Source organism: Halomonas sp. AOP25-F1-15 (assembly GCF_052378675.1).
Lineage (GTDB): Bacteria > Pseudomonadota > Gammaproteobacteria > Pseudomonadales > Halomonadaceae > Vreelandella > Vreelandella casei.
Map to the genome: position 1 here is coordinate 1 of NZ_JBQSXV010000011.1, position 55,411 is coordinate 55,411.

Here is a 55,411-nt window from a genome sequence, read left to right on the forward strand (position 1 = left end):
AGAGATGCTCCGAGCGATTAATAAATTATCATATTCCGCATTGCGGAATGTTATTCCAATTTATAGAACAAACAATAAAAAATTGGTCAGCAAAGGTCAAGCGCTACACACTGAGTAGTGCTAGTTAACCCGCCTGCTCAAAAAGGAGACCAGGCAAACCACGCTGCCAGCAAAGGAATCGAGGCTACCAAAAACCGCCCATTCCAGCGATAGCCTATCTGCGTCGCGGGCACGCCCGTAAACCTCGACAAGATGAGCATAGAGGCCGTCATTGGCGAGGACATTAGCGCCAGCGCCCAGCCCACCATTAGCGATGCGCCAATTAATGCAGGCGTTAGCCCTTCAATGCCTAAGGTTGGCAGCAGGCCGACCAATAACGTCACTGTTACGATAGGATTAACGCCTACCTGGGCAAGCCCGACCACCATTAGCATACCCAGCACCGCGTTAAATGCTCCCCACTGGTTCAGCACCACCAGCAGCGGCGCCAATTGCTGAGTATCGACTAGACCAACACATAGATGCCCTAAATAGCCCGCAGCCCCCAGCACCACAATCTCATTAGCACTGGGTGACAGCAGCCAGGGCAACTGACGATGTACAGCGCTAAGCGCGGCAGGCAGCCCCGCGTACCCCAGCTTTCGCCGCTGCCAGGCAAGCCAAAGCAATGCGCCGGTGGGCGCACCTAACAGCGCAGCAATCGGCAGGCGCAGTGCTAACAGCCATGCAATCGTAAATACCAGCGCCACGATACCCATCAGCAACACGCTAAACTGGGCCAACGGGCGCAACGATGGCGTAGACACTTGATCTCGATTAGCCGGAGGATGCGGCCCGGTCAAAAAATCAACCGCCCATCCCACTAGGAAAATGAGCACCGCCGCGCCCAATATATACGGCGCCAGCGCCAGCCAGCTAAGCTCGGGCAGACTCGATAGCACCACGGCCACGCCGATACCCATAGGAGAAATCAGCGGGGCCAGTGAAAATCCTCGCAGCAGCGCCAACATCATGCGCCGTTGACGGGCCTCTTGCACCCAAACACGCCCCTGGGCCGCACTCAACGTATTGCTCTTTTCAATCATGGCGGCGAACAGATTGAGCACGCCGATATTAAGAATAATGCCAAATAGCGCTGAGCCAAGCGATAAAATCGGATAGCGCCGACTAGGCGGCTGAAGCAGCATGCTCTTGCCGCACCGGCGCACCAAGCGTGAACGATAGGCAGGCAGCCGCAGCATGCTTAACGCCACTACGAAGGTTGCGAAAAATGCAAAACGACCGCTGGCTTCAAACAGTAATTGACCAGGCGTGGATGAACGCCAAAATGCTAACGCTGTGAGCACGCCCGCGGCTAACAATAGCCCCTTTGCCATGCGCGTCAGCTGGCCAGCAAGTGTCGACAAATACAGCAGCAGCGCGGCAATGCCAACGGCTTGCCAAAAAAGGCTTCCGATCACCAAATGGAGCAGCGTCGCGAGAGTCACCACCAGCAAATAAGACACCCGCAGGCGGGCTTTGCTCACTCTACGGGCACGTTGGTCTGAGCTTGCGGTGTATCGTCAGGCAGGCCCTGCGGCGATTCGCTGCCGCTACGGCGACGAAATGACCCCTCACCCATCGCCACTAGGTTCCCGGCAGCATCAACGATATCACCGCTGCTCATATAGGTTTTCTGCCCGCCTCCGCGCAGCGTTCCCGTTGCCCGCAGCACGCCCTGCTTAGCAGGCCCTACGAAGGTGGTGGTCAGGGAAAGCGTCATGCCACGGCGAATATTGCCCGGCACGTCGCAATGCAAACCTGCCAGGCTTAAGGCGCTGTCTAACATTGAGGCCAACACGCCGCCGTGAACATTGCCACTGCGGTTAAGATGTTTAGGTTCAATGATGAGCTCAACCACGACGCGTCCCAACTGCCACTCCACCACGTGCATACCCAGCAGTTCGTGATAGCCCATTAGCGCCTGTTGAGGCGTGTTATCGCAGTGCGAATCACTCATGAGTCGCTCTCCTGCTGTGCTAAATCGCGTAGTCGACCTTTCAGAATTTTGCCGCTCGCGGTGGAAGGCAAAGCATCCATTAACACGATTTGAGTGGGACGCTTATAGGGCGCCAGCCGTTCGGCGATGAAGGCTTTGAGTTCTGCCATGTCAACCTCAACGCCTGGCTCGCACTGCACGAACGCCACCACTTCTTCATTGCCTGCGATTTGGCGTCCCACGACGGCCGTTAGGGTAACCGCAGGATGTTCGTTAATAACCGCTTCTACGTCCGGGGGGTAAATATTAAACCCCGAACGAATAATCAGCTCTTTGCTACGCCCTACAATATACAGCTGATTGTCATGGTCTAGCCGAGCAATATCACCCGTATTCAGCCAGCCGTCATCGCTGAGCGTGACGCGAGTCGCTTCTGGCTGACGGAAGTAACCTTTCATAACATTGGGGCCACGAACCCATAGCTCGCCGACCTCATCGTCGGGCTGCTCGGCCGTACCGCTGTCGCTAAGCGGCTCAAGACGATACTCAAGTAAAGGCAGTACGCGGCCAACGGTGCTAGTGGCGTGGCTATCATCTATACGCGTTTGGCTAATCGTCGGGCTCGCTTCGGTTAAGCCGTAGCCATTGTGCAGCGTCTGACCAAAGACCGCTTCCACACGCTTTTTGGTATCGCTATCCAGAGGAGAGCCACCGGCGGAGATGTAAATCAACGCGGGAGCGTCTAGCGGGCGCTGTTCACGCTTTAAAAACTCTAGCGCGCGGGAATACATCGCCGGCACGCCTTGAAGAACGGTAATGCGCTCCTGCTTAAGCGCTATTAGCAGCTGAGCGGCATCAAAACGCGGCACGGTGTAGAGGCAGGCTCCGTTGTACAGCGACCCCATACACACCGAGGCAAGACCGAAAACGTGAGAAATCGGCAGCACGCCGTACACGCGCTGCCCGTGGCTTAGATGGCGCATGCCACCGGAAATCGACGCGATATAAAGTATCCCGCGATGCGTCAGCATGACTCCTTTGGGCGTGCCGGTGGTGCCCGAAGTGTAAATCATTGCAGCCACCTGTTCGGCACCGCTCGCGCTGACCGGCTCTGGCTCGCTTTCATATAGCGATGAGATGGCCAGCCCGCCCAGTTGAGGATGCTGATAGCGATCCGCACCATGTCGATCGGCGTGTTGGCAAGCCTCTGGCGAAGCATCACAGGTATAAAAAACTCGCCGCGGCTGGCAGTTGCCCTGAATAAGATCGACCTCCTGGGCCGAAAGGCGCGAATTGACGATGGCGACCCATACATTCAACTCACTGGCAGCCAGCAGCAATACCACGAGGGCCCGGCAGTTTTCACTCACCGTCATAATACGATCGCCAGGGCGAATGCCCATCGCTGTTAGCCAGTCACAGGCGGCGTTGATCTCTTGGCCAAGCTCTGCATAATTCCAGCGGACGTGACCATCCACAATCGCAGGCTGATCGCCAAAACGCTGTGCATTTTCAAGCACACGGGTACTGAGTCGCTCAGGAAGCTCTGCAATTAACTCGCTAGCAAGACGTCCAAAAATGGCCTCATCTGGCGCTTGATAGGAAACCGACAAAGCCATTAGGACGCCTCCCGCACCATATTACGAGCGATCACCAGCTGCTGAATTTGCGTCGTGCCTTCATAAATACGGAATAACCGCACGTCGCGATAGAAACGCTCCACCGCATACTCAGACATATAGCCCGCGCCGCCATGAACCTGCACCGCGCGGTCGGCAACACGACCTACCATTTCAGCACAGAACAACTTGCAGCAAGAGGCCAGCGTAGAGACGTTTTCACCGTCATCCTTGCGCCTTGCCGCGTCCATTACCATGGCCTTGCCTGCGTAGGCTTCCGTTTTGCTGTCTGCCAGCATCGCTTGGATGAGCTGATGCTCGGACAGCGCCGCGCCAAACTGTTTGCGCTCCATGGTGTAACGCAGTGACTCTTCCACTAAGCGATCAGCCACACCGACGCAGACTGCTGAAATATGCAGCCGACCGCGGTCGAGTACCTTCATCGCTGTTTTAAAACCCTGCCCCTCTTTTCCACCAATAATATTTTCAGCAGGCACGCGGCAGTTATCAAAAATAATATCGCAGGTGTGAGCGCCTTTTTGACCCATCTTATTATCCGCAGGCCCGCGCACTAACCCTAGGGTATCGCCTTCAACAATAAAGGCAGAAATCCCGCCAGCGCCTTTATTATTAGGATCGGTGCGCGCCATTACTGTAAACAGATCGGCCTCTGGGCCGTTCGTGATGTAGCGCTTGGTACCATTTAAAATATAGTCATCGCCATCGCGCACGGCGGTGGTACGCAGGCTCGCAGCATCAGAGCCTGAGTCGGGCTCGGTCAGGCAGAAGGAACTTAGAATTTCACCGGTGGCTAAGCGCGGTACGTATTTGGCTTTTTGCTCTTCAGTGCCATCAATCAAAATACCTTGAGCACCAATACCGTTATTGGTACCAAACACCGAACGAAATGCTGGCGACGTTTTACCAATTTCCATTGCCACCAGGGCTTCTTCTTCCATCGTCAGGCCCAGGCCGCCGTACTCTTCAGGAATAGACAGCCCGAAAAGTCCCATTTCTTTCATTTCAGCTAGAATCTCTGCGGGAACCGCGTCCTCTTCAGCTAGCCGCGCTTCATTTGGAATTAGGCGTTCACGGACAAAGCGAGCAATGGTATCAACAAGCTGATTAATCAGTTCGGGATCGCGGATCATGACGGCTCCAGGTGGCAAAAGATGGCTTTTTATCGTTAGACGTTAATGCTGATATTAGATGTACAGTCAAATAGTTTCGCTATGCAAAACTAGTGTCCACATTGCTTGTCAGGCACTTTTGCATAGCCTAGGATAGCAGTCAATAATTGAAACACTATTTTGCAATGCAAAACAAAAGCACGATTGATCGCAAAATAAGCACCTAATGGCAGAGAGGATTTGGCGTATGTCTGGCGAACCAATAGTATCCCCCTTCACCACGCTTGGCATTGTGGGCACCGGCGCCATGGGCCGTGGCATTGCTCAGCTGGCGGCCCAGGCGGGTCTTCAAGTCATGCTATTCGACGTTAAAGAAGGGGCGGTAAAAGAAGCCAACGCATTTATCAACGGCCTATGGCAGCGAAGCACTGAAAAGCAGCGCATCAGCACCGATCAAGCACAGCAATACAGTGAGCGATTGATTGAAGCATATGAACTTGCCGATCTCGCCACCTGCGATATTGTCGTCGAGGCTATTGTCGAAAAGCTGGACGCCAAACAGGGGCTGTTTCGCGATTTAGAAGCAATCGTTAGCCCGCAGACAGTGTTAGCGACTAACACCTCATCGCTATCGGTAACGGCCATTGCCGCGACCTGCCAGCAACCCGAGCGGGTCATCGGCTTTCACTTTTTCAACCCTGTTCCGCTGATGAAAATTGCCGAGGTCATCCCTGGCCTGCGCACGGGCGAAGACGTGACCAAAAGAGTCAATGCCTTAGGTAAAGCCATGGGGCACTTCACGGCCCAAACAACCGATACGCCGGGGTTTCTGGTGAACCATGCCGGCCGCGCCTTCGGCACCGAAGCGCTGCGAATTCTTGGTGAAAGCGTCACAGACCCGGCTACCATTGACCGTATTATGGTCGACCAGGGCGGCTTCCGGATGGGCCCGTTTACGCTACTTGATCTCACTGGACTAGACGTCTCCCATGCAGTGATGGAATCGATATACCATCAGTACTACGAAGAAACGCGCTTTCGCCCTTCGCCATTAACGCGGCAACGCTTGGCCGCAGGCTTACTGGGTCGTAAAACGGGCGAAGGCTTTTATCGCTACGTAGATGGCAAGCAGCAACTGCCTGACGAGCCCACTATTGAGTCTGTGCCACCTTGCCCTGTGTGGATCAGCCAGGACGACCCACAAAGCGCAGCGGCGCTCACCGAATTAGTTACCGCGGCTGGCTGGCCGTTGGAAGCCGGGGCGCAGCCCACAGCGAAAGCACTATGCCTGCTAACGCCGTTTGGTGAAGATACCACCACCTGTGCACTTCGCCAGGGGCTAGAAGCCCAGCAGTGCGTCGCGGTCGATATGCTAGCCGGGCTCAATAATCGCCGCAGCCTGATGGCCACACCGATAACTCAAATTGCCTATCTTCAAGCGGCGTCTAGTTTACTCAGTCACGACGGCACGCCTGTGAGCGTTCTTCAGGACAGTAACGGCTTTGTTCTTCAGCGTGTAATTGCCTGCATCGTCAACGTGGGTGCCGACATTGCCCAGCAGGGTGTGGCGGCCCCGACCACTATCGATCGCGCTGTTGAGCTGGGCTTAGGCTATCCCTTCGGGCCGCTGCGTATGGGTGACCACTACGGCGCTGCTCGCATTATGACCATACTCACAAATCTATGTGATGCCACCGGTGACCCACGCTATCGCCCTAGCCCGTGGCTGCGCCGCCGCGCTGCGCTTAACATGTCGCTCACCGCGGCGTAGTTGGCTCATATCAAAAACAAGGAGCATCACTATGCAAGACGCCTATATTTATGACGGTTTACGCACCCCTTTTGGCCGACACGGCGGCAGTTTAGCCACCGTTCGTCCTGACGAATTACTGGGATTGGCATTGAAATCACTGGTGGAGCGCAACCCTTTCGCACCCGAGAGCTATGAAGAAGTGTTAGCGGGCTGCACCAACCAGGCCGGTGAAGATTCGCGCAACGTAGCACGCCACGCTGGCCTCTTGGCCGGTTTGCCTGTCGAAGTAGCGGGGCAAACCGTCAACCGGCTTTGCGGCAGTGGCTTAGCGGCCATCATGGACGCTGCACGCGCAGCGCGGCTAGGTGAGGGTGAGCTGTTTCTGGCCGGCGGCGTAGAGTCCATGTCTCGAGCGCCCTACGTTTTAGGCAAAGCGGATACCGCCTATGCACGCACTCAGCCTATGTACGACACGGTGATCGGCTCTCGCTTCCCCAATCCATGGATTGGCAAAGAGTATGGCAGTCACAGCATGCCCGAAACCGCTGACAATATTGCCCACGACCTACATATTGATCGTGACGCCAGCGATGCCTTTGCAGCCCGATCCCAGGCACGCTATGCCCAAGCACTGGCAGCAGGTTTTTACGATGACGAAATCGTTGGCGTTGAGGTTTCCCAAGGTCGTAAACAACCGCCTCTGCTGGTAGATAAAGACGAACACCCTCGCCCACAAAGCACCGCAGACAAGCTGGGCAATCTAGCTGCTCTGTTTGAAGGCGGTGTCGTGACGGCTGGCAATGCCTCGGGGCTGAACGATGGCGCCGCGGCAATGATTGTGGGTACCAAGGCGGCTGGCCAAAACGTAGGTTTGCGCCCACGCGCGCGGATTGTATCAAGCGCCGTTGCTGGCGTTGCGCCACGCGTGATGGGGCTAGGGCCGGTACCTGCCTCGCAAAAAGCTCTGGCTCGCGCAGGCCTGACCCTAAAGCAGATGGATGTTATTGAAATTAACGAGGCGTTTGCCGTTCAGGTACTTGGCTGCGTTCAGCAGCTAGGGCTTTCCGCCGACGACCCACGTTTAAATGCTAACGGCGGCGCGATTGCTATCGGCCACCCGCTAGGCGCATCAGGCACGCGCTTGGCGCTCACAGCCCTGCGTCAACTAGAAGCCAACGGCGGGCGCTATGCGCTGGTGACAATGTGCATTGGCGTTGGCCAAGGTATCGCGACGATCATTGAACGCCTTGATGGCTGAGATAGTTTTATAACGGCCAGCTTTTCGCTGACTGGCTGCAAAGATGTGCCTAAATAGATATGCGATACTGGGCACAATAAGCCACCTATTGTTGGGACACTGCATGCAACCCTTTGACACTGATGCCGACGACCTGCAACTGTCTGGAAAAGATCGTAACTTTGTCACCGCGCTTGCGCGCGGCTTAGAGCTGCTGCGCGCCTTTGGCGCTGGAGAAGAGTATTTAGGCAATGCCGAACTCTCAAACCGTACCAATATCCCGCGCCCTACCGTTTCACGTTTAACCTATACGCTTACTCAGCTGGGCTATCTTCAGCACAACACTCATTTGGAGAAATATCGACTCGGCCCCGGCGTATTGGCGCTGGGCTACCGTTTTCTGGCTAATATGGGCATTCGCGAAATTGCCCGCCCACATCTGCAAAAATTTGCCGATGCTACCGACTGCAACGTTAGCCTGGGCGGCGCGGACCGAAGCGATATGGTGTATTTGGAAACCTGCCACGGCCACGGCCCGCTTATTATTCGTCTAGATACAGGCTCCAGACTACCCATCGCCACCTCCGCCATTGGTCGCGCCTGGCTGTGTGGCCTGTCAGAAGAGCGTCGCCAGCAGGTTCTCCAGGAACTGGCCGAAGCGTATGGCAGCGAATGGCCACGCTATCAAGCGGGCATTCACCAGAGCATGCAAGATTTTGAAAGATACGGCTTTTGTCTTTCCGAGCAGGATTGGCAGCGCGATATTAGCGCAGTCGCTATGCCGCTAATATTAGAAGATGGCGCGGAGGTAATGGCCATTAACTGCGGCGGCTCGAGCCTGCGTCTTGATCATGATCGGCTGGTGAATAACTTAGGCCCGCGCTTAAAAGAAGTGGCCGCCTACATTAAGCAAGAGCTAGCGCCCAGATCCCACTCTGCGCGATAGAGGCAACGCGAGAGGCTTTAACTAACGCTCGTTTGAATGCATCATAGCCTTCTAAAGAAGCGCATTAACATAATGAGCGCCAAGGAGTGGGGATGCCAAGCGAGTGGATAGCAGGTGATGATCAAGCACGGGCGCTACAGGGCGAATGGACGCTTGCCAATTACCGCTCTATCAAATCAGCGATTGCTCGAAGTGAGATTGGTAAAAAGTCACAGGAGCACATTTCATTAAAGGCTATTACTCGGCTAGATACAGCCGGTGCGACCCTGGTTGTTGAGCTTATCGGCATTGAGAAATCGCGCACGGTTGCGCAATGGGCAGATGAACTGCCAAAAGAGCAGCAGGCGCTGCTCATTCGTATTGCTGAAGCTATGGACGCGCCGCTTGACGTTGAGCCCCCCTCTTATTCACGCATCAGCCAGGCGCTTGCAAGCGTTGGACAGCACATGGTGGCGCTGTGGTCGCAGCAGCGCCAGCTACTGGCGTTTATTGGCCTTGTGGTGGCCACGCTATGTCATCTACTGTTGCGGCCACGTCGCTGGCGATTAACGGCGACGGTTGCCCATATTCAGCAAAGCGGCCTTAACGCCGTGCCTATTGTTGCGTTATTAACCTTCATGGTCGGTGCCGTGGTGGCGTTTCTTGGCGCGACCGTGTTGGCAGATTTTGGCGCCACGGTCTATACCATCGATCTTGTCGCGTTCTCATTCTTACGTGAATTTGGCGTTTTGCTTGCTGCAATACTCTTAGCGGGACGAACCGCCAGCGCCTTTACCGCCCAAATTGGCGCCATGAAATCCAACGAGGAAATTGATGCCCTTCAAGCACAGGGGCTAGCCCCCATTGAGCTTTTGGTGATTCCCCGAGTGATGGCCATGTTAATCAGCCTACCAATATTGGCGTTTGTGGGTATGCTCAGCGGCTTAGCCGGTGGTGCCATGGTAGCGACACTGTCACTGGATATTTCGCTGACGCAATTTATGAGCACGCTGCAAAAAGATGTGTCCGTGGTGCACTTTTTAGTTGGCCTTAGCAAGGCACCGATATTTGCCTTTGTAATTGCCGTTATCGGCTGCCTAGAGGGCTTTAAGGTTAGCGGCAGTGCCCAGTCGGTGGGCGCACATACGACGTCTAGCGTAGTGCAGTCGATTTTCATGGTGATTCTGATTGATGCACTGGCCGCGCTATTCTTTATGGAGATGGGCTGGTGATGCACTCAGACGTACCGAAACAGGACAAAGACCGCTCGGTGATTAACGTAACTGGGCTCGTCAACCGCTTTGGCTCTCACATTGTTCATGATCACTTGGACTTAACGCTTGAGCGTGGAGAAATTCTCGGCGTGGTGGGCGGTTCTGGTACCGGTAAATCAGTGCTTTTGCGCAGCATTGTAGGATTGAGGCGACCCAATGAGGGCACGATCAAAGTGCTTGGCACGGCACTTCATGAACTTGGTGAAACAGAACGCAGTAGAATAGAGCGGCGCTTTGGCGTGCTTTTTCAACAAGGGGCGCTTTTTAGCTCACTAAACTTGCAAGAGAATATTGCGCTGGCGCTAATTGAACACGCCAAGCTACCACGTGAAGATGCAGAGCATCTCGCCAGAGTGAAGCTCTCACTTGTCGGTTTACCGCCTGAGGCAGCGCTGCAATTTCCCGAATCACTATCAGGAGGCATGATAAAGCGTGCCGCCCTAGCCCGTGCCTTAGCACTTGATCCCGACATTTTATTTCTCGATGAACCGACGGCCGGGCTTGACCCCATCGGCGCTGCCTCGTTCGATCAACTGCTGGTAACACTTCGCAATGCGTTAGGTTTCAGTGTGTTTTTGGTTACCCATGACTTGGATACACTGTACGCCGTCTGTGATCGAGTTGCCGTGCTGTCGCAAAAACGTGTGCTGGTGGTAGATACCATCGATAAAGTAGCGCAAACGGACGATGAATGGGTGCAAGACTATTTTCACGGGCCACGTGGTCGAGCCGCACAACATGCTCATACCGCGTCTTCGCCTACTACAGACAGCCCGGAGTGACAGCACATGGAAACGCGCGCGCACCACGTTTTAATTGGTTTTTTCACACTGGCGACCGTGGCCGCAGCGCTGCTGTTTGCACTATGGATGAGCTATGCATCCGGGCAACGTGACTACCAGCCTTATCGCATTTTATTTGAACGTAGCGTTAGCGGTTTATCCATTGGCAGCACGGTACAGTATAACGGCATCGAAGTAGGCGATGTCACCGAGCTTACGCTAGACCCTGCTGACCCGCGCCAAGTGGTTGCCAATATCCGGGTGTACGAAGACACGCCGATAAAAACCGACACGCGAGCGAAGCTTGCGTTTGCGAGCATTACCGGAAGCATGTCGGTACAGCTTTACGGCGGCACGCCGGAAAGCCAACGGCTGATTGATCAAACTGATGCCGATGCTCCCTTCATTCAGTCAGACCCTTCCCCCATCGCAACACTGTTCGATGAAGGTGAGGATATGATCGAGAACATTAACGCCATTCTAAAAAGCGTTAACGACCTGTTTGATGATAACAACCGTGAACAGGCAGGCACGATTCTCAACAACATCGCCCGAATCACTGAAATGATCGCGAATCAGCAGAGTGCTCTGGACGAAAACATGGCGCTGTTCAGTGATGTGTCTCGGCAAGCGACCACGACCCTTGAAAGCATCGATGCACTTAGCCAAGAAGCCACGCAGCTACTACGCGAAGATGGCCGATTAGTGATGCAAAGCGCCGCCGACGCCAGCCGCGATGTGGCCAGCGCGGCACAGCGCGTCGAACAATTAGTAGAGACCAATGCTGGCGCCATTGAAGGCAGCCTGCAAGGCGCACAAGATATTGCGCCGGCGCTCTCGTCGCTTCGCTCTACGCTGAATACCCTTGACCGTATTACACGTCAGTTAGAAGACAGCCCGACGGACTTCCTTCTGGGCCGAGATCAGATAAAGGAGTTCCGCCCATGAACTATCGGCACACGGCGTTCATCTTAGTTAGCACCGCGCTGCTATTCACCAGCGGCTGTTCAATACTGCCCGAAAGTGAACCTGCAACGCTTTATCGTTTGCCCGCGGCCCCTATAGCTGTCGCCGCTTCTCATGCGCCGCTAGCTAACCAGCGTCTTGGTATTGCGGCACCGGAAGCGGGTTATTTATTGAGCAGCAACCGGATTGTGGTCTATCCCGAGCGCGCTATTGTCAATGTTTATGAAGATGCCCGCTGGCACGAAGATACGCCTGAGCTGCTGCAGGCGCGTTTGATAGATGGGCTACAGCAGAGCCAGCTGTTTGCTGGCGTAGGCAGTGATCGATTACCGCATGACTTGCTGCTACTCAGCGAGCTTCGCCATTTCCAAAGCGACTATGTTACCCAGCCACCGACGGTGAAGGTGCAGCTTGACGTACAACTGCTAGGCACTCAAAACCGAACGCCTCTGGCTGCCATGGACTTTAGCGCCAGCGCGCAAGCTACCAGCGTTGACATTACTGATGTGGTGGATGCCTTTGGCCTTGCCAGCGATGAGCTGACAGAGCAGTTGGCAGCCTGGTTGGCACAGCAGTCAGACGTAATTGCTAATGCGCACAGCCACTAATGCCTGGCCGTTACTGCGTTGCCTGTTTCTTGACATATTCCCGCGGGTCGCGAGGATAAAAGCGCTCAGGCTGCTTCTCAAGGTGAGTAAAATAGCGGGTGTCTTTATAGGGCATTTTCATAAACCCAGATACTCCCAGGCCTTCAATTTCGCTAACCGATGCCAGAATGTTGTCCAGTAGCGTGCCAAACTCACGCTCTTTACCAGGGTCTAGTAACCGGTAGTAACTGTGGATTTTGAGGTGCTGAGGCAGTGCTTCAAAAATAATCATACCGGTGTGGTGAATATCGTTGAGCTGCTGCAGCACTCGCATTATTGAGGCAGGCAGCACCAGTAGCTCTTCAGGGTCAGGACCGTCTTCAAAATAGCTGTGCTGGCGCGTACGGTCTTCAAGCTCTGGCATCGCACTTAGCTCATAGCTGATGGTCATCGTTGATTCGCGGACAAATACGTCATCTGCTGAAGCACGCTCTAAGTGCAGGGTCTGGCGAGCATTAAACAGGCAGCTTTTAAATACCCCCTGGCGATGAATGGCCCGGGCCAAGTGCACCATGTTATTGACTGCTTCTATAAAGGCAGGCTTGAGTGCAGGGTCGTGAAGGTTTAGCGAAGAGTCGATGTATACCCCTTCCCGCTCCCAGCGCACTGCCAAACCGCCCACTACGGGGTATTTTCCTAAGCGGCTTACCGAGGCCAAAAATGCTTTTTCAGTCTCGCCCATGCCTTGCATAAACTGCTTGTAATAGCGATCCAGCTGCACATCATTGACGTCATTAAGGGTTTCTTGGGCATTGGCTTCGCGTAGAAAAGCTTTGCGTGAGCTATACACAACGGTATCAATTTCCTGCTGAGCCGGGCGGCCCCAAACAGGCACCAGCGGCACATCGAGAGATGTGGGCAGATCGATCATCACTATTCTGGCCATTCGCGCCATATGATGTAAAAAATAGTCGCCGGCTTTACGCCGAATGTAAGCATCCGGATCCAACATACCGTCCAAAGTACGCGCAAACTCCATAGGTAAGCCCAGCGAGCAGGCAGGAATAGCCCGGTGGCCAAAGCGGCAGGACTGAGCAGAAGCAAGAGCATACAGAGTGCCCGCAACACCCTGCTCATCAAACCGCGGCGATGAGAGCGCCCCGTTCAACTGCTCCTCTCCGATAAAGTAAACATCTCCTAGGCGGGCATTGGTTTGCTGCAGATTGTCCGACATTAGCTCCATCACGTTGGCGCCAACAAACTGCAGCTCGGCATCTAGCTGAGCAAACACCGATGAGCCCCAGTCGATTAGCGCAATCGATTCGTTCTCAGGGTCATACACCAAATTGGAGGGTTTGATATCACCATGGACCACCGCCCGAGACTTAGGCCCAGATTCCCGCCGCAGAGCCATAACAATATCGGCCAACTGAGCGGCAATGCGCACGATCAAGCGCGCAGAGAGACGCCCCTGCTTAAGCGAGATCTGCTCTAAATTCCAGCCGGGTGCACGCTCCATCACCAGAATAGACTGGCCGCGGGAGCGCTGATAGGTAATCAAGCCGGGGATTCGCGGATGCGAGACCTGATCAAGCATAAACGCCTCTTCTTCAAGGCGCTCTTGCAGATGGGTTGGCAAGGTGATGCGTGAAAACTTAAATACGTAATGAGCGGTAGCACCCTGGCGCGTGGCGCTACCGCCAAATACGAAGCCGTAAGCCCCTTTACCAATTAACTCAATGCCTTGGTAACCTAACTGAGTGAGCTGCGCTTGGCACAGCGCCACCCAGTCTTTAAGCTTACGGGCATCGTGATGACTCAGCAGATATACCGACTGCTCTTCGGGTATATAAAACTGCTGAAGCGGTGCCTGAGACATCAACGTTACGCCAAATGGAGCAGCATGGCGTCCGGCGTTTCCAGAAACCCCTTCCAAGTATTACAAAAGCGCGCGATCGTCCCGCCATCGATAAAGCGATGATCACCTGCCCAGGTAATGGTCATGATGGCACGACGCACAACCGCGCCGCTTTCATCAAAACGCGGCAGCCACTGGGTTTTGCCAATAGCAACAATGGCGGCTTCCGGTGCATTGATAATCGGTGAGGCGTAGGTACCACCTAAAGCGCCGATGTTCGATATGCTAATGGTGCCACCCTTCAGGTCGGCTTGATCGACTCTCCCCTCGCGGGCTGACGTCGTTAACCGGCCTACTTCACGGGCTATTTCCAGCAAGGTTAGCCGCTCAACGCGTTTAACGTTGGGCACCATCAAGCCCGCTTTACTATCCACCGCCATACCGATATTGCACTGTGGGTAGTAATGCAGTTCATTGCCCGCCGTATTTAACTGCGCATTGAGAATAGGCGTTTCAGCAACCGCCAGCGCCATCGCTTTCATAAAGAACGGCATTAACGTTAGCCGCTCGCCCTGAGCCTCTGCCAGCGGTTTTAAGCGCTCCCTTAAGGATAGTAGCGCGGTAACATCAATCTCTTCGCCATAGTGGAAATGCGGAATAGTGCTGGCCGCCTCCACCATACGTTTCGCCATGACGGCCCGTATGCCGCGTAAAGGCTCGACCCTGGGCTCGGTGCCGTTGCCGGGCATTGCTAGCGCCGATTGGCTCGATGCCGCGTTAGCAGAGGCAGTAGTTGGCGACGCTTGGTCTAAATGCGCCAGCACGTCCTCTTTTAGCACTCGGCCATCTTTGCCGCTGCTCGCAATGTCCGCAAGCTTTAGGGAGTGCTCACGCACTAAGCGCCTAACGGCAGGGCTTGCAGGGACTTTATAGCCACCCGCGTACTCGCCGCCGGACTTGTGAGCGGCCGTATCCGTCGACAAGTCTGAACCATGTTCAGGCAGCTCGACCGGCATTTCATCAGTGCCGGATTGATCGGCTACCGATGAGGTTACAGAGCCAGCGGGCTCATGCTTAGCGTCAATTTGGTAGGCATAAAGCGGCGCGTGCACTTTAGCAATTTGGCCTTGAGGAACGTAAAGCTTGGTAACAATACCCGCCTCAGGCGCGGTGATTTCAACCAGTGCCTTATCGGTCATGACTTCAACGATCGGCTGATCTTCAGCGATGACGTCACCTTCAGCAACGTGCCACTCGACGACTTCACACTCGACAATGCCTTCGCCAATATCAGGTAGTAAAAAATCACTCATTGTTATTCTCCCCATGCGTTTTTAGGCGCTTTCAGCCGCTAAAAGTTAACGCTTTCGCGAATCGCTTCAAAGATTTTCAGGTGATCAGGCATGTACTCTTTTTCCAATACCAGCGGAAAAGGCGTATCAAGCCCTGTCACCCGGGCGATGGGCGATTCAAGGTAGAGAAAACAACGTTCTTGAATGGTGGCAGCAATTTCACCGGCGAAGCCGCCAGTTAACGGCGCCTCATGGCTCACGACTAGGCGGCCTGTTTTAAGCACCGACTCCACAACCGTATCGGCATCCCAAGGCAGCAGCGTGCGCAGGTCAATGACGTCACAGGTGATCCCCTGCTCTTCGGCCAATTCAACGGCTTTACTAATAACTTCCATCTGCGCGCCCCAGCCGACCACAGTGATATCCGTACCTTCTTTGATTACTTCAGCTTCACCAATGGGCAGCTGAAAGTCCTCTTCGGGCACTTCGCCTACCGCGGCGCGATAGAGACGTTTGGGTTCCAGAAAAAGCACTGGGTCCGGGTCACGAATAGCAGCCAGCAGCAATCCTTTGGCCTGATAAGGATTACGCGGCACCACCACTTTTAAACCTGGCGTATGGGTAAAATAGGCTTCTGGCGACTGGGAGTGATAGAGCCCCCCCGCAATACCGCCACCGTATGGAGTGCGAATGGTCAGCCCACCGACGTTGAATAGGTCACCTGAACGGTAACGGAATTTGGCAGTTTCATTGACGATTTGATCGAATGCCGGAAAAATGTAGTCGGCAAATTGAATTTCCGCTACGGGCACCGAGCCTTGGGCTGCCAAGCCATTGGCAAACCCGATAATGCCCTGCTCAACCAGCGGCGTATTAAAGCAGCGCGATTTGCCATACTTCTCCTGCAGATGACTAGTGGCACGAAACACCCCGCCAAAAATACCCACATCTTCGCCAAAACAAATGACTTTTTCATCTTCTGCCATGGCGATATCCAGAGCGTTATTGATCGCCTGGAGCATATTCATTGTGGCCATGTTACGCCTCTCCCTGAGAATCAGTGCCTGAGCCGACGCCCAAATCTAGCGACTTGGCGCCACGAGGATAGGCATCCGGATAACGACGAATATGCCGCTTAAGCTGATCAAATTGACGCTGCAGCTCGGGGGTAATGTCGGCATATACATCACTGATTAAACTCTCAAGGGGCGGGGATGAGCGTTTTTCAGCGCGCTTCATGGTTTCCAGTACTTCACGACGCAGTGTTTCTTGCTGAGCGGTCTCTTCTTCTTCGCTCCACCACTGCTTTTTCAAAAGCCATTTGTGAAGCCGTAGCACCGGATCTTTGGCGCGCCACAGCTCTTCTTCGTCTTTAGAACGATAGCCAGAAGGGTCATCAGAGGATGAGTGTGCCGCCAGGCGATAGCTCATCGCTTCAATCAGTACCGGCTGGTTGCGCTCCACGGCGATTTTGCGTGCCTGACGGGTCGCTTCATAGACGGCCAGCACATCGTTACCGTCAACGCGAATAACGTGCATATGGTAGCCAAAGGCACGCGGTGCAATGCCGTCAGCCGCAAACTGCTCAACGGCAGGTGTTGAAATGGCATAGCCGTTATTACGACAGAAGAAAATAACCGGGACCTGGTGCACCGACGCCATATTTAACGCGGCGTGGAAATCACCTTCTGATGCGGCACCTTCGCCAAAGAAGGTTAGCGTGCAGTGACCGTTACCCGCGAGCTTTTGCCCATACGCATAGCCCGTTGCCTGTGGGATTTGTGTCGCTAAAGGCGACGAGATGGTCATGTAGTGAAGCTTACGCGACCCATAGTGAATTGGCATTTGCCGACCCTTGCCGTAATCCAGGTCATTGCCGAAGAGCTGATTCATAAACTCGTCAATTGAGAAGCCGCGATACATCAAGGCGCCCTGCTCACGGTACTGCGCCATGATCATATCGGCGTCCTTAAGCGCCGCAGCGGCACCCACAACGGCCGCTTCCTCGCCGGTGCACTGCATATAGAAACTGAGACGCCCTTGGCGCTGAGCCGCCAGCATCCGCTCGTCTAAAATACGCGTAGCAAGCATCGCTTGATAAATACGCCGAGCGTGGTCACGTTCAAGGGCGGGTTCTACGGCGCCTGGGTAAAGCTCACCTTCGGGATCAAGCAGGCTAAACGTGGGTATCGAAAGCTCATCACCGGTCATAAAATCCGGCTGGTGTACGTACTTTGTCATGAATATTGTCCTTGTTTTACCCCTTATGAGGGCAGTGTTGCTGGTTAAGACCATTCATGCCAGTGGATTTATCTGCCATTGGCCAACACAACTACTGCGACAGTAACGCAGCACAAGGATTTTAGGGATGCTACTTAAGACGCAGAGAGACGAGAACGCAGCTGGCGTTGCAGCACTTCAAACAGACTATCGACCGATAACGCCAATAACGCAATCGTCAGTGCCCCCTGAACGACATAGGCCATATTGCCATTAACGATGCCGGAAATAATGGGGTCGCCCAGGTTGCTGGCCCCGACGGTCGCGCCTAGTGCGGCCGTGGCGATATTAATCGTCACCGACGTGCGGATGCCTGCCAATATAACTGGGGCCGCTAAAGGCAGCTCTACTTGGCGTAATATTTGTAACGGCGTCATGCCCATTGCATGAGCCGCGGTTATAAGCTCAGCATCAACTTCTTGCAGCCCCGTAAGAGTGTTACGCACAATGGGAAGCAGCCCGTAAAGCATTAACGCCACAATGATAGGCAGCGTACCAAAGCCCAGTACCGGCACTGCCAGCGCTAAGACGGCCACCGGCGGAAAGGTTTGGCCCAATGATGCTACCTGGCCTACCAAAGGGAGAAAGTCGCTCCCCCGCTTGCGGGTGACGGCAATCCCCGCTGAGACACCAACGCTAATCGTCACCAGCGCCGCGATGCCGACAACAAAAAGATGGCGTCCGAGTAGCACATAAAAATCGGCGCGACTGTAAATCACCTGCCGAGCATCGGGTTCTACCCAGTGAAAAAGTGGCTCAGCAGCAGACATTCCCACAACGCTGATAAGCAGTAGCGAGATCCACAGCAGCGGCCATCGCCATAGCGAATTACTCACGCGAACTGCCTTTGTCCAGATGGGCTTCTTTTACAATTTTGCGTAACGAAAGCTCGCCGACAGGTACATCATGCTGATCGACAACGGTTAGCCGATCGCTATGGTCGCGTAGCATCATAGATAGCGCCTGGCGCAGTGAAAAGTCCGCGGGAATACGTGACTGGGCAGGCAGCGCTGAACCCAGCGAGTTCATGTGGTCTTTAACCCGCGTTAGTGCCGCTTGTTTCAAGCCCCGCTCAAGGCCGCCTAGCAGCGATTCAACAAAAGGATCGGCGGGATGCTTTAACAGTGCAAGGGGTGAGCCCTGCTGGACAATCCGCCCATCTCGCATGACAACCAAGTGGTCGGCTAGCTTTAGCGCTTCGTCCATATCGTGAGTCACGAACACAATGGTTTTGTGCATTCGCGCCTGCAGTTTTGCTAGTTCATCCTGCAGTTTTTCACGGGTGATAGGATCAAGCGCGCCAAAGGGTTCGTCCATCAGCATAATATCGGGATTGGCAGCGAGTGCGCGCGCAACGCCTACCCGCTGCGCTTGGCCACCCGAAAGCTGGTGGGGATATTTATGCCCGAACTCTTCGACCGGCAAGCCCAGCAACTGCATCAGCTCTTCTACACGCGCCTGAACGTCTATTGATGGCCACTTTAACAACCGCGGAACCAGGCCAATATTGCGCGCCACGCTCCAGTGAGGAAATAACCCCGTATGTTGAATAACATAGCCAATCCGACGGCGTAGTTTTACCGGGTCGTACGTTTCGATCGACGCTCCATCGAGGATGATTTCGCCCTCGCTATGCGCGATCAAGCGATTAACCATACGCAGCGTCGTCGATTTACCGCAGCCGGAGGTGCCGACTAATGCGCAGAACTTGCCTTTGGGTATCCGTAACGAGATATCGTTTACCGCGATTTCACTGCCAAATCGCTTAGAGACGTGCGCAAGCTCAATCATCTTGTCCCCCCGGGGCTCAGCGCTTCAGCCAGCGCCCCCAAACCTGCATCAACTACGAGAGCCAGCATTAAAATAGGCAATGCGCCAAGCAAAACCATATCCATTGCCGCCTGACCTAAACCTTGAAAAATAAAGGTGCCAAGGCCTCCTGCACCAATCAGCGCCGCCACGGCGGTCAATCCAATAGCTTGAACTGTGGTAATGCGAACGCCCTCTAACAGCACCGGTAGCGCCAGCGGCAGCCGTACCTGCCAAAATCGCTGGCTAGCACGCATGCCCATACCTTTGGCAGCCTCTAATGTCACAGGGCTAACCTCTTCAAGCGCGGTATAGGTGTTACGTACCATGGGAAGCAGGCTGTAGGCTATTAATGCGATTAAAGCAGGCGTTGTGCCAATACCGCTAACCCCAAGCTTGGCTAAAAAAGGCACGTTCACGGCAAGCCAGGCAAGCGGTGCCAGCAGTAAGCCAAACAGTGCAATGCTAGGAATCGTTTGAAGGAAATTGAGTACCGTGAAGGCGACTTTCTGTAGCCGTGCGTAGCGGCGCATTAATAGCGCCAGCGCAAGCCCCAATACAATGCTCACGCTAACGGCAATACCCACCAGCGTCATATGCTGGCCAACAGCACGGATAAACAGCTGATCACGCGCTTTAAACTCTTGCACCAAAGCAAGACTATCTAACCAGAGCGTGGCGCACAGCCACCACACTAAGGCAATGCCACTGAGCAACAGAGTGGGCCATAGGCGTGTTAGGTTTAGGCGTAAACGCAGCTCTACCAAGCACAGCAACAGTATGAACAGCGTCACCCAGTACCCGGCTCCCAGGCCTAAACGCGCCTGGGCAAGTTCAGGCTCAATTAATAAAAAGCTGCTGACTATTAATCCGAACGGCATTAAGGCCATTAGCATAACCACCGCCGCTAGCAGCGCTTGGTAGTGGCGCTGACTTGGCTGCCACGCTAAAAAACTAATGGCGCAGAACAGTAGCGTGGCTAACAGTGCACCGGGCCAGCCAAACGCTGCCGGGGCACTATAGCCGGTTCCCAATACAATTCGATTGGGGGCCATGCTCACCATGTCTAATGTCCAGAATGCCGCCAGCATGACAATGCTAAGGCTAATCAGCACAGCATTAGGGTTCAGCCCATCTCGGTGGATGCGGGGGGTCGGCAGTGCATCCCGTAGCGACATTAATGAATCATCCTGAGCATCAAAGACTAGTGATTAACGAGATCAGGCGCTACTGATCCAGCGTGTCAAGATAGTCACTGGCCACTTGGGCCGGCGACAAGCCGTTAACCGCCACATCGGCATTAAGCGTTTGCAGCGTATCTAAGTCGAGAGTGACGAACACTTCGTTAAGTAACGCTTCCATTTCCGGATACTCGGACAGGACACTTTCACGTACTACGGGCGCAGGTTGATAAACGGGCTGTACGCCCTTGGTATCTTCCAGAACCACTAAACCCAAGGCTTTTAATCCGCCGTCCGTGCCATACGTCATAGCGCCGTTAACACCGCTGGTCTGCTGCGCTGCGGCGCGCATAGTAGCGGCGGTGTTACCTCCGGAAAGCACCAGCAGCTGATCATCGCCCAATGTAAAGCCATAGGCTTGCTGGAACGCTGGAAGCGCTAGCGCTGATTCTACAAACTCAGCGCTAGCCGCAAATTTGAACGCGCCACCGTCAGCTAAATAGGCGGCCAGATCATCGAGGCTTACTAGATCATTCTCGGTGGCGACGTCTTCACGGATACTCATTGCCCAGGTGTTGTTAGCGCTAGCAGGCTGTAACCACACTAAGCCTTGCTCTGCATCGCGTTCTCGAACGGTTTCATACGCCTTGTCAGCGTCATTCCACACGCCGCTGTCGGTCATATCAAAGAAGAAGGCGCCGTTCCCCGTGTACTCTGGGTACACATCAATTTCACCAGCTTCTAAGGCTGTACGAACCACGCTGGTAGCGCCTAGCTGCAAGCGGTTTTCGGTAGCAATGTCATTGCGCTCAAGAGTCTGAATAATCAGCTCACCCAGCACGGAACCTTCCGTATCGATTTTTGATGAGACGACCACCGGCTCATTAGCGCTGGCGTAAGAGAATGCCGTCAAAGATACGGCACAGGCGCCGATCAAGGGCTTAACAATGAAGCAATTAGCCATGAAAGAATTAGCAGAAAAGCGCATCTTGGAATTCCTTTTGCAGTGGGCTTTTGTCGACTAAGGCTCTTATCCAGTATAAGAGCCTTCAGCGCCTTGAGTATAAGAGCCTTCAGCGTCTTGAGTATAAAAAGACCCTTAGCGTTTAAGTCAGAGCCTATCTCAGCCAAGCCATTTAATGGATATACGCTAAGGCGCTTCAAAGATCCAAGACGTGCCTTCCCGAGCATCTTTAAGAATAATGCCTAGCGCTGCAAGCTCATCGCGGATTGCATCGGCCTGGGCAAAGTCTTTATTCGCTTTGGCCGCTATGCGCTGCGCTATTTTAGCGTTAATCTCGCTTTCGCTAAGTGGCATAGCCAGCTGCGCGCCCTGCAAGAAGGTTAGTGGCACTTGCTGAAGCAGCCCCAAAATAGCGCCAAGCTGCTTTAACTCAGCGGCCAGGCGAGGCGCTTCTTCAGGCTTTTCCTGCTTGGCGCGATTGAGTTCTCGCGCTAATTCAAACAATACGGCCAGCGCTTCTGGAGAGTTGAAATCATCGTCCATGACCTGAGTAAAACGCTCACGATAGGTCGACGCGGTGCTATTTACGACGCTAACTTCCACATCCTGCAGCGCCGTGTATAAGCGAGTCAGTGATTTTCTTGCTTCCGTCAGTGAATCTACTGAATAGTTAATAGGGCTACGATAATGGCTCGCCACCAGCAGAAAACGCACTACTTCGGGGTCGTGTTCGGCCAACACGTCGCGGATGGTAAAGAAGTTGCCCAGCGACTTGGACATCTTCTCTTGATTCACACGCACTGCCCCAGCATGCATCCAAGTATTAACGTAAGTTTTGCCAGTGGCCGCTTCGCTTTGGGCAATTTCATTTTCATGATGCGGAAAGGTTAAATCCGGCCCGCCGCCATGAATATCAAACGTATCGCCCAAACAGCAGGTCGACATCGCAGAGCACTCAATATGCCAGCCAGGGCGACCGTTGCCCCAGGGCGACGCCCAGTGAGCCTCGCCCGGTTTAGCCGCTTTCCAGAGGACGAAATCGAGCGGGTCCTCTTTGTTGACATCAATATCAACCCGCGCACCTGAGCGCATATCGTCAAGCTGGCGGTTGTTAAGCTTGCCGTAATTTGCAAATTTACGTACCCGATAATAGACATCTCCATTATCAGCCGCGTAGGCATAACCTTTTTCAATCAGCGTTTCAATCATGGCCACGATATCGCCAATATGCCCGGTGGCGCGCGGTTCGTGACTCGGCGGCAAGACGAATAAACGCGCCTCATCTTCGTGCATGGCTGCGATCATACGCTCAGTCAGTGCCGAGATGCTTTCACCATTTTCATCAGCGCGCTTGAGGATTTTGTCGTCGATATCGGTAATATTGCGTACGTAGTTGACCTCGAAACCACGCTCACGCAAATAGCGCGTGATGACATCAAAGGCGACCATCACTCGGGCATGCCCAAGGTGGCAATAGTCATACACCGTCATGCCGCAAACATACATGCTCACTTTTCCCGCCACTAGCGGGGTGAAAGGTTCTTTGCGTCGCGTCAACGTATTGTAAATATGCATATGCCTATCCATGTTTCTCAGCCCTTAACCCTTCTGCTTGATTTTAGCCCAGCTATCTTTCAGACCCACGGTACGGTTAAACACGAGTTTTTCCGGCGTGGTGTCGTGACGATCAGCACAGAAGTAGCCGACACGTTCAAATTGAAAGCGTGACTCAGGAGTAGCTTCAGCAAGGCTAGGCTCTCCAATGGCGTGACACACCACCAAAGACTCAGGATTTAAGTGCTCAAGGAAATCGACATCTTTATCACGATCAGGCTGCTCAATGGTGAACAGGTTGTCATACAGACGCACTTCTACCGGCACGCCGTGAGGTGCGCTAACCCAATGAATCACACCTTTAACCTTACGCCCTTCAGGGTTTTTGCCCAGGGTGTCAAAATCAACCGAACAGTGCAGCTCGGCAATCTCACCGGCGGCGTCTTTAATGACCTCATCGCAGCGAATCACATAGCTATTGCGCAAACGAACTTCTTTACCTGGCGCCAGGCGGAAGAATTTTTTGGGCGCATCTTCCATGAAGTCTTCTTGGTCGATGTAGAGTTCCCGAGTGAACGGCACCTTGCGCATCGGCATATCATCGCGCGCTGGGTGCCCAGGCACTTCGTACATTTCTTCGTGGTCTGCCGGAACGTTGGTCAGCACGACTTTCAGCGGCTTCAATACGCACATGGCTCGCGGTGCATTGTCCTCAAGATCCGAGCGAATCGCGTGGGTAAGCATCGCAATATCAACCAAGCCACCATCAGCGCGAGTAACGCCAATCATCTCGCAGAACTTTCGAATAGACGCCGCCGTGTAGCCACGACGACGCATGCCAGAAATAGTCGGCATGCGCGGATCGTCCCAGCCATTGACAATGTTTTCATCGACCAGCAGCTTCAGCTTGCGCTTGGAGGTAAGCGTATAATCCAGATTTAGCCGGGCAAACTCAATTTGGCGCGGTTTGGCAGGCACCGGCAGGTTGTTCAAAAACCACTCGTAAAGGGGGCGGTGATCTTCAAATTCCAAGGTGCAGATTGAGTGAGTAATGCCTTCGATGGCATCTGACTGGCCGTGGGTGAAATCGTAGGAGGGATAAATTTTCCATTTATCGCCCGTTTGATGATGGCTGGCGTGACGAATACGATAAAGGATGGGGTCGCGAAGATTGATATTAGGAGACGCCATGTCAATTTTTGCACGCACGACTTTTTCACTTTCACCAAACTCACCTTCACGCATGCGCGCTAGCAAATCCAGGTTCTCTTCGGCGCTGCGCTCGCGATAAGGGCTAGGCTTGCCTGGCGACGTCAGCGTGCCGCGGTACTCACGAATTTCATCGGGTGAAAGATCGTCGACATAGGCCTTGCCTTCACGCATCAAGTGCTGCGCCCAGGCGTAAAGCTGATCAAAGTAGTCCGAAGCAAAACGCACGGGGCCTGCCCACTCAAAGCCTAGCCAACTGACGTCTTCTTTAATCGCATCAATGTAGGCTTGCTCTTCTTTCGCCGGGTTGGTGTCGTCAAAACGTAAATGACACTCGCCACCCAGCTGCTCCGCCAACCCAAAGTTTAAACAGATCGACTTCGCATGGCCGATATGCAAAAAGCCGTTTGGCTCCGGTGGGAAACGTGTCACGATTTTAGTGACCTGGCCGCCCTCGATTTCGTCGCGTACTTGGTTGCGAATGAAGTTCGGCGCTGGGGTGGTCTCGTTGGTCATGATTGTGTTGATAACCTCTGGTGGATGGCGTACTAAGCAATGAAGGCATGCCGTGAAAACATCCCGTAAAAACATCCCTTAAAAACATAGGATACTACTATGGGCCTTCGCGGTGCAGGGCAAAACAGCTATTATAACGTGACGCCGATGCACAGCGCCAAGGCGAACGCCTTTATTGAACAGGAATTTATCAATGATCGTATTACAGACGAACCACGGTGACATCACCATCGCTCTTAACCATGAAAAAGCGCCGATTAGCGCGGCGAATTTTGAACAATACGTCCGCGACGGATTTTATGACGAAACGTTGTTTCACCGGGTAATCGACGGATTCATGGTTCAAGGCGGCGGTTTTGATAAGAACTTTGAGCAAAAACCTACCCGTGACGCCATTGACAATGAAGCTGACAATGGCTTGAAAAACACTGTTGGCACGCTGGCCATGGCTCGCACCCAGGACCCAAATTCTGCTACTGCGCAGTTTTTCATTAATGTAGGCGACAATAGCTTCCTAAATCATAGCGGCAAAAACCTGCAAGGCTGGGGCTATGCGGTATTTGGTGAAGTCGTTGATGGTATGGATGTTGTGAACGAGATTAAAAACGTAGCGACTACTCGCCGCGGGATGCACGCCGATGTGCCTGCTGAAGATGTCATTATTGAGCGTGCCTACGTCAAAGACGCTGAATAACGAAGGCCGGGAGCTTTATGCGCACACTGCTTGTTGCAGATCTGCATCTGAGTAGCGATACCCCTGAGCTTAATCAGGGGTTTTATGACTACCTAGAACACACCGCCTCTGGCGCCGATGCCCTATATATTCTGGGTGACTTATTTGATGCTTGGATTGGCGATGACCTTCTTGACGCTACCGCCCATCCGCTCAGCCGGGTTGCACAAGAAGTTATTCAGCGCTTACGTAAGCTGAGTGACGATGGCACCCACATCTATCTGATGCACGGTAACCGCGACTTCCTGCTGGGTGAGCGCTTCGTAGCGGCCTGCCAGGCAACGTTGCTGCCTGATGTTCACGAGGTGGAAATTCAGGGCATCCCCGTTGTATTACTGCACGGCGATAGCCTGTGCACCATGGATCAGGCCTATATGGCTTTTCGAGCACAGTCGCGTAATCCAGAGTGGCAAACACAGATGCTTGCCCTGCCTTTAGAGCAGCGCTTGGAGCTAGCCAAAAGTCTGCGTTTGCAGTCAGGGGAAGCCAACGCAACGAAGGCCGAGGCAATCATGGATGTTACGCAGCAAGAGGTCACGTCGCTGATGGAGCGCTACAGCGTTGCCACCATGATTCACGGCCACACACATCGCCCATTGGTACATGATGTGACGGTGGAAGGCGTTCCAGCCAAGCGCTATGTGCTGGGCGACTGGGATGCCCAGCATGGCTGGGATATCGTTATTGAGACCACTGGCATAGCTACGCCACAGCTACGCCAATTCACACTGGCCCAACTGCCCAGCGCCTGATTATTGAGTCGCTTCACTAAAAAAGCCGATCACGAAGATCGGCTTTTTTTTGCAAACAGGCAATACGATTTTAACGCTCGATGTCTGCATCGCTGTGCAGATCCTCAATCAACCCCTGTAGAACGGATTGAGCGCGTAGCTGCTCAGACATTTGGGTGACAAACGTCTGCATTTGCTCATCGACTTCCCCATCGCTAACGCTATCGAGCGCCACAATGGCGACGCCTTGCGGCAGTTCAACCGATGCATAGACACTCTGATCTTCTTCAGGGTGCTTCATGCGGAAAGCTTCTTGCACAATGGATTGAGGCACCGTGGTATCGGCCTGGCGACTAACGTTATCAGCCTCTAGCCAGTCAATATCGGCTTGGCCGCTACCTTTCAGCTGGGTGATTAACGCCTGTGCTTCTTCTCGTAACGCCTGCTGCTGCTGTTCGGCTGCTACAGAAATCTCAACCTCTTCTCGCACATCATCAAGCGATAGCAGCGTAGCATCGCGCTGTTCGGCAACCCGCAGCACCATGCGCCGATCCGGATCGAGCTCAATCACTTCGCTGTTATAGCCTTCCTCCAGTACGTCGCTACTGAAAGCAGCCGACATCACGCCAGGTTCAGACAGCACTCCCTCGCTTTGATCATCGCGGCCAAGCCAGTCACTTTCATTGAGCGTTAAGCCAATCTGGTCGGCAACGCCTTGCAAGTCATCCGCGGCAAAGCTTTCATCGATTAGCTTCTGAGCCTGCTGATTAAAATCACTATCAACATCACGCAGGGCTACTTCACGCGCTAGCTCATTACGCTGCTCTTCAAACGAAGGGCCTTGGATATCCGTTACTTGGATAATATGGAAAGCACCGTCCAACTCTACAGGCTGAGAAATGCCACCTTCCTCAAGGCCAAAGGCAGCCTCATCAAACGCATCGCCAAAGAAACCGCGGCTAATAACCCCAAGATCACCGCCCTCTTCAGCGCTGGCGGTATCGTCAGAGTAGCGTAACGCGGCTTCCTCAAAAGACTCACCGCCATCCAGTGCATCGCGTGCGGTTTCGGCTAAGGCCTGAGCCTCGTCACGGGAGCGTTCACCACCAAAGGTAACCATGATGTGCGAAACGCGGCGGTCAGCATCACGATTTTGCTCGCGCCATGCATCCAGTAGCGCGCCTTCATCGACCTCACTCTCTTGCGCCATCGCGCTACGGTCAAGTAATACGTACTCAAGGCGTACCTGCTCAGGCCGTTCAAAGCGGGCTTGATTAGCGTCGTAATAAGTCTGCATTGCCTCTTCGCTGACGGCGATATCAGCTTCTAAATCTGAGCCATCTAATACGACATAGCGGAAATTACGCTGCTGACGCTGTAGCTCTGCCAAGCGGCTCTGCTCATTAGGTAGGCTAAAGTCGCTAAAAGCGAGGCCCTGCTGCAAATGCTGGCGCTGGATATCAACGCGTAATTCATCGCGGAACAACATCGGCGTATAGCCGGCACCCGCTAAGCGATTACGAAATACGTCAGCGGAGAAACGTCCATCCTGATCATGAAACTCAGGCAGGCCGACAATCATCTGATCTAACTGCTCATCAGAAACGCTAAAACCACCGTCTTTAGCATACTGAGATAGCAGTTGCTGAGTGATGAGCTGATCGAGCATATCGCTACGCAAGGCGCGCTCTTGCTCTGGTGGCACCTGCCCTGAACGGAGCGCTCGCTGCACCTCTAGCTCAACCTGCTGACGCATAATTGGCTGGCCATTAACGCTCGCCACTTCATTCGGATCACTACCAAAAAGCCCGAACAGTGACTCAATCCCGAAAAATGCCATGGCCGCGACCATAACACCGATAATAATTTTGGCACCCCAGCTCCTGGAGCCATCTCGAATACTTTGCAGCATGCTAGCCTCAGATAGTCACAGCCAAACACATCGACCCGCCAAATCTTAACAAATAGGGGCCAGAAAATAACATGGGCGCATCGCCAGTGCGATGCGCCCATTGGTTACAACAAACGCTGCCAAATTAGTTAACGGCGTCTTTCAGCGCTTTACCTGCTTTGAAGCTGGGTACTTTTGCAGCACTGATCTGGATCGGCTGACCGGTTTGAGGGTTGCGACCAGTTCGAGCGGCACGCTCTTTGATTGCGAAGGTACCAAAACCTACCAGCGATACGCTTTCACCTTTCTTCAGGCTACCGGTGACAGACTCTACCATGGCATCCAATGCACGGGTTGCCGCTGCTTTAGGAATATCGGCAGATGCGGCAATGGCTTCAATCAGCTCGGACTTATTCACTCTTCACCCCTTGACTATTTCAAAAAAAATGGCTCTGAACGGCATGGCACCGATGGGTATCACTATCAAAGCATAGCTGCGTTTTATAGCAATGCCTCTAAAGCTATGTCAAGCAACCCATGTCGAGCAACCATGCCTCGAAATACCCGCCACACAAGACAGCGGGCCAAAATATTAAGTAAAGTTAAAGATCAAAAAGAGCTTTAACCGCTTAATGGGTACTAGCAACGACGTCACTGTTAAACGATGCTTCAGTATTTTTTAACTGCGCACCTTTTTCTACTTTATCAGCTAACGCTACGGCTAAGACATCATCAATCCAACGTACAGGACGAATATCCAGTGCACCTTTGATATTATCTGGTACTTCCTTGAGATCACGGCGGTTTTCTTCAGGAATCAGCACTGTCTTTATACCACCGCGGCGAGCTGCCAGCAATTTCTCCTTCAACCCACCAATGGGCAACACTTCACCGCGCAGATTAACCTCACCGGTCATGGCAACATCACAGCGCACTGCGCGCTGGGTATAAGCGGAAACAATCGCCGTTACCATCGCAATACCGGCACTGGGGCCATCCTTCGGCGTGGCTCCTTCGGGCACGTGGATATGCAGATCCTCTTTCTCAAATCGATCGGGATCAATTCCATAAGCTTCGGCCCTAGCGCGAACCACTGTCTGGGCAGCACTTACCGACTCTTTCATCACATCGCCAAGAGAGCCCGTTTTGTTGATTCGCCCTTTACCGGGCGTAACAACGGACTCAATATTAAGCAGCTCACCACCCACCGATGTCCAAGCCAAGCCTGTAACTCGGCCGATTTGATCTTCTTGCTCAGCCAAGCCGTAGCTATAGCGACGCACGCCAGCATAGTGCTCAATCTGCTCAGCAGTTAAGCTCTGTCCCGCCTGGCTAGCCTGCGGGTCATTTTCGTTTTCAATCCGTTCGCGCAGAACTTTACGCGACACCTTTGCAATTTGTCGTTCGAGTTCGCGCACACCCGCTTCACGGGTGTAATAGCGGATAAGTTCTAACAACGCGCTGTCTTCCAACGTCAGCTCATCGCCTTTCAAACCGTTAGCTTCTAACTGCTTCGGCAACAAATAGCGCTTTGCGATTGCCAGTTTTTCATCTTCGGTGTAACCCGGCAGACGAATAATTTCCATGCGATCGAGCAGCGCACTGGGAATATTCATCGAGTTTGCCGTGCAGATAAACAGTGTCTCAGAAAGATCATAGTCCAGCTCTAGATAATGATCACTAAAGCTGTTGTTCTGCTCAGGATCCAGCACTTCGAGCAGCGCAGAAGCAGGATCACCACGATGATCCATACCTAACTTATCGACTTCGTCTAATAGGAAAAGTGGGTTTTTGACACCAGCACGACTCATACGCTGCATCAATTTACCAGGCAGCGAACCAATATACGTACGCCGATGCCCACGAATTTCTGACTCATCGCGTACGCCGCCCAGTGCCAAACGCACATATTTGCGGTTGGTGGCACGGGCAATCGATTGACCAAGCGAGGTCTTACCCACCCCTGGCGGGCCAACCAAGCATAGTACAGGCCCCTTCATCTTACGCACACGCTTCTGTACAGCGAGATACTCGAGAATCCGCGCTTTGACCTCTTCTAAACCGTAATGATCCTCATCCAACACCTGCTGAGCTTTTACCAGATCATGCTTAACGCGGGTGCGCTTTTTCCACGGCACCGCTACTAACCAGTCTAGATAAGAACGCACAACGGTGGCTTCTGCAGAATTAGAAGCCATCATTTTTAATTTATTAAGCTCTTGAGTGGCTTTGTCAGAGGCGTCTTTGGGCATGCCTGATTCTTTAATCGCCTTCTCGTACTTCTCAGCCTCATTAGGTACATTATCAAGGTCCCCCATCTCTTTCTGGATGGCCTTCATCTGTTCGTTGAGATAGTACTCGCGCTGGGTCTTTTCCATCTGCTCTTTCACTCGAGAGCGGATGCGCTTCTCCACTTGAAGCAGATCAATTTCAGATTCGATCAGAGCCATCAAATGCTCTATACGATCACGCACCCGATCCATCTCCAATAGCTCTTGCTTATCACCAATTTTGAGCGATAAGTGTGCACAGATGGTATCTACCAAGCGGCTTGGATCCTCAATCCCTGACAGCGAATTCAATACTTCATTGGGGACTTTTTTAGATAACTTAACGTACTGTTCGAACTGGTTGAGCAGCACCCTCACCAGCGCTTCTTGCTCACGAGAGGTCAACGGCTCGCTTTCCCGGGGCATCAAATATGCCTGGGTATAGCCAGCCGCGTTTTCTTCAACGTCCAAGACATCCGCGCGAAAACTACCCTCAATAAGTACTTTAACCGTTCCATCTGGCAGCTTAAGCAACTGCATAATGTCAGCCACGGTACCCATGGAATAAAGATCGGCGTTATCTGGATCATCCTGAGAAGCTTCTCGTTGAGCGACCAGCAATACACGCTTATCAGCCTCCATCGCCGCTTCGAGCGCCTGGATAGACTTTTCACGACCTACAAAAAGAGGTATGACCATTTGCGGATAAACAACGACATCACGCAATGGCAAAAGGGGTAGACACTGAGTCTGTTCGGCGTTCTGCTGCATCGCAGACGTTCCTCGGCAAATCGGATGAGTACTTAAGGAGTACTTGGAAAAGTACTGCATAGTCTTAACAACGCTTGCCTAATTAAGCATTCGCATTGAGCAGACTACGTAGTAACACTTCACAACAGCGCTTCATAAAACAAGGGGCCGCCTAGGCGACCCCTTGGATTAGCGCAAGCGGTTAAGCTGGGCCACGATACTTGACTAACGCATTAGCCATCCGTGCCGTCAACAAGGGCTTCTTCTTGCTGAGAGTAGATCAGCAGAGGTTCACTTTCACCCGCAATGACTGAGCCATCAATGACCACCTTACTGACGCCTTCAAGCGATGGGATTTCATACATAGTGTCCAGCAGTACCGACTCTAAAATAGAGCGTAGTCCGCGTGCACCTGTTTTGCGTTCCATGGCTTTTTCAGCAACCGCACGCAATGCTTCGTCTCTGAACTCAAGCGTTACGCCTTCCATGTCGAACAGCTTAGCGTACTGCTTGATCAACGAGTTTTTCGGCTCGGTAAGGATCTGTACCAATGCATCTTCGGTCAGCTCCATCAGCGTTGCAATAATCGGTAAACGACCTACGAACTCAGGAATCAGACCGAATTTCACCAGATCTTCTGGCTCAACGTCAGCGAGAAGCTCGCCCACGCCACGAGAAGACTCTTTGCTCTTAACCGCAGCATTGAAACCAATACCGCCTTTCTCCGCACGGTCACGAATAACCTTATCGAGGCCTGCAAATGCACCGCCGACGATAAACAGAATATTACTCGTGTTGACCTGGACAAACTCTTGCTGAGGATGCTTGCGGCCACCCTGCGGAGGCACTGACGCAGTAGTCCCTTCAATCAATTTGAGCAGCGCCTGCTGAACGCCTTCACCCGACACATCCCGCGTTATAGAAGGATTGTCAGATTTACGTGAAATCTTGTCGATTTCATCGATATAAACGATGCCGCGCTCGGCTTTTTCGACATCGTAATCGCACTTCTGCAGCAGCTTTTGGATAATGTTTTCAACATCTTCACCGACGTAGCCGGCTTCCGTTAGCGTTGTTGCATCAGCGATAGTAAACGGCACATTCAATAGACGCGCCATGGTTTCTGCCAACAGCGTTTTACCACTACCAGTAGGTCCAATCAGCAGAATATTTGATTTGCCTAGTTCAACATCACCGTCGCGTCCATCTGTTTTCAGGCGTTTGTAGTGGTTATATACCGCTACGGATAGCACCATCTTGGCGCGATCTTGCCCAATGACGTAATCATCCAGAGTATGACGTATTTCGCGGGGCGTAGGTAAACGCTCCTCGTCGCTCTCGGCATCGGCTTCGAGAACTTCCTCGCGAATGATGTCATTACATAAGTCGACACACTCATCGCAGATATAGACGGACGGGCCCGCAATCAGCTTACGTACTTCGTTTTGGTTTTTGCCACAAAACGAGCAGTACAGCAGTTTGCCACCTTCGTCCTTGCCTTTGCCGTCGGCCATTCGTATACCTCTGTCACTGCGGCGGCTAACGCCGCCGAAAAAGCTCGTTAGAAAAGCAGAATCCTATCACGCTATCAGGATGTAGGCCGCTTATCCAGCACTGCATCAATCAAGCCATACTCTTTGGCTCTATTGGCGCTCATGAAATTATCGCGGTCTGTATCACGCGAAACGGTTTCAATATCCTGCCCCGTATGATGAGCAAGAATTTGATTCAGCTTCTCGCGAATACCAAGAATTTCACGGGTATGAATTTCGATGTCAGACGCCTGGCCTTGATAACCACCTAGCGGCTGATGAATCATCACTCGCGAGTTAGGCAAGCAATAACGTTTTCCTGCTGCCCCTGCTGTTAGCAGCAGTGCGCCCATACTGGCCGCCTGGCCAATGCAGACGGTAGACACATCGGGCTTAACAAACTGCATAGTGTCGTAAATCGACATACCTGCAGTGACCGACCCACCCGGTGAATTGATATACAGGTGAATGTCTTTATCCGGATTTTCTGACTCTAGGAACAGCAGTTGCGCGACGACCAAGTTAGCCATGTAATCTTCTACAGGCCCTACCAGGAAAATGACACGCTCTTTCAACAAGCGTGAATAAATGTCGTAGGCTCTTTCCCCTTTGGCGCTCTGCTCAACCACCATGGGCACTAAACCGCCGGCATTTTGAATATCGAACTCACTCATTCAGGTGATTCCTTGCGTCCGGGAAGGGAAAGGCGCACCGAAATGGGTGCGCCACGTTCCAGGGTGTTAGGCGCTAGCTTGCTCGCCTTCCTCTTCAGCACCCTCATCTTGCTCTGCCTGCTTTTGCGCAGCGGCAAGGGCTTGCTGATACGACATTTCTACGTCTTTCACGTTCGTTGATTCAAGCAGCTTGGCTACCGCTTTTTCTTCGAGAATGGCAGATTTAACCTGGGTTTTCAGCTGCTCGTTACCCATGTAATAGCTGACAACCTCGTCAGGGTCTTGGTACTGTTCAGCAAGCTCGGCCACTTTCGCTTTGATTGCATCATCATCAGCATCAAGCTCATTAGCCTTAATAACTTCAGCCAGCAACAAGCCAACCTGAACGCGCCCTTTAGCCTGCTCTTCAAACAGCTCATTCGGCAGTTGGCTGACATCAAAGTCTTCGCCCAAACCAAACTGTTGCGCAGCTTGACGCTTCATGCCGTCCGTTTCTTGCTGGACTAAGCCGCTAGGCACAGGGATGTCATTGACATTTTTAAGCGCATCAAGCACTTGCTGCTTAACGCGATTATCAACGGCCTGCGACGCTTCACGGGTCATGTTTTTCTTGATTTCAGCGCGGAATTTTTCCTGGTCGCCGTCTTCAACGCCAAAGCGTTCGATGAACTCAGCGTCAACGTCAGGTAGTTTCTGACTGCTGACCTTATGAACCGTCACTTTAAACGTCGCTTCTTTACCGGCTAAGTGCTCTGCCTGGTAATCAGCAGGGAAAGTAACGCTAAGCGTTTTATCTTCGCCGGCTTTAGCACCAATCAGCTGCTCTTCAAAACCGGGAATGAAGCTGTTTGAACCGATAACCAGCGAGTGACCTTCGGCGCTGCCGCCTTCAAACGGCTCATCACCGATAAAGCCTTGGAAATCGATAGTGACTTGATCGCCATCAGCAGCAGCGGCATCAACTTCTTCCCAAGCTGCATTTTGCTTGCGCAGCGTATCGATCATTTCATCAACGTCGGCATCGCTAACTGAAACGACAGGACGCTCAATGTCAGTCCCTTCGATGGAAGCCAGCTCTATCTCCGGATAGATTTCCATTACCGCAACGAACTCTAAATCTTTACCGGCTTCGTTGACGGAAGGCTCAATTTTCGGGAAACCCGCTGGATTTAGGCCTTCATCAGTAATGGCACGCACATAGCGTTCGCGCATCACTTCGTTTACTACTTCATTGCGCGCATCTTGGCCGTAACGCTGATTAACGACAGCCATCGGCACCCGACCCTGGCGAAAGCCGTTCAAACGAACATTCTTCGCGGTGTCTTTCAAGCGAGCACTAACAGCCTCGTCGATTTCGGCCGCCGGCACTTGAATAGTAATACGGCGTTCGATCTGGGAGGTCGTCTCGACAGAAACTTGCATGAATTGTCCTCTAACGGCTTGGCGTTGTGTTGATTGCATGTAATAAGTTCAAGGGGGCAATTTTAAGAACCCCGACGCATGGTCGCAAGCGCCATGCTCGCAACATGGGGGCAGTGATTTTAAAAACAAGGCAATACGTGAGCAATTAAGTGCTTTAGAACGTATTTAAGGCCGTTATTAGCTCCATGTTACGTAATCTGTACCATTCTACTGTTTTGTACCTCTTGCAGCGAATTTTTCAATCTTTACCGACAAAACTATTCTGCCTGGCGCTCTGTCTTCCACCACAGGCTCAGCGTATGCATGAGCACGCCCAGGGTCGCGCCATGGGAAATAAACACCTGCCAACTGATCCAGTTCGTAAATAGCGCATGCCAGCACCCCATGGCGACCATTCCTAATAGCATCATAACAACAAGACACTTGAGCAATGCAGGCAGTTTTTGGCGTGCAGTGGATGACAGCATTCGCCACTGCACGATAGCCGCCGCAGCCACCAAGGTGAAAGCAGCTACGATCAGAATCTGACGCGTTTCGTGACCACCGGCTAGATAGCGCGGCAGCGCCGCCAGCATCAGCACACATAAACCCAGCGCTACGCTAATACGTTCCGGTGAGGTAGGGGCTCGCTGCATTACTTAATCTACCTTCAACTGCTGAGCAACAATCCACTCTTCAACCCAGGGAATGGCAGCATCATCGGCCATAAATGTTTCCATCGCATCGATGTCTAACCGCTCACCTAACCGAGTAGCACCATGATCTTCTAGCAGCATGTCTAACGCTCTGCCTGCGCCACAAAATGTATCGCCATAGGAGCTATCGCCCAGCGCAATTAAACCGTAGCGCAACGATGAGAGCGATGGGCTTTGATCGCGCAGGTGACGAACAAAAGAAACAAAGTTACCGGGGAAATCGCCACTGCCCGTTGTTGATACACAAAATAGCGCCAAATCAGCGTCACTTTCGGTAATGTCAATCAAGGCTGGCTGTTCAGAAATAGTCACCGTGTAACCGGCCTGCTCAAAAAGCGGCTTTACCTGCTCTGCAACATCTAACGCGCCGCCATACATTGTACCCACGAGAATATTCAGCTTCGGCATCGTCACTCCCCTGTTAAAAGTACCCACCATCAAGTCGGCAGATACCCGATGAATTCGCTCAAATATTAACATGGCCAGATAAAATGAAATACGCCCCAGCGCGCTCAGCCAAGACAACGCAGAAAAGCCCTTTCACCACGATATCCAAGCAAAAAAAGAGCGCTCAAGAAGCGCTCATTTCTGTATTTTAAAAGCGTATATTTAACGAGCAAGGTTTGGCGACAAGCTCAGGTGCAGGAAAATCACTCTGCACCTAAATAGTGCTCTACTTGTTGCTTGAGCTTTTGGCCTGGCCGAAAGGTCACCACGCGCCGGGCAGAAATTGGAATTTCCTCACCGGTCTTAGGGTTCCGTCCAGGACGCTCTCGCTTATCACGCAAATCAAAGTTACCGAAACCCGATAACTTTACCTGCTCATTCTCACGCAGGCAGGCTCGAATCTCTTCAAAAAAAGCTTCGACCATAGCCTTCGCTTCTCGCTTAGACAGGTCTAGCTCTGCATGCAAATGTTCAGCCAGCTCTGCTTTGGTCAACGCACCCATAGGGCTTCTCCTTTTCATTGAGGCAAACACAGCAGCAAACGCATTGCCAAGAACGTGATAAGCGGCGTAGCGTAACCTTAGTTATTATCAGCCGCGCAGCTCAGCATCAAGTTCGACACGCACTTGTGTCACGATTGAATCGACCAACTGATTGATTTCTTCATCGTTTAGCGTGCGCGATGGATGCTGCCAGGTCAAGCCCAACGCAATACTCTTGTATCCATCAGCGACGCCCTTGCCCGAATAAACATCAAATAGTTTGATATTTTGCAAGTAATCACCGGCATTCTGCTTAGTACAGTCAAGCAGTGCCTGAACGGGCGTTGCATCGCTCAGTATAAACGCGAGATCGCGACGCACCTCAGGAAAACGCGATAACGGCTCAAACGCTGCAATCTGACCCTGGCTTAGAACGTCCAGACGCACCTCAAACAACACCGCATCCATCTTTAAGCCCAGCGTTGCACGAGCCTGCGGGTGCAGAGTACCAACCCAACCTGCCGGCTTGGCGTTATACAATAGCTGAGCGCTTTGCCCTGGATGAAGTGCAGGATGCTCTGCAGGCTCAAACCGCCAAGCGCCTGACTCACCGCCCAATGCCAGCAAACTTTCCAAATCGCCTTTCAAATCGTAAAAATCAACACGCGCTTTAGCACCGCTCCAACCCTCTGGTTCCCGCGCACCACAGACCAATGCACCTAGCATCGGCACTTGCGACAATGCATCCAGCTCACCGTTAAATACTAGACCGGTTTCAAAAAGACGCACGCGCGATTGCTGGCGGTTAAGGTTGTATTCCATGGCACGCACTAAACCTGGGAACAAGCTCGCGCGCATTACCGACAAATCAGCCGAGATAGGATTAGCGAGCACAGGAGAAACAGCGTCAGGCAAAATAGCGGCCTGCAGCTCAGGGGCAACAAAACTATAGGTGATCGCCTCTTGGAAGCCCCGAGCAACCATCTGGCGGCGTAACTGTGATGTGGTGAGCGTGGCCTCATCAGCAGAACGCAAAGCTAAGCGTGCCGCAGGACGACGTACCGGCAGATTGTTGTAGCCGTGAATTCGCGCAACTTCTTCAATAAGGTCCTCTTCGATGGCAACATCAAAGCGCCAACTGGGCGCAACCACGTTCCAGTTCCCCTCATCCAGACTGACACTTAGCCCTAAACGCTGCAAAATATCGGTCACGTCATCGCGATCAAGCGACTTGGAAAGCGCCATTTCCAAACGAGCACTGCGCAACACTATCGATCGCTGTTCAGGCATATTGCCAGCACTTTGCACGTCAATCGCCGGCCCGGCCTGACCACCACAGATATCAATAAGCAGCCGGGTTGCCCGCTCAACGGCTAGCGGCGCTAACTGCGGATCGACGCCGCGCTCAAAGCGATGTGACGCATCGGTGTGCATCCCGTAAGAACGCGCTTGGCCAGCAATAGCAAGCGGTGTAAAAAAAGCAGACTCAAGGAAAATAGTATGCGTATTTTCATTAACGCCAGAGTTTTCTCCGCCCATCACACCTGCCATCGCTAACGGACCGGAATGATCAGCAATCACTAGCGTTTCAGACCGCAGCGCCACGTCACTGCCATCAAGCAGCGTTAAACGCTCGCCAGGCTTGGCCATACGCACAACGATGCCGCCTTGCAGGTTATCATGATCAAAAGCGTGCAGCGGCTGCCCCAACTCCAGCATCACGTAGTTAGTGATGTCGACCACGGGATCTATGGAGCGCACGCCGCTACGACGTAAACGCTCGACCATCCAGAGCGGCGTTTCAGCCTGCACGTTGATGCCTTTAATAACGCGACCAATATAGCGCGGACACTGCTCTGGCGCCTCGACACTGATAGCAAAATTATCGTCAATATCAGCAGCCACCGGCGTGATTTCTGGCCCATTAACCGCCAAACGGTTAAGTACACCCACTTCGCGCGCCAACCCCTTAATACTTAAGCAGTCACCTCGGTTGGGCGTCAGATCAACCTCAATAGTCATATCATTGAGGTGCATATACTCTCTAAAATCGGCACCCACGGGCGCTGATGCCGACAGCACCAGGATGCCAGGCGACGTATCTTCTTCAAGCCCCAGCTCCGAGGCTGAACAAATCATCCCGCGCGACTCAACGCCACGCAGTTTCGCTTTTTTGATTTTAAAGTCGCCCGGCAGCACACCACCCACCTGAGCAAAGGCAATTTTCTGGTTTACATCAACATTGGCGGCACCACAAACTACCTGAACAGGATCGCCGGAGCCATCGTCAACGGTGCACACATTTAGCTTATCCGCATCAGGGTGTTTCTCTTTACTCAACACCGTTGCCACCACCACGCCACTAAAAGCAGCGGCCACAGCTTCAATAGCGTCGACTTCCAAGCCGGCCATGGTGATTTGATCAGCGATTGTCTGCGTATCAAGCTGCGGCGATACCCACTCACGCAGCCACTGTTCTGAAAATTTCATGGTTTTTCCTGTATTCGGCAGCGGTCTTAAGCGAATTGGCGTAGAAAGCGCAGATCGTTTTCAAAAAACAGGCGTAAGTCATTAACGCCATAGCGCAGCATCGCTAAACGTTCAGCCCCCATTCCGAAGGCAAAGCCGGTGTAGCGCTCAGCATCGATACCTGCGTGACGGAAAACCTCAGGATGCACCATGCCGCATCCCATCACCTCTAACCAGCCGCTATGAGAACACACGCGGCAGCCCGAACCACTACACATCACGCACTGAATATCCACTTCGGCAGAAGGCTCAGTGAATGGAAAGTACGAAGGACGGAAACGTACAGAGAGATCGTCGCGCTCAAAAAATGCTTGCAGAAAATCTTCGATGGTACCTTTTAGATCTGCAAAGCTAACCCCTTCGTCGACCAGCAAACCTTCCACCTGGTGGAACATTGGCGTGTGGGTCAAGTCTGAATCGCTGCGATAAACACGGCCCGGGCAGACGATACGAATGGGTGGCTCGCAATCTTTCATCGTACGGACTTGCACTGGCGAAGTGTGAGTACGCAGTAACCGCGTAGCATCAAAATAAAAGGTGTCGGCCATACCACGAGCAGGATGGTGCGCCGGAATATTAAGGGCTTCAAAATTGTGATAATCATCTTCAATTTCAGGCCCAATCGCCACATCGTAGCCGATGCGTGTAAACAGTCCTTCAATACGCTCAAGCGTTTGAGTAACCGGATGCAAACCGCCCTGGGACTGATTGCGCCCTGGCAACGTGACATCGATGCTCTCCGCAGCCAAACGCGCATTTAACGCAGCACTGTCAAGCTGCTGGCGTTTAGCATCAATTTCGCTGGCAAGCGTTTGCTTAGCCTGGTTAATACGCTCACCCGCAGCAGGTCGCTCTTCTGCTGACAGCTTTCCCAGGCCTTTCAGTAAGGCAGTTACCTCACCTTTTTTACCTAAGTAGCTTACTCGTAACTCGTCTAGTGCAGCGACACTCTGCGCGGCCTGAATGGCGTCGCGAGCCTCAGATACCAGAGTAGGAAGGTGATCCATCCGTTTCACTCCGAATTAAGCGATGTCCATCTCTGAAGATGGCGTAGCACGTTGAAGGTGGCAAAAAAACAGGGGAAGAGCGGCTGCTCTTCCCCTGGATGGGTCACTCTGAAATGACCTCAGGCACGTTACACGGGCAAGTGCCCAGTGCAATTTACCTTATTGGGCAGCCTTGGCTTTTTCCACGATGGCAGCAAATGCAGCCTTTTCGTGTACTGCCAAATCGGCCAATACTTTACGGTCGATTTCGATCCCAGCTTTCTTAAGGCCACCAACAAAGCGGCTATAAGACATACCGTTGATGCGAGCACCGGCGTTAATACGCTGGATCCACAGTGCGCGGAACTGACGCTTACGGTTACGACGGTCACGGTAAGCGTACTGACCAGCTTTGATAACGGCTTGCTTGGCAACGCGGAATACACGCGAACGGGCACCGTAGTAACCTTTAGCAAGTTTCAATACTTTTTTATGGCGACGACGCGCTACTACGCCACGTTTAACTCGAGTCATAACACACTCCTGACTTTAAGGCTGAGGCAAAAAAATTGTGCACTCAGAAAAACGAAAACCCGAATTATAAATTCGGCAGCATACGCTGGATAAGCGCTTTGTCGGATGCGTGAATCTGCTTCATACCACGCAGTTGACGCTTACGCTTAGTCGATTTCTTGGTCAAGATGTGGCTACGAAAAGACTGCTTATGCTTAAAGCCATTAGCGGTCTTTTTAAAGCGCTTCGCAGCGCCGCTGTTGCTTTTGATTTTCGGCATGAGGAATACTCCGCTCGATATTTTTTAGAAAATCCAGGGCCGACCACCGTGTTACCGGTGGCCCGTTGGCATCGCCGTTGGATCACTTCTTTTTCGGGGCAATAATCATGATCATCTGGCGCCCTTCCATTTTCGGGAAAGACTCTACCAAACCGATCTCTTCCAGGTCAGCCGCAATCCTTTCCATCAGCTTACGCCCGATGTCTTGGTGCGCCATTTCACGACCACGGAAGCGCAATGTGACTTTGCCCTTATCACCACCTTCAAGAAAGCGCGTCAGGTTTTTCAGCTTGACCTGATAATCGCCTTCATCGGTGCCAGGACGGAATTTAACTTCCTTAACCTGGATTTGCTTTTGCTTCTTCTTTTGAGCCGCTTTCTGCTTCTTGCTCTCAAAAACGAACTTACCGTAATCCATTATCTTACAGACAATGGGATCGGCATTTGAAATTTGCACGAGATCTAAGCTTTCGGATTCAGCACGCTCTAACGCTTCGGTGGTAGGCACTACGCCTAACTGCTCACCGTCGCTACCGATAAGACGTACTTCTTCTTCAACGATTCGCTCGTTCATTGGTGGGCGTTTATCTGCTGGACGCCCTCGCTGGTTGCTTCGCTTGATCGCTCCGTCTCCTTAGGCAATTGACGATGTCGCCAGGGCTGCTCTCTCGGCGGTGTGGCGCTCAATAAACTCATCGACCGTCATTGTACCGAGATTTTCGCCGCTACGTGTTCGTACGGCCACTGAGTCAGCTTCGACTTCCTTATCTCCTACCACAAGGAGGTAAGGAACTTTCTGTAACGTATGCTCACGGATTTTAAAGCCGATCTTCTCGTTCCTCAAGTCCGCTTTTACACGTAAGCCACTTTTTTGCAGGCGTTTCTCCAATTCTAACGCATATTCACGCTGTGAATCGGTAATAATCATGACGACAGCCTGCTGTGGAGCCAGCCATAATGGCATAGCCCCCGCATAATGTTCAATCAGGATGCCAATGAAACGCTCCATGGAGCCTACGATAGCACGGTGCAGCATGACTGGCGACTTTCGCTGCCCTTCTTCGGTCACATACTGGGCACCGAGGCGCTCGGGCATCATGAAGTCAACCTGCATGGTACCCACCTGCCACTCACGACCCAAGCAGTCTTTCATATGGTATTCAATCTTGGGGCCATAGAAGGCACCCTCACCCGGTAGCTCTTGCCACTCAACATCGCAAGCTTTCAGCGCACTACGCAGTGCATCTTCGGCACGATCCCAAACGTCATCACTACCAATACGCTTTTCTGGGCGAAGCGCAATTTTAATCGCGATATCTTCAAAACCGAAATCGCTATATACCTTGAGCGCCTGACGATGAAAGTTAGTGACTTCGGGCTCAACCTGAGCCTCGGTACAAAAAATATGGCCATCGTCTTGAGTAAAGGCCCGTACACGCATAATGCCGTGCAAAGCACCTGAGGGTTCGTTGCGATGACACCCACCAAATTCACCAAAACGAACGGGTAATTCACGATAGCTACGCAAGCCGGAATTAAACACCTGAACGTGGCCAGGACAATTCATCGGCTTAAGAGCATACTCACGCTTTTCAGACTCGGTAAAAAACATACCGTCCGCGTAATTGTCCCAATGGCCTGATTTCTTCCAAAGCGATACATCCATAATCTGAGGACAGCGAATTTCTTGATAACCACCTTCTTTATAGACATTACGCATATACTGCTCGACCTGCTGCCATAGCGCCCACCCATTGGGGTGCCAGAACACCATGCCCGGCGCTTCTTCTTGCATATGGAAGAGGTCAAGTCGACGGGCTAGCTTGCGGTGGTCACGCTTTTCGGCTTCTTCGAGGCGCTTAATGTACGCTTTAAGCTGTTTTTTATCGCCCCACGCAGTGCCATAGATACGTGTAAGCATGGTGTTATCAGAGTCACCGCGCCAATAGGCACCCGCAAGCTTTGTTAGCTTAAAGGCCTTTAAATGGCGAGTATTCGGCACGTGCGGACCGCGGCACATGTCGGTATATTCTTCATGATGATAAAGGCGAATGGAGGCGTCATCGGGAATAGCGCTGATAATATCCTGCTTATAGGGTTCATCACGCTGTACAAATGTCTGCATAGCCTGATCGCGATCTACGTATTCGCGCACCACATCGTACTCGCGCTCAATCAGAGACTGCATGCGCGCTTCGATAGCTTCTAGGTCATCTGGCGTGATGGATTGACCAAACTCAATATCGTAGTAAAAACCGTCATCAATGACCGGCCCAATGGCCATTTTGGCGGCCGGGTACATCTGTTTAACCGCATGACCAATCAAGTGGGCACAGGAGTGGCGGATTATTTCTACGCCTTCATCATCCCGCGCAGTAATAATAGAAACGCGGGCATCTTGCTCAATCAAATCAGCAGCATCGACCAGCACACCATCAATCTTTCCAGCAATGCAGGCCTTAGCCAAACCAGGGCCAATGGATTCTGCAAGCTGCATAATGGTTAGCGGCGCTTCAAACGTTTTTTGACTGCCATCAGGCAGGGTCACAATAGGCATTCAGGTTCCTTGAGCGCAGTGGTGATCCATACCAAGGATCACATATCGCTATCAATGGTCTTGGGAGGCACTTAGCTTAACAATATAAACAGCGGCCAGCCTAGCAGACTGAGCGCTGCCTCAAAATAAAAACGGGAGGCCAAGGCCTCCCGCTTCTTTACCAAACTCTTGCTGACTAATCGCTATCTACGATTAGCAAAACCAGCAAAAATAGGTGTGATTACTTCCACTCGTCCAATTCTACGCGACGGTTCTGGAAGCGACCTTCTTCAGTTTCATTAGAGGCTACTGGCTGCTCTTCACCGAAACCTACAGACTGCATGCGGTTAGAAGCTACGCCGCGGCTAGCTAGGTAGCGCGCAACAGACTCAGCACGTTCTTGTGACAAGTTTTTGTTGTACGCATCAGGGCCGCGAGAATCTGTGTGGCCTTCGATGCTTACACGTACGTCGGTGTTGTTTACTAGACGCTCAGCAACACCGTTAAGTACGTTACGTGCATTAGAAGTCAACTCTGCAGAGTCGAATTCAAAGTTAACGTCTTGGAGTACAACGCTGTCCGGGCAACCCAGCGCATTAACTTCTACGCCTGCTGGGGTGTTCGGGCACTGGTCACGGTAGTCAGGCACACCGTCGTTGTCGGAATCAAGCGGGCAACCGCTTGCGTTAACTTCTACGCCAGCAGGTGTGCCTGGGCACTGATCACGGAAATCAGGCACGCCATCACCATCAGAATCTAGCGGGCAGCCCTGTGCGTCAACTGCAACGCCAGCAGGCACTTCACCGAAGCTAGGGCACTGAGGAGCGACAGGCTCAGGCGTACGATCAGCACACAGCAGACCACCAATAGCGCCACCAACAACAGCGCCTGTAGCGGCACCACTTTCTTCGTCAGAATCGCCGCTAACTGCATAGCCAATGCTGCCAGCGATAACACTGCCTGCCAAACCGCAAACAAACGGGTGGTTGTACCAGCTGCTGTCACTGCTAGCGCTTGATTGGCCGGAAGACTGAGAGGCCGAGCTGGCACAGCCAGATAGACCCACTACCAGTGCGGAACCGATTAGCAAGCCAGTCGTTGATTTTTTCATGTAAAACTCCTTCTTGATCCAATGCTGAAATGGTCTTAAGTGACCAAATCTATCCAATGCTTCTTATTTGCGAGAGCATCCATTTTTCGCCTGTTTCGCATTACTAAGTACAGCGCACTCAATCATAACGAAACGGTGTGCCTATCATTAACGCTTAAGCGCAAGAAGGCAACAATGCCAAGATATCAACTTCTTGCCAATACCGACATCATTCAGCATAGCAAAATTGCCACAATGGGCACTAAAAAGTTTGCGATGCCTTTTGGCGGCTCATGCCGCACAAAACTGATACTTCTTAATATAATCTCAATGCAATACATCTGCACCTTTGGCCCGCCATTCTAATACAGCTTTAGCCGCCGCCACTACTGCTTCTCGCATATCATCTTCTGCTGCTAATCTTTCTTTATCTTCTTGCATACGTTCACGGGCTGTCAGCTGCTGACGAGCCGAGTGAGTGTTCAAATGTCGCGTGCGATTAAAGTGCTCACTAAACGCTTGAAATGCCGGCCTTTCAGCCAAGCTAGAGTCAACAATCTCTAGTAGTACCTTACAACGCCATGCACCCTCAGTGATATCGACTTGCTGCTGAACTAATGCACTCGCCACATAGTCGAGATTTTCTAAGCTGTTCTGAAGCGCACGGCTATCTTCATCGCGTCGATACGCTTCTCTGCGACCAACCTCTTTGCGCAAGCGCCATGCATACAGGCACAGACCGATAACGACAGCAAGCGCCATCACAAATAAAATTAACGCCCCCGTTGAGCTCATAAAACCTCTCATTAAGCGTGTAAATTTCTTGACGAAAATTGTACACCCTTATACCCCCAATAAGCTAATAGCATATAATGATGAATATTAACGGCACCATAAGTCTCACCGGCAGGCCACAGACAGGCTTATAAAAACCCTTACGCTACGCCAGAATGTCCGACTGCCAGCATCACAGTCAAACAAGGCGGATAATCTGCAGATCAGGGAAGAAATCTGTGCATTTACATGCAGACAGATGCCAATCTATAGCTTCAAATATGTAATAATCGACGCTAACTTATACGAATCGCGCCACCCGATGGAGTGCCTTATGATCAAGCGTCGCCCTACCCTGCGTATTAAGAGCGGCTTAGCTCTTGCACCGCTTTTATTGTTGGCAGGTTGCACTACTTATACTTGGCCGGATGGCTCAAAGAAAACCGTCATTGGTGTGGTACCCGATGATGAAAATCAACGCTATGAAGAGCAACAAGCTGATGGCGTACGCTATCGCATTCCCGATGAAATCCCTGACACCCGCAGTGAATAAATATGCAGTGAATAAACATAGTTTGGCTAATATAAATGAGGTCTGCTCACGGCTGACCTCGTTTTTTAGTATACGACGTCGCAAGTGCCGCTAGCGGGTCTTCAGGCCATGGGTGTTTGGGATATCGGCCGCGCATTTCCTTGCGTACATCTGGATAACCATTTTGCCAGAAGCTGATTAAATCCTGGGTGACTTGCACGGGCCTACGCGCAGGCGAAAGTAAATGAATCATCACTGCAACGGCTCCATTCGCCACCGTCGGCGTTATCCGCCAACCAAACGCTTCTTGCAACTTTAAAGCCAGTACTGGCGGGCGCTGTGAAAGGCAAGGCGCATAATCCAAACCAATATGTTTACCACTGGGCACATCGAGTGCTAACGGCGCTAGCTGTTCAAACTCAAGCTGCTGCTCCCACGTCAATGTATTGAGCAAATAGCGCCCTAGCGGAAGTTTTTCAATTTGACTCAGCCGATTTATACCGATCAAGTAGGGAGCCAGCCAGCTTTCTAGCGATGCCAGTAGTGCCTCCTCCGACCAATCCGGCCACGCTGCTCCAATATTGTCGCTCAGTAGTGACATCCTCCCACGCAGCTGCTGCAGCTGATCGCCTAGCAACCACCCGGGCTGCTGTCGAAGCGCGCCCAACAGCGCTTGTTTCACGGCCTCTTCGGGCAAGCGGGCTAGAGGCCGCCGGGCAATCACAAGGCTACCGTGCGCCTGCACTTCCTCACCAACTAAGCGGCCCTGCTCTTGCGACCATTCCACGCGTGACTGCCACTGGCTAATGCCAGGATATAGGGAGCACAGTGACGCTAGCGCCAACGACTCGCCGGTTACTATCCGCACCGGACCATTTGCCGCGCTATTGATCGCGATCGCCACTATATATGCCTGATGCGCCAAGGTATTACTTAATGACAGCGTGGCCGTTTTGCCATTGGCGAGTCGAAATTGGCCAGGACTTAGCTGTTGGCCAATGCGCTCAGGATAGGCCAACGCTAAAAGAGGCCCTAGGGGCTCTAGCACCGCATCGCTAATGCGCACGCCTGCTTTTTTAGCCAGCCTTAGCGCCTCACGCTGCCAGTTTGGGAAACGCTTCGGATGGCGAAGCCGCTGTGCTAATTCATCGGCCAGAGAACTCTGCGCTGTTTCACGCCCCTCCAACAGTGCGGCCAAGCCACAGGCCAGCGGCAGCGCTTTTAAATCACCGGCGCGCTCTAGCATTGCGGCTATTCGGGGAGCTACCGGCCACTTGGCACAACGGGCACCTAGCGGCGTTAGCTTATGATATTGATCTAATACGCCTAGCTGTATCAGCAGCGCCTGACCACTAGACCAAGCGCCTTTTGGTGGCGGTGTGACCCAACGCAAATCCTCTGACGACGAGACTCCCCAACAGGCCAGCTCAAGCACAACGGCTGAAAGATCCGCTTGCTGGATTTCCGGCTCGCCGTATGGCGCCAGCGTCTGCTCTTGAGCCCAAAGCCGAAAACACGCCCCTTCACGCTGCCGCCCAGCCCGCCCCCTGCGCTGATCAGCGCTCGCTCGGTTAATGCGCCGCGTCGTGAGTCGGGTTAATCCGCTTCGTGGATGAAAAAGAGGTACCCGCTCTAAGCCACCGTCGATGACGACGTTCATTCCATCAACGGTAATACTCGATTCAGTAATGGCAGTCGAAACAATAATGCGCTGCTGCGATGCACTCGGTGCCAAGGCCGCCTGCTGCTCAGCAATACTCATCCTTCCGTGCAGCGGCCGTACCGCCATAAGAGGCATAGCGCTGTTCAGAGCAGCAACGACGCGATTGATCTCCGCCACGCCGGGCAAAATCACCAGTACATCTTGTGTGCCTGGCATTGCAAGCGCCTCATTGAGAACACGCAGCGTATGATTGGCATCACTCTCACCGCTCAGGCCAGGACGATAAGCGGTTACTACGGGATACTGGCGACCTTGACACTCTATGACAGGAACCTGATCGCCCAGAATTCGCTTAAGAGCATTAACATCCAGCGTTGCCGACATCACCAGCAGGCGTAAATCGTCACGAATGCTGGCTTGAACATCCAATGCCAGCGCCAGCCCAACATCGGCATCGACGCTGCGCTCATGAAATTCATCAAAGATGATGCCAGCAACGCCTTCAAGCAGCGGATCATCCTGGAGCATTCGAGTGAGCACGCCTTGAGTCACTACCTCTAAACGAGTTTGCGCGCTAACACAGCTGTCGCCACGCATGCGATAGCCTACCGTTTGCCCAACCGGCTCACCCAGCTGCTGAGACATAAAGCTAGCGGCTAAACGAGCGGCAACACGGCGCGGCTCTAACAAAAGCAACTTCTGACCTTTCGCCCACTCAGCCGTTAGTAGCATCAATGGAACGCGCGTTGTTTTGCCCGCTCCCGGCTGAGCAATCAGCATTAGCCTATTACTGGAGGCTAAAACAGTTTTAATAGAATCTAGATGCTGATCAATAGGTAAGGCGCTCATGATAGGTTCATTTATCCATCAAAGAGACGCCAGAGCCGGCCTGTATAACGCCGCACCCTTTTAAGATAACGTGCTCAAGAAAGCAGGAAATAGACTCAAGGTCCTCTGGTGTCAATGCATCTCGCCCTAGAACGCCGCTAACTTGGGCGCTATATTCAGTGTAGTGCTGAGTAGCTGACCAGATTAAGAAAATTAACCACCGGGGATCCACAGCATCCATTTTACCCTGCGCAGACCACTGACGAATGATAGCAGCGCGCGCCTCGACCCAATCGCGTAACTCGCCGGCTAAATAATCACTTAGAAAAGGCGCGCCCGCTAAAATTTCCGCCGCAAATAATTTTGATCCCGCTGGATAGCGCTGGCCAAGTATCATTTTTGTACGAATAAAGTCAGTGAGTACCGTTGATGGATCACTATCCGGAGTAATGTCTTCAAGGACTTCGTTCCAGCGGCGCATCATGCGGTCAAGCAATCGCATATAAAGTGCCTGCTTACTTCCCATGTAGTACAAGACATTCGCTTTAGGAAGCCCGGCTTGATCAGCAATTACTTGCAAACTCGCGCCACGAAAGCCGTGTTGAGAAAAGACCAGCTCAGCGGCAGTAAGAATACTGGCCTCTATTTTTTCACGACTCGGAGTTTCATAGCTGGTAGATACAGCGGTCATCAAACGTGTTCCTTAAATGATTGCCTAACGTACCTGGAACACATTGTTCGGCAGGGTTATTGGCTGCACTTAAACGTCACATCTTACACCAGCCTGCCCCAAGGTGGTGCGGTGAGCAAACACTTGCAAGGTGAGATGTTTTATCCCAAGCTCAATACATATTGACCGATCGGTCAGCACAATCCTGGTCTATACGATCACAGTGGAGTTTGTCATGGCAACGATTGCGTTCCTACTCAATGGCACCCTTCAGCGGTGTGACGTTTCACCCGATACGAGTATTTTAACCTTATTACGCGAGCATTTGGCTCAAACAGGCACTAAAGAAGGCTGTGCATCGGGCGATTGTGGTGCCTGTACCGTAGCAATCGGTGAATCAACGACGGGAACGCAAACGTTTAGTAGCGCTAATGCATGTATTACACCAGCCCATCAACTACAGGGGCGGCATTTAGTGACCGTTGAAGGGTTGACGAAAGAGAAGCACTTACACCCAGCGCAACAAGCAATGATTGAGTGCCATGGCAGCCAATGTGGTTTTTGTACGCCGGGCATTGTCATGTCTCTTTTTACCCTGCATGACGATATTTGCCAACGCTCTGCTCCGCTATCACCGGAGCTAGCACAAGGAAGATCTGAAGAGCTATTTCAAGAACTATCTCAAGGACTATCTCAAGAGCGCCTTGAAGCAACGCTGGGTGGCAATTTGTGCCGCTGCACAGGCTATCGCCCTATCCGCGATGCGGCGTTACGTATGAATGACATATCCTATGAGCGTCCCCAATGGTTTGACGCGGCGCTCCCTGTAGAAAAAGGTGAAACGCTATCAATAGATTCAGAAGGTAACGCTTCTTTTTTTGCCCAGCCAGAGTCTCTTGTCGAACTAACACAACTACGGCATCGAGCACCTGACGCACGTCTTGTGGCGGGTGGTACCGATCTGTGGCTGGAAACCACTCAACGCTTGGCAACTCTTAATCAATTAATCGATATTTCCCGGGTTAGCGAGCTTCTCATCATTGAAGAGACAACGTTTGAGGGCCAGCCCGGCTGGTGGATAGGCGCAGGGGTCACTTATTCCAGACTTTATCCGTTATTTAAAGAGTACTTCCCCGCCTTTGCTCATCTTCTACACCGGCTGGGTTCTGAGCAGATTCGCAACCGAGGAACCCTCGGTGGCAACATTGCTAATGCCTCGCCCATCGGTGATACACCGCCAGTGTTGCTGGTATTAGGCGCCCAGGTAGAGCTCGCCAGTACAAAAAGACATCGCTGTCTGTCGTTAGAGAATTTCTTTCTCGACTATAAAAAAACCGCATTAGCCGCAGATGAAGTTATCTCTCGCATTTTCATTCCCCAACCTGCTAAAAACCAACAACTACGGGTGTGGAAGCTATCCAAACGCCGCGAAGATGATATATCTGCAGTACTTGGCGCTTTTAGCTACCGCTTGGAACAGGACGTTATGCGAGATGTGCGCATTGCCTTTGGCGGTATGGCCGCAACGCCCAAGAGAGCCTTGAACAGCGAAGCGGCATTAGAAGGTCAAACGCTTTCACCAGACGGCTTTAGAGCGGCCCAGCAAGCCCTCGCCAGCGACTTTCAACCGATGGGAGATGTGCGCGGCAGCGAACATTACCGTCAACAGGCCGCTGCCAACCTGCTGGAACGGCTCTACCTGACGCTTTCAGCGCCCAACCAGGAGGTCATGCTCCATGCGTACGCTCACTAAACTGGATGGCGATAGCAGCCGCGCCCGCCGCGAACTGCATGACCACATTCAAGGGTCGGGTCCGCTAGCCCGCCATACCATTGAGAACCATGCCGTTGACAACACGAGCTCACGCCAAGCGGGCAACGCTAGCTATCATGAAAGTGCCGAGAAGCACGTGACTGGAAAAGCGGCGTATATCGACGACTTAAAAACGCCTGCCGATGCGCTGCATATTGCTCTTGGTTTGTCCCCCATTGCGCACGGTACTTTGACCAAGCTAAATCTCGACGCAGTAAAGCAAGCGGCAGGCGTTATTGATGTCATTACCTTCCACGACGTACCTGGCCATACTGACATAGGGCCAGTATTTCCTGGCGACCCCATTTTTGTTGATACCAACATTAGCTACGCAGGCCAATGCCTGTTTGCCGTTGCAGCGACGTCACTACAAGCAGCCCGACGAGCGGTAATCCTCGCAAAGATTGATATTGACGAACAACCTGCCCGTCTAGATCCGGTCGAGGCTACCGAGCGCGAAGAATTTGTGCGCCCAACCCACGTACAAGAGCGCGGGGACTGGCAGCAAGCCTTACATCATGCCGAGCAACTCATCGAAGGCAACCTGTTCATCGGCGGGCAAGAGCACTTTTATTTGGAAGGGCAAGCTTGCGTTGTGCTGCCAACCGAAGATGAGGGCGTGATTGTCCAGACTTCTAACCAGCACCCGAGTGAAACACAAAAGCTCGTTGCGGAAGTGCTTGGCATTCCCTTTCATGCGGTAACGGTCGAAGTTCGCCGCATGGGTGGGGGCTTTGGAGGAAAAGAAACCCAGGCATCACCATGGGCTTGCATTGCCGCCATCATCGCCCGTCGTACTGGCAAAGCAACTCGCTTACGGCTGCCCCGTCGCGAGGATATGCACGCCACGGGAAAACGCCACCCCTTCCATAATCGCTATAAGCTTGCGATTGACGCGCAAGGGGTTATCCAAGGCGGTGAAATTACCGTTATTGGCGACTGCGGGTATTCACCGGATCTTTCCGACGCTATCGTTGATCGTGCGATGTTTCATGCTGACAATGCCTACTCGCTTGGCGATGTGAAAGTAACCGGACACCGCGCCAAAACACATACGGCGTCCAACACGGCGTTTCGAGGCTTTGGTGGCCCCCAGGGCATGATGATCATTGAGGCAGCCATGGATGATATCGCTCGCCAAGTGGGCGAAGACCCTCTAACGATCCGCAAGCGCAATTTTTATCGTGAAGGTCGTGACGTTACCCACTATGGCCAGCAAGTCGACCAGCAGCAGCTTTTGCATACGCTGGTCGAGACGCTGGAAAAAGACAGCGACTACTGGGCACGCCGAAAAGCGATTGGCGCATTTAATGTTAATAGCCCAGTGATTAAAAAGGGCCTCGCGCTCACTCCGGTGAAGTTTGGCATTTCATTCACTGCCCAGCACCTCAACCAGGCCGGTGCACTACTACACGTATACACCGACGGTAGCGTCATGATTAATCATGGCGGCACCGAAATGGGCCAAGGACTGCATACTAAAATCTGCCAAGTGGTCGCCCGGGAACTGGGCCTTGATTTAGACAATGTGCGCATTAGCGCAACACGTACCGACAAGGTACCCAACACCTCACCCACCGCTGCGTCTAGCGGCGCTGATTTGAATGGCATGGCGGCACGCGATGCGGCGAGCAAGCTGCGTGAACGCCTTTTTGACTTTGCGACCGAGCACTTTTCTGAGGGACTAGACCGTGAAGGCATGCGTCTGGCAGATGGTATGCTGATCGCGGGTTTCGGGAAAAGTAAGCGCAGCATTCCATGGGGTGAACTGATTCAAACGGCTTATCTCCATCGCATTTCACTATCAGAAAAAGGCTTCTATGCCACTCCGCTGATTCACTATGATCGCTCAGTCGGCCAGGGTCGCCCCTTTTACTACTATGCGTTTGGCGCGGCGGTAGCCGAAGTCAGCGTGGATACGCTCAGCGGCGAGTATCAGATCGATCGTGTCGACATCTTGCATGACGTGGGCGAAGCACTGAATCCAGCTATTGATATGGGGCAAGTAGAGGGTGGCTTTATACAAGGGATGGGCTGGCTAACCAGTGAAGAGCTAAAATGGAACGACAAAGGTGTGCTCGTTACAGATGGCCCTGCGACCTATAAAATCCCTACCTTTGGCGACCTACCCGCTGTTTTTAACGTTGCCCTGCTGGAAGGCCACCCTAACTCCATGGCAAGCCTTTATCGTTCCAAAGCCGTCGGTGAGCCCCCTTTTATGCTGGGTATTTGTGTATGGTCGGCGCTGCGTGATGCGCTTTCTAGCTTAACGGACTACCAGTTATCGCCTCATTTAGATACTCCAGCAACCCCTGAACGCGTCATGCTCGCGGCAAATTTGATTAGGAAGAAAGCGCTGTGACTCTACAAATCGCCAACACATGGCATGCGGCGCTTGATTACTTTCAGCGCACAGGCACACCACATGTTCTCGCGACCCAGATCACCAGTGCAGGATCGACTCCCCGTGAGCCTGGCGCTCGAATGATCATTACCGAAGATGCTATCTTCGATACGCTAGGCGGCGGTACGTTTGAGTGGCAAACCATTGCTGCCGCACGTGCGCGCTTGGCAGAACAGTGTTACGGACTCAGCTTAGAAGCCTTTTCATTAGGCGGACGCAGCGGCCAGTGCTGCGGCGGTTTCGTCAACATACTGTTAGAAGCCTTTTCAGGGTCATCAGCAATGCTTGCCGTGTTTGGTGCAGGCCATGTTGGCCGTGAAATCGTTAAGCTAAGCGCCCCCTTACCTTGGCAGCTATATTGGTACGACAGCCGCAGTGATGCCTTTGATAATATTTGTGAAAACACACAACGTCACCCTCGCCTGACCTATCAAGCGCTACATGATGCTCAGCAATGCGTGGCCGAACTGCCGTCATGCGCACATGCGCTGGTACTCACGCATCAACATGATGAAGATTACGCACTGATTGCAGCGCTTATTCAGCGAGATGACCTAGGTTCCATTGGGTTAATTGGCTCTGAAAGCAAATGGGCAAGCTTCCGTGGGCGCCTTCAACGTGATGATTACACCGCTGAACAAATTCAGCGGGTACGCAGCCCCATCGGCTGTCTTCATGGTAAAAAGTTGAGCAATAAGACGCCCTATGCGATTGCTTTGACTGTGATCACTGAGCTGCTCTGGCTGGCTGACACGCCTGCCCCACAGGACACTCGTGGCCTCGATCCTCAGGCGCTGCGAGCACTATTTGACGAATCCTCTACTACCACGAGTTGATATGATTTCCTCTACCGATACGCTTATTCGCGCCGAATTGATTAGCTTTGCACGCGATCCTGGAAACGGCGACACACCACAACCGGGTAGCCTCGAGCACTATGGCGATGGATTACTTTGGTTAAAAGGCCAGCATATTCATGCCGTAGGACATTTTTCGGAGATAGCACCCTCGCTGCCAGAGGGTAGCCATGTGCTGGACTATCGCGATAAATTAATCATGCCTGGGTTTATTGACACCCATGTGCACTATGTCCAGCTCGACATTATGGCATCATATGGTCGACAGCTACTGGACTGGCTAAACGATTACACATTTCCGGAAGAGTGTCGCTTTGCCAATCATGCGCATGCTGAAGCTTTATCTAATGCGTTTTTAGATGAAATGCTGCGAGCAGGTACTACATCAGCCCAAGTCTTTGGCTCTAGCCATCCTGGCTCGGTAGATGCCTTTTTCACAGCCTGCCAAAAACGACAGCTGCGTATGCTCGTTGGCAAGGTGCTGATGGATCGCAATGGCCCAGAGGCGCTGATGGACGGCGCATCTGGCATTGCAGATAGCGAGCGCCTCATTGGAGATTGGCACGGCAATGGCCGGTTGGGATACAGCGTAACACCACGTTTTGCGCCGACATCGACCAAGACACAAATGGATGCTGCCGGCGCTCTTCTACGCAATGATTCAAGCCTTTGGCTACAAACACACTTAGCCGAAAATAGCGGTGAACTAGATTGGGTAGCTGAACTTTTCCCAGGCAGCCGTGACTACCTAGCAGTTTATGAAGAGGCAGGCTTAGTAGGCCCTCGCAGTACTTTTGCACACGGCATTCATCTGACTAACGGCATGCGTCAACGCTTAGCGGATAGAGGCGCTAACGTTGCTTTTTGCCCTAGCTCCAACCTTTTCCTTGGCAGCGGTTTATTTGACCGAGAAGCAGCCGACCAAACAGGTATGGCATTTACATTTGCCAGTGACATCGGCGCAGGAACGGATCTATCAGGCTTTGCAACGCTCAAAGCTGCCTACCAGCTGGGCCAACTAGGCGGGCAACCACTTACCGCATGGCAAGGATTTTATGGCTTAACGTTGGGTAACGCTAAAGCTCTCTCTTTGGACAGCTATATTGGGCGTCTGGCTCCTACTCTGGAGGCCGACTTCATCGTCATCGACACTCGGGCGACACCATTACTGTCTCGACGAGCAAGCCATTGCACAACGCTTGGGGAGCGGCTTTTTGCCTTGATGATGCTGGCCGATGATCGAGCTATTTATGAAACCTGGGCCGGTGGTCAATGCCAGCATCGCAGAGACCTATAACAGCATGCTTAAAGCCGCTTCATAAGCGGCTTTAAGACTTTGTGTATCTCGCAAATGAATCTCTAAAATTAAAAAAAGATGCAAAAAAAAATCCCCCG

At 52.6% G+C, this 55,411-nt stretch carries 47 protein-coding genes; 14 read left to right on the forward strand and 33 right to left on the reverse strand.

Features of this window, described 5'->3' with window-relative positions:
* Window positions 1–137: 137 nt before the first annotated feature.
* Genes ACT3TF_RS16660 through ACT3TF_RS16675 form a run of 4 tightly spaced genes read right to left on the reverse strand, consistent with a single transcriptional unit; the run spans window position 138 to window position 4,748 of the window.
* The gene (locus tag ACT3TF_RS16660) at window positions 138–1,526 is read right to left on the reverse strand and encodes a hypothetical protein (RefSeq protein WP_096279906.1); all 1,389 of its coding nucleotides are present in this window, start codon (window positions 1,524–1,526) and stop codon (window positions 138–140) included.
* Window positions 1,523–1,999 (reverse strand): PaaI family thioesterase, encoded by a 477-nt coding sequence (locus ACT3TF_RS16665; protein WP_096279904.1) that lies wholly within the window; start codon window positions 1,997–1,999, stop codon window positions 1,523–1,525. Before ACT3TF_RS16665 ends, ACT3TF_RS16660 begins: the two co-directional genes overlap by 4 nt.
* A complete protein-coding gene (locus ACT3TF_RS16670; protein ID WP_444672600.1) occupies window positions 1,996–3,597 on the reverse strand; it encodes a class I adenylate-forming enzyme family protein in 1,602 nt (533 codons plus the stop codon). Before ACT3TF_RS16670 ends, ACT3TF_RS16665 begins: the two co-directional genes overlap by 4 nt.
* Window positions 3,597–4,748 carry an acyl-CoA dehydrogenase family protein gene (locus ACT3TF_RS16675; protein ID WP_444672601.1) on the reverse strand — a complete coding sequence of 384 codons (1,152 nt, stop codon included), beginning with the start codon at window positions 4,746–4,748 and terminating at the stop codon, window positions 3,597–3,599. Before ACT3TF_RS16675 ends, ACT3TF_RS16670 begins: the two co-directional genes overlap by 1 nt.
* 226 nt (window positions 4,749–4,974) lie before the next feature.
* On the opposite strand from ACT3TF_RS16675, the gene ACT3TF_RS16680 reads away from it, so the two are divergent.
* From ACT3TF_RS16680 to ACT3TF_RS16710, 7 genes are all read left to right on the forward strand, one after another.
* A complete protein-coding gene (locus tag ACT3TF_RS16680; protein WP_444672602.1) occupies window positions 4,975–6,498 on the forward strand; it encodes a 3-hydroxyacyl-CoA dehydrogenase in 1,524 nt (507 codons plus the stop codon).
* A gap of 31 nt (window positions 6,499–6,529) precedes the next feature.
* On the forward strand, window positions 6,530–7,738 hold the full coding sequence (locus ACT3TF_RS16685; RefSeq protein ID WP_444672603.1) for a 3-oxoadipyl-CoA thiolase: 1,209 nt from the start codon (window positions 6,530–6,532) through the stop codon (window positions 7,736–7,738).
* Between the two features lie 103 nt (window positions 7,739–7,841).
* Window positions 7,842–8,663, forward strand: coding sequence for an IclR family transcriptional regulator (locus tag ACT3TF_RS16690; protein WP_444672604.1), 822 nt, complete (start codon window positions 7,842–7,844; stop codon window positions 8,661–8,663).
* A gap of 92 nt (window positions 8,664–8,755) precedes the next feature.
* On the forward strand, window positions 8,756–9,874 hold the full coding sequence (locus tag ACT3TF_RS16695) for an MlaE family ABC transporter permease (RefSeq protein WP_444672605.1): 1,119 nt from the start codon (window positions 8,756–8,758) through the stop codon (window positions 9,872–9,874).
* Window positions 9,874–10,698 (forward strand): ABC transporter ATP-binding protein, encoded by an 825-nt coding sequence (locus tag ACT3TF_RS16700; protein WP_444625886.1) that lies wholly within the window; start codon window positions 9,874–9,876, stop codon window positions 10,696–10,698. The genes ACT3TF_RS16695 and ACT3TF_RS16700 overlap by 1 nt, the downstream gene beginning before the upstream one ends.
* 6 nt (window positions 10,699–10,704) lie before the next feature.
* Complete coding sequence (locus ACT3TF_RS16705) at window positions 10,705–11,646, forward strand: MlaD family protein (protein WP_096279888.1); 942 nt, start codon at window positions 10,705–10,707, stop codon at window positions 11,644–11,646.
* Window positions 11,643–12,272: an ABC-type transport auxiliary lipoprotein family protein gene (locus ACT3TF_RS16710; RefSeq protein ID WP_444672606.1), complete on the forward strand. Its 630-nt coding sequence runs from the start codon at window positions 11,643–11,645 to the stop codon at window positions 12,270–12,272. The genes ACT3TF_RS16705 and ACT3TF_RS16710 overlap by 4 nt, the downstream gene beginning before the upstream one ends.
* 10 nt (window positions 12,273–12,282) lie before the next feature.
* Here ACT3TF_RS16710 and ACT3TF_RS16715 read toward each other — a convergent pair whose 3' ends face one another.
* The 10 genes from ACT3TF_RS16715 to ACT3TF_RS16760 all read right to left on the reverse strand — a co-directional run bounded on the left by ACT3TF_RS16715 (window position 12,283) and on the right by ACT3TF_RS16760 (window position 24,914).
* Window positions 12,283–14,130: a protein kinase domain-containing protein gene (locus ACT3TF_RS16715; protein WP_444672607.1), complete on the reverse strand. Its 1,848-nt coding sequence runs from the start codon at window positions 14,128–14,130 to the stop codon at window positions 12,283–12,285.
* 5 nt (window positions 14,131–14,135) lie between these two features.
* Complete coding sequence (locus tag ACT3TF_RS16720; RefSeq protein WP_441685527.1) at window positions 14,136–15,422, reverse strand: 2-oxo acid dehydrogenase subunit E2; 1,287 nt, start codon at window positions 15,420–15,422, stop codon at window positions 14,136–14,138.
* Between the two features lie 38 nt (window positions 15,423–15,460).
* A complete protein-coding gene (locus tag ACT3TF_RS16725; protein WP_441685529.1) occupies window positions 15,461–16,438 on the reverse strand; it encodes an alpha-ketoacid dehydrogenase subunit beta in 978 nt (325 codons plus the stop codon).
* A 1-nt stretch (window position 16,439) separates the two neighbouring features.
* Window positions 16,440–17,642 carry a thiamine pyrophosphate-dependent dehydrogenase E1 component subunit alpha gene (locus tag ACT3TF_RS16730; RefSeq protein WP_444672608.1) on the reverse strand — a complete coding sequence of 401 codons (1,203 nt, stop codon included), beginning with the start codon at window positions 17,640–17,642 and terminating at the stop codon, window positions 16,440–16,442.
* Between the two features lie 134 nt (window positions 17,643–17,776).
* Complete coding sequence (locus tag ACT3TF_RS16735; RefSeq protein WP_441685531.1) at window positions 17,777–18,517, reverse strand: ABC transporter permease; 741 nt, start codon at window positions 18,515–18,517, stop codon at window positions 17,777–17,779.
* Complete coding sequence (locus tag ACT3TF_RS16740; protein WP_441685533.1) at window positions 18,510–19,472, reverse strand: ABC transporter ATP-binding protein; 963 nt, start codon at window positions 19,470–19,472, stop codon at window positions 18,510–18,512. The genes ACT3TF_RS16735 and ACT3TF_RS16740 overlap by 8 nt, the downstream gene beginning before the upstream one ends.
* Window positions 19,469–20,668, reverse strand: coding sequence for an ABC transporter permease (locus ACT3TF_RS16745; RefSeq protein WP_444672609.1), 1,200 nt, complete (start codon window positions 20,666–20,668; stop codon window positions 19,469–19,471). The genes ACT3TF_RS16740 and ACT3TF_RS16745 overlap by 4 nt, the downstream gene beginning before the upstream one ends.
* Window positions 20,669–20,717: 49 nt before the next feature.
* The gene (gene osmF / locus ACT3TF_RS16750) at window positions 20,718–21,659 is read right to left on the reverse strand and encodes a glycine betaine ABC transporter substrate-binding protein OsmF (protein WP_096279871.1); all 942 of its coding nucleotides are present in this window, start codon (window positions 21,657–21,659) and stop codon (window positions 20,718–20,720) included.
* 162 nt (window positions 21,660–21,821) lie between these two features.
* Window positions 21,822–23,210 carry a cysteine--tRNA ligase gene (gene cysS / locus ACT3TF_RS16755; RefSeq protein WP_444672610.1) on the reverse strand — a complete coding sequence of 463 codons (1,389 nt, stop codon included), beginning with the start codon at window positions 23,208–23,210 and terminating at the stop codon, window positions 21,822–21,824.
* Between the two features lie 24 nt (window positions 23,211–23,234).
* A complete protein-coding gene (locus tag ACT3TF_RS16760) occupies window positions 23,235–24,914 on the reverse strand; it encodes a glutamine--tRNA ligase/YqeY domain fusion protein (protein WP_096279867.1) in 1,680 nt (559 codons plus the stop codon).
* Between the two features lie 193 nt (window positions 24,915–25,107).
* On the opposite strand from ACT3TF_RS16760, the gene ACT3TF_RS16765 reads away from it, so the two are divergent.
* Both ACT3TF_RS16765 and ACT3TF_RS16770 read left to right on the forward strand, forming a co-directional pair.
* A complete protein-coding gene (locus ACT3TF_RS16765; protein WP_096279865.1) occupies window positions 25,108–25,608 on the forward strand; it encodes a peptidylprolyl isomerase in 501 nt (166 codons plus the stop codon).
* Window positions 25,609–25,625: 17 nt separating this feature from the next.
* A complete protein-coding gene (locus tag ACT3TF_RS16770; RefSeq protein WP_096279863.1) occupies window positions 25,626–26,399 on the forward strand; it encodes a UDP-2,3-diacylglucosamine diphosphatase in 774 nt (257 codons plus the stop codon).
* A 70-nt stretch (window positions 26,400–26,469) separates the two neighbouring features.
* On the opposite strand, the gene ACT3TF_RS16775 is transcribed toward ACT3TF_RS16770, so the two are convergent.
* From ACT3TF_RS16775 to ACT3TF_RS16855, 17 genes are all read right to left on the reverse strand, one after another.
* Window positions 26,470–28,290 carry a SurA N-terminal domain-containing protein gene (locus tag ACT3TF_RS16775; RefSeq protein WP_096279861.1) on the reverse strand — a complete coding sequence of 607 codons (1,821 nt, stop codon included), beginning with the start codon at window positions 28,288–28,290 and terminating at the stop codon, window positions 26,470–26,472.
* 124 nt (window positions 28,291–28,414) lie between these two features.
* Window positions 28,415–28,687, reverse strand: coding sequence for an HU family DNA-binding protein (locus ACT3TF_RS16780; protein WP_096279859.1), 273 nt, complete (start codon window positions 28,685–28,687; stop codon window positions 28,415–28,417).
* Window positions 28,688–28,898: 211 nt separating this feature from the next.
* Complete coding sequence (gene lon / locus ACT3TF_RS16785; protein ID WP_441685546.1) at window positions 28,899–31,310, reverse strand: endopeptidase La; 2,412 nt, start codon at window positions 31,308–31,310, stop codon at window positions 28,899–28,901.
* A gap of 212 nt (window positions 31,311–31,522) precedes the next feature.
* Complete coding sequence (gene clpX, locus ACT3TF_RS16790; RefSeq protein WP_096279855.1) at window positions 31,523–32,803, reverse strand: ATP-dependent Clp protease ATP-binding subunit ClpX; 1,281 nt, start codon at window positions 32,801–32,803, stop codon at window positions 31,523–31,525.
* A gap of 74 nt (window positions 32,804–32,877) precedes the next feature.
* Window positions 32,878–33,495: an ATP-dependent Clp endopeptidase proteolytic subunit ClpP gene (gene clpP / locus ACT3TF_RS16795; RefSeq protein WP_096279853.1), complete on the reverse strand. Its 618-nt coding sequence runs from the start codon at window positions 33,493–33,495 to the stop codon at window positions 32,878–32,880.
* Between the two features lie 66 nt (window positions 33,496–33,561).
* Window positions 33,562–34,917 carry a trigger factor gene (gene tig, locus ACT3TF_RS16800; RefSeq protein ID WP_444672611.1) on the reverse strand — a complete coding sequence of 452 codons (1,356 nt, stop codon included), beginning with the start codon at window positions 34,915–34,917 and terminating at the stop codon, window positions 33,562–33,564.
* A gap of 257 nt (window positions 34,918–35,174) precedes the next feature.
* Entirely contained in the window at window positions 35,175–35,552 is a 378-nt protein-coding gene (locus ACT3TF_RS16805; RefSeq protein WP_444672612.1) for a hypothetical protein, read from the reverse strand.
* Window positions 35,553–35,555: 3 nt separating this feature from the next.
* Window positions 35,556–36,020: a flavodoxin gene (locus ACT3TF_RS16810; protein ID WP_444672613.1), complete on the reverse strand. Its 465-nt coding sequence runs from the start codon at window positions 36,018–36,020 to the stop codon at window positions 35,556–35,558.
* A 242-nt stretch (window positions 36,021–36,262) separates the two neighbouring features.
* The gene (locus tag ACT3TF_RS16815; protein ID WP_096279844.1) at window positions 36,263–36,562 is read right to left on the reverse strand and encodes an integration host factor subunit alpha; all 300 of its coding nucleotides are present in this window, start codon (window positions 36,560–36,562) and stop codon (window positions 36,263–36,265) included.
* An 87-nt stretch (window positions 36,563–36,649) separates the two neighbouring features.
* Entirely contained in the window at window positions 36,650–39,031 is a 2,382-nt protein-coding gene (gene pheT, locus ACT3TF_RS16820; protein WP_444672614.1) for a phenylalanine--tRNA ligase subunit beta, read from the reverse strand.
* Between the two features lie 26 nt (window positions 39,032–39,057).
* A complete protein-coding gene (gene pheS, locus ACT3TF_RS16825; protein ID WP_096279839.1) occupies window positions 39,058–40,077 on the reverse strand; it encodes a phenylalanine--tRNA ligase subunit alpha in 1,020 nt (339 codons plus the stop codon).
* A 159-nt stretch (window positions 40,078–40,236) separates the two neighbouring features.
* Window positions 40,237–40,590 (reverse strand): 50S ribosomal protein L20, encoded by a 354-nt coding sequence (rplT, locus tag ACT3TF_RS16830; protein WP_078087679.1) that lies wholly within the window; start codon window positions 40,588–40,590, stop codon window positions 40,237–40,239.
* 64 nt (window positions 40,591–40,654) lie between these two features.
* On the reverse strand, window positions 40,655–40,849 hold the full coding sequence (gene rpmI, locus ACT3TF_RS16835) for a 50S ribosomal protein L35 (RefSeq protein WP_009724291.1): 195 nt from the start codon (window positions 40,847–40,849) through the stop codon (window positions 40,655–40,657).
* 82 nt (window positions 40,850–40,931) lie between these two features.
* Window positions 40,932–41,423: a translation initiation factor IF-3 gene (infC, locus tag ACT3TF_RS16840; protein WP_141393037.1), complete on the reverse strand. Its 492-nt coding sequence runs from the start codon at window positions 41,421–41,423 to the stop codon at window positions 40,932–40,934.
* Window positions 41,424–41,483: 60 nt separating this feature from the next.
* On the reverse strand, window positions 41,484–43,406 hold the full coding sequence (gene thrS, locus ACT3TF_RS16845) for a threonine--tRNA ligase (RefSeq protein WP_444672615.1): 1,923 nt from the start codon (window positions 43,404–43,406) through the stop codon (window positions 41,484–41,486).
* Window positions 43,407–43,626: 220 nt separating this feature from the next.
* Window positions 43,627–44,496 (reverse strand): OmpA family protein, encoded by an 870-nt coding sequence (locus tag ACT3TF_RS16850; RefSeq protein WP_096279833.1) that lies wholly within the window; start codon window positions 44,494–44,496, stop codon window positions 43,627–43,629.
* 306 nt (window positions 44,497–44,802) lie between these two features.
* Complete coding sequence (locus ACT3TF_RS16855; protein WP_096279831.1) at window positions 44,803–45,270, reverse strand: DUF2489 domain-containing protein; 468 nt, start codon at window positions 45,268–45,270, stop codon at window positions 44,803–44,805.
* A 313-nt stretch (window positions 45,271–45,583) separates the two neighbouring features.
* Between ACT3TF_RS16855 and ACT3TF_RS16860 the strand changes: the two genes are divergently transcribed.
* Window positions 45,584–45,802: a hypothetical protein gene (locus ACT3TF_RS16860; protein WP_096279829.1), complete on the forward strand. Its 219-nt coding sequence runs from the start codon at window positions 45,584–45,586 to the stop codon at window positions 45,800–45,802.
* Window positions 45,803–45,848: 46 nt separating this feature from the next.
* On the opposite strand, the gene hrpB is transcribed toward ACT3TF_RS16860, so the two are convergent.
* Window positions 45,849–48,293 (reverse strand): ATP-dependent helicase HrpB, encoded by a 2,445-nt coding sequence (gene hrpB / locus ACT3TF_RS16865; RefSeq protein ID WP_444672616.1) that lies wholly within the window; start codon window positions 48,291–48,293, stop codon window positions 45,849–45,851.
* Window positions 48,294–48,300: 7 nt separating this feature from the next.
* The gene (locus ACT3TF_RS16870) at window positions 48,301–48,963 is read right to left on the reverse strand and encodes a TetR/AcrR family transcriptional regulator (RefSeq protein WP_441685565.1); all 663 of its coding nucleotides are present in this window, start codon (window positions 48,961–48,963) and stop codon (window positions 48,301–48,303) included.
* A gap of 214 nt (window positions 48,964–49,177) precedes the next feature.
* On the opposite strand from ACT3TF_RS16870, the gene xdhA reads away from it, so the two are divergent.
* The 4 genes from xdhA to guaD are packed head-to-tail and all read left to right on the forward strand — an operon-like array spanning window position 49,178 to window position 55,313.
* Window positions 49,178–50,695, forward strand: a complete 1,518-nt coding sequence (xdhA, locus tag ACT3TF_RS16875; RefSeq protein ID WP_444672617.1) for a xanthine dehydrogenase small subunit — start codon at window positions 49,178–49,180, stop codon at window positions 50,693–50,695.
* Window positions 50,679–53,117: a xanthine dehydrogenase molybdopterin binding subunit gene (gene xdhB / locus ACT3TF_RS16880; RefSeq protein ID WP_444672618.1), complete on the forward strand. Its 2,439-nt coding sequence runs from the start codon at window positions 50,679–50,681 to the stop codon at window positions 53,115–53,117. Before xdhA ends, xdhB begins: the two co-directional genes overlap by 17 nt.
* On the forward strand, window positions 53,114–53,995 hold the full coding sequence (xdhC, locus tag ACT3TF_RS16885) for a xanthine dehydrogenase accessory protein XdhC (RefSeq protein ID WP_096279821.1): 882 nt from the start codon (window positions 53,114–53,116) through the stop codon (window positions 53,993–53,995). Before xdhB ends, xdhC begins: the two co-directional genes overlap by 4 nt.
* Window position 53,996: 1 nt before the next feature.
* Window positions 53,997–55,313, forward strand: coding sequence for a guanine deaminase (gene guaD, locus ACT3TF_RS16890; protein WP_444672619.1), 1,317 nt, complete (start codon window positions 53,997–53,999; stop codon window positions 55,311–55,313).
* Window positions 55,314–55,411: the final 98 nt, after the last annotated feature.

What these genes read in the sequence shown, in the direction of transcription:
- ACT3TF_RS16715 (WP_444672607.1), bottom strand. Translation starts at nt 14,130, where the DNA reads ATGTCTCAGGCACCGCTTCAGCAGTTTTATATACCCGAAGAGCAGTCG.
- cysS (WP_444672610.1), bottom strand. Translation starts at nt 23,210, where the DNA reads ATGCATATTTACAATACGTTGACGCGACGCAAAGAACCTTTCACCCCG.
- ACT3TF_RS16805 (WP_444672612.1), bottom strand. Translation starts at nt 35,552, where the DNA reads ATGCAGCGAGCCCCTACCTCACCGGAACGTATTAGCGTAGCGCTGGGT.
- pheT (WP_444672614.1), bottom strand. Translation starts at nt 39,031, where the DNA reads ATGAAATTTTCAGAACAGTGGCTGCGTGAGTGGGTATCGCCGCAGCTT.
- ACT3TF_RS16675 (WP_444672601.1), bottom strand. Translation starts at nt 4,748, where the DNA reads ATGATCCGCGATCCCGAACTGATTAATCAGCTTGTTGATACCATTGCT.
- ACT3TF_RS16670 (WP_444672600.1), bottom strand. Translation starts at nt 3,597, where the DNA reads ATGGCTTTGTCGGTTTCCTATCAAGCGCCAGATGAGGCCATTTTTGGA.
- ACT3TF_RS16745 (WP_444672609.1), bottom strand. Translation starts at nt 20,668, where the DNA reads ATGTCGCTACGGGATGCACTGCCGACCCCCCGCATCCACCGAGATGGG.
- rpmI (WP_009724291.1), bottom strand. Translation starts at nt 40,849, where the DNA reads ATGCCGAAAATCAAAAGCAACAGCGGCGCTGCGAAGCGCTTTAAAAAG.
- clpP (WP_096279853.1), bottom strand. Translation starts at nt 33,495, where the DNA reads ATGAGTGAGTTCGATATTCAAAATGCCGGCGGTTTAGTGCCCATGGTG.
- lon (WP_441685546.1), bottom strand. Translation starts at nt 31,310, where the DNA reads ATGCAGCAGAACGCCGAACAGACTCAGTGTCTACCCCTTTTGCCATTG.
- ACT3TF_RS16665 (WP_096279904.1), bottom strand. Translation starts at nt 1,999, where the DNA reads ATGAGTGATTCGCACTGCGATAACACGCCTCAACAGGCGCTAATGGGC.
- rplT (WP_078087679.1), bottom strand. Translation starts at nt 40,590, where the DNA reads ATGACTCGAGTTAAACGTGGCGTAGTAGCGCGTCGTCGCCATAAAAAA.
- ACT3TF_RS16685 (WP_444672603.1), top strand. Translation starts at nt 6,530, where the DNA reads ATGCAAGACGCCTATATTTATGACGGTTTACGCACCCCTTTTGGCCGA.
- ACT3TF_RS16765 (WP_096279865.1), top strand. Translation starts at nt 25,108, where the DNA reads ATGATCGTATTACAGACGAACCACGGTGACATCACCATCGCTCTTAAC.
- ACT3TF_RS16725 (WP_441685529.1), bottom strand. Translation starts at nt 16,438, where the DNA reads ATGGCCACAATGAATATGCTCCAGGCGATCAATAACGCTCTGGATATC.
- guaD (WP_444672619.1), top strand. Translation starts at nt 53,997, where the DNA reads ATGATTTCCTCTACCGATACGCTTATTCGCGCCGAATTGATTAGCTTT.
- tig (WP_444672611.1), bottom strand. Translation starts at nt 34,917, where the DNA reads ATGCAAGTTTCTGTCGAGACGACCTCCCAGATCGAACGCCGTATTACT.
- ACT3TF_RS16710 (WP_444672606.1), top strand. Translation starts at nt 11,643, where the DNA reads ATGAACTATCGGCACACGGCGTTCATCTTAGTTAGCACCGCGCTGCTA.
- ACT3TF_RS16740 (WP_441685533.1), bottom strand. Translation starts at nt 19,472, where the DNA reads ATGATTGAGCTTGCGCACGTCTCTAAGCGATTTGGCAGTGAAATCGCG.
- ACT3TF_RS16770 (WP_096279863.1), top strand. Translation starts at nt 25,626, where the DNA reads ATGCGCACACTGCTTGTTGCAGATCTGCATCTGAGTAGCGATACCCCT.
- xdhA (WP_444672617.1), top strand. Translation starts at nt 49,178, where the DNA reads ATGGCAACGATTGCGTTCCTACTCAATGGCACCCTTCAGCGGTGTGAC.
- hrpB (WP_444672616.1), bottom strand. Translation starts at nt 48,293, where the DNA reads ATGAGCGCCTTACCTATTGATCAGCATCTAGATTCTATTAAAACTGTT.
- ACT3TF_RS16855 (WP_096279831.1), bottom strand. Translation starts at nt 45,270, where the DNA reads ATGAGCTCAACGGGGGCGTTAATTTTATTTGTGATGGCGCTTGCTGTC.
- ACT3TF_RS16695 (WP_444672605.1), top strand. Translation starts at nt 8,756, where the DNA reads ATGCCAAGCGAGTGGATAGCAGGTGATGATCAAGCACGGGCGCTACAG.
- thrS (WP_444672615.1), bottom strand. Translation starts at nt 43,406, where the DNA reads ATGCCTATTGTGACCCTGCCTGATGGCAGTCAAAAAACGTTTGAAGCG.
- ACT3TF_RS16870 (WP_441685565.1), bottom strand. Translation starts at nt 48,963, where the DNA reads ATGACCGCTGTATCTACCAGCTATGAAACTCCGAGTCGTGAAAAAATA.
- ACT3TF_RS16690 (WP_444672604.1), top strand. Translation starts at nt 7,842, where the DNA reads ATGCAACCCTTTGACACTGATGCCGACGACCTGCAACTGTCTGGAAAA.
- ACT3TF_RS16775 (WP_096279861.1), bottom strand. Translation starts at nt 28,290, where the DNA reads ATGCTGCAAAGTATTCGAGATGGCTCCAGGAGCTGGGGTGCCAAAATT.
- ACT3TF_RS16850 (WP_096279833.1), bottom strand. Translation starts at nt 44,496, where the DNA reads ATGAAAAAATCAACGACTGGCTTGCTAATCGGTTCCGCACTGGTAGTG.
- ACT3TF_RS16815 (WP_096279844.1), bottom strand. Translation starts at nt 36,562, where the DNA reads ATGGGTGCGTTGACCAAAGCAGAGCTGGCTGAACATTTGCATGCAGAG.
- ACT3TF_RS16730 (WP_444672608.1), bottom strand. Translation starts at nt 17,642, where the DNA reads ATGACAAAGTACGTACACCAGCCGGATTTTATGACCGGTGATGAGCTT.
- osmF (WP_096279871.1), bottom strand. Translation starts at nt 21,659, where the DNA reads ATGCGCTTTTCTGCTAATTCTTTCATGGCTAATTGCTTCATTGTTAAG.
- ACT3TF_RS16700 (WP_444625886.1), top strand. Translation starts at nt 9,874, where the DNA reads ATGCACTCAGACGTACCGAAACAGGACAAAGACCGCTCGGTGATTAAC.
- clpX (WP_096279855.1), bottom strand. Translation starts at nt 32,803, where the DNA reads ATGGCCGACGGCAAAGGCAAGGACGAAGGTGGCAAACTGCTGTACTGC.
- xdhB (WP_444672618.1), top strand. Translation starts at nt 50,679, where the DNA reads ATGCGTACGCTCACTAAACTGGATGGCGATAGCAGCCGCGCCCGCCGC.
- ACT3TF_RS16760 (WP_096279867.1), bottom strand. Translation starts at nt 24,914, where the DNA reads ATGACCAACGAGACCACCCCAGCGCCGAACTTCATTCGCAACCAAGTA.
- pheS (WP_096279839.1), bottom strand. Translation starts at nt 40,077, where the DNA reads ATGGATCACCTTCCTACTCTGGTATCTGAGGCTCGCGACGCCATTCAG.
- ACT3TF_RS16705 (WP_096279888.1), top strand. Translation starts at nt 10,705, where the DNA reads ATGGAAACGCGCGCGCACCACGTTTTAATTGGTTTTTTCACACTGGCG.
- ACT3TF_RS16720 (WP_441685527.1), bottom strand. Translation starts at nt 15,422, where the DNA reads ATGAGTGATTTTTTACTACCTGATATTGGCGAAGGCATTGTCGAGTGT.
- infC (WP_141393037.1), bottom strand. Translation starts at nt 41,423, where the DNA reads ATGAACGAGCGAATCGTTGAAGAAGAAGTACGTCTTATCGGTAGCGAC.
- ACT3TF_RS16680 (WP_444672602.1), top strand. Translation starts at nt 4,975, where the DNA reads ATGTCTGGCGAACCAATAGTATCCCCCTTCACCACGCTTGGCATTGTG.
- ACT3TF_RS16810 (WP_444672613.1), bottom strand. Translation starts at nt 36,020, where the DNA reads ATGCCGAAGCTGAATATTCTCGTGGGTACAATGTATGGCGGCGCGTTA.
- ACT3TF_RS16860 (WP_096279829.1), top strand. Translation starts at nt 45,584, where the DNA reads ATGATCAAGCGTCGCCCTACCCTGCGTATTAAGAGCGGCTTAGCTCTT.